57 protein-coding genes (1 of these 57 running past the window's edge) are annotated in these 57,671 nt (G+C 35.9%); 13 read left to right on the plus strand and 44 right to left on the minus strand.

What is annotated here, in order from left to right; genetic code table 11:
* Window positions 1–109 precede the first annotated feature (109 nt).
* A complete protein-coding gene (locus FC88_RS10020) occupies window positions 110–1,456 on the minus strand; it encodes a M20/M25/M40 family metallo-hydrolase (protein WP_057815209.1) in 1,347 nt (448 codons plus the stop codon).
* Window positions 1,457–1,586: 130 nt separating this feature from the next.
* On the opposite strand from FC88_RS10020, the gene FC88_RS10025 reads away from it, so the two are divergent.
* Both FC88_RS10025 and FC88_RS10030 read left to right on the plus strand, forming a co-directional pair.
* Entirely contained in the window at window positions 1,587–2,006 is a 420-nt protein-coding gene (locus FC88_RS10025; RefSeq protein ID WP_057815212.1) for a MarR family winged helix-turn-helix transcriptional regulator, read from the plus strand.
* A 3-nt stretch (window positions 2,007–2,009) separates the two neighbouring features.
* Complete coding sequence (locus FC88_RS10030) at window positions 2,010–3,395, plus strand: MDR family MFS transporter (RefSeq protein ID WP_057815214.1); 1,386 nt, start codon at window positions 2,010–2,012, stop codon at window positions 3,393–3,395.
* On the opposite strand, the gene FC88_RS10035 is transcribed toward FC88_RS10030, so the two are convergent.
* From FC88_RS10035 to FC88_RS10050, 3 genes are all read right to left on the minus strand, one after another.
* Complete coding sequence (locus FC88_RS10035) at window positions 3,367–4,119, minus strand: alpha/beta fold hydrolase (RefSeq protein WP_057815216.1); 753 nt, start codon at window positions 4,117–4,119, stop codon at window positions 3,367–3,369. The genes FC88_RS10030 and FC88_RS10035 overlap by 29 nt on opposite strands.
* Before the next feature lie 78 nt (window positions 4,120–4,197).
* A complete protein-coding gene (locus FC88_RS10040) occupies window positions 4,198–4,473 on the minus strand; it encodes a hypothetical protein (protein WP_010021030.1) in 276 nt (91 codons plus the stop codon).
* 852 nt (window positions 4,474–5,325) lie between these two features.
* Window positions 5,326–5,607 carry a hypothetical protein gene (locus FC88_RS10050; protein WP_057815220.1) on the minus strand — a complete coding sequence of 94 codons (282 nt, stop codon included), beginning with the start codon at window positions 5,605–5,607 and terminating at the stop codon, window positions 5,326–5,328.
* Between the two features lie 96 nt (window positions 5,608–5,703).
* Between FC88_RS10050 and proB the strand changes: the two genes are divergently transcribed.
* The 3 genes from proB (at window position 5,704) to FC88_RS10065 (ending at window position 8,372) form a co-directional block, all read left to right on the plus strand.
* The gene (gene proB, locus FC88_RS10055) at window positions 5,704–6,516 is read left to right on the plus strand and encodes a glutamate 5-kinase (RefSeq protein WP_057815222.1); all 813 of its coding nucleotides are present in this window, start codon (window positions 5,704–5,706) and stop codon (window positions 6,514–6,516) included.
* 12 nt (window positions 6,517–6,528) lie between these two features.
* Window positions 6,529–6,948 (plus strand): MarR family winged helix-turn-helix transcriptional regulator, encoded by a 420-nt coding sequence (locus FC88_RS10060; RefSeq protein ID WP_057815224.1) that lies wholly within the window; start codon window positions 6,529–6,531, stop codon window positions 6,946–6,948.
* A gap of 176 nt (window positions 6,949–7,124) precedes the next feature.
* On the plus strand, window positions 7,125–8,372 hold the full coding sequence (locus FC88_RS10065) for a glutamate-5-semialdehyde dehydrogenase (protein WP_057815226.1): 1,248 nt from the start codon (window positions 7,125–7,127) through the stop codon (window positions 8,370–8,372).
* A gap of 149 nt (window positions 8,373–8,521) precedes the next feature.
* On the opposite strand, the gene FC88_RS10070 is transcribed toward FC88_RS10065, so the two are convergent.
* Both FC88_RS10070 and FC88_RS10075 read right to left on the minus strand, forming a co-directional pair.
* Window positions 8,522–8,950, minus strand: a complete 429-nt coding sequence (locus FC88_RS10070; RefSeq protein WP_149029785.1) for a hypothetical protein — start codon at window positions 8,948–8,950, stop codon at window positions 8,522–8,524.
* A 68-nt stretch (window positions 8,951–9,018) separates the two neighbouring features.
* A complete protein-coding gene (locus FC88_RS10075) occupies window positions 9,019–9,966 on the minus strand; it encodes a D-2-hydroxyacid dehydrogenase (RefSeq protein WP_235526930.1) in 948 nt (315 codons plus the stop codon).
* A 327-nt stretch (window positions 9,967–10,293) separates the two neighbouring features.
* Between FC88_RS10075 and FC88_RS10080 the strand changes: the two genes are divergently transcribed.
* Window positions 10,294–11,013 (plus strand): MIP/aquaporin family protein, encoded by a 720-nt coding sequence (locus tag FC88_RS10080; protein ID WP_057815233.1) that lies wholly within the window; start codon window positions 10,294–10,296, stop codon window positions 11,011–11,013.
* A gap of 51 nt (window positions 11,014–11,064) precedes the next feature.
* Here FC88_RS10080 and FC88_RS10085 read toward each other — a convergent pair whose 3' ends face one another.
* Together FC88_RS10085 and FC88_RS10090 are read right to left on the minus strand one after the other, a co-directional pair.
* Window positions 11,065–12,288 carry an ABC transporter permease gene (locus tag FC88_RS10085; protein ID WP_057815235.1) on the minus strand — a complete coding sequence of 408 codons (1,224 nt, stop codon included), beginning with the start codon at window positions 12,286–12,288 and terminating at the stop codon, window positions 11,065–11,067.
* A complete protein-coding gene (locus FC88_RS10090; protein WP_057815237.1) occupies window positions 12,281–13,177 on the minus strand; it encodes an ABC transporter ATP-binding protein in 897 nt (298 codons plus the stop codon). Before FC88_RS10090 ends, FC88_RS10085 begins: the two co-directional genes overlap by 8 nt.
* Before the next feature lie 120 nt (window positions 13,178–13,297).
* On the opposite strand from FC88_RS10090, the gene FC88_RS10095 reads away from it, so the two are divergent.
* A complete protein-coding gene (locus FC88_RS10095; RefSeq protein ID WP_083484633.1) occupies window positions 13,298–14,209 on the plus strand; it encodes a DMT family transporter in 912 nt (303 codons plus the stop codon).
* A 52-nt stretch (window positions 14,210–14,261) separates the two neighbouring features.
* On the opposite strand, the gene FC88_RS10100 is transcribed toward FC88_RS10095, so the two are convergent.
* From FC88_RS10100 to FC88_RS10215, 24 genes are all read right to left on the minus strand, one after another.
* On the minus strand, window positions 14,262–15,614 hold the full coding sequence (locus tag FC88_RS10100; protein WP_057815241.1) for an ABC transporter substrate-binding protein: 1,353 nt from the start codon (window positions 15,612–15,614) through the stop codon (window positions 14,262–14,264).
* Window positions 15,614–16,444, minus strand: coding sequence for a carbohydrate ABC transporter permease (locus FC88_RS10105; protein ID WP_057815243.1), 831 nt, complete (start codon window positions 16,442–16,444; stop codon window positions 15,614–15,616). Before FC88_RS10105 ends, FC88_RS10100 begins: the two co-directional genes overlap by 1 nt.
* A complete protein-coding gene (locus FC88_RS10110) occupies window positions 16,444–17,385 on the minus strand; it encodes a carbohydrate ABC transporter permease (protein ID WP_057815245.1) in 942 nt (313 codons plus the stop codon). The genes FC88_RS10105 and FC88_RS10110 overlap by 1 nt, the downstream gene beginning before the upstream one ends.
* Window positions 17,378–18,463 (minus strand): ABC transporter ATP-binding protein, encoded by a 1,086-nt coding sequence (locus FC88_RS10115; RefSeq protein WP_057815246.1) that lies wholly within the window; start codon window positions 18,461–18,463, stop codon window positions 17,378–17,380. Before FC88_RS10115 ends, FC88_RS10110 begins: the two co-directional genes overlap by 8 nt.
* Window positions 18,464–18,580: 117 nt before the next feature.
* The gene (locus tag FC88_RS10120; protein WP_057815248.1) at window positions 18,581–19,231 is read right to left on the minus strand and encodes a carboxymuconolactone decarboxylase family protein; all 651 of its coding nucleotides are present in this window, start codon (window positions 19,229–19,231) and stop codon (window positions 18,581–18,583) included.
* 72 nt (window positions 19,232–19,303) lie between these two features.
* Window positions 19,304–19,714 carry a cupin domain-containing protein gene (locus tag FC88_RS10125; RefSeq protein ID WP_057815250.1) on the minus strand — a complete coding sequence of 137 codons (411 nt, stop codon included), beginning with the start codon at window positions 19,712–19,714 and terminating at the stop codon, window positions 19,304–19,306.
* A gap of 2 nt (window positions 19,715–19,716) precedes the next feature.
* Window positions 19,717–20,040: a carboxymuconolactone decarboxylase family protein gene (locus FC88_RS10130; protein ID WP_057815251.1), complete on the minus strand. Its 324-nt coding sequence runs from the start codon at window positions 20,038–20,040 to the stop codon at window positions 19,717–19,719.
* A gap of 205 nt (window positions 20,041–20,245) precedes the next feature.
* Window positions 20,246–20,692: a MerR family transcriptional regulator gene (locus tag FC88_RS10135; RefSeq protein WP_057815253.1), complete on the minus strand. Its 447-nt coding sequence runs from the start codon at window positions 20,690–20,692 to the stop codon at window positions 20,246–20,248.
* A 45-nt stretch (window positions 20,693–20,737) separates the two neighbouring features.
* Window positions 20,738–21,442: an SDR family oxidoreductase gene (locus FC88_RS10140; RefSeq protein ID WP_057815255.1), complete on the minus strand. Its 705-nt coding sequence runs from the start codon at window positions 21,440–21,442 to the stop codon at window positions 20,738–20,740.
* Window positions 21,443–21,456: 14 nt separating this feature from the next.
* Window positions 21,457–23,982: an ABC transporter permease gene (locus FC88_RS10145; RefSeq protein WP_057815258.1), complete on the minus strand. Its 2,526-nt coding sequence runs from the start codon at window positions 23,980–23,982 to the stop codon at window positions 21,457–21,459.
* An 11-nt stretch (window positions 23,983–23,993) separates the two neighbouring features.
* Window positions 23,994–24,695 carry an ABC transporter ATP-binding protein gene (locus FC88_RS10150; protein ID WP_057815260.1) on the minus strand — a complete coding sequence of 234 codons (702 nt, stop codon included), beginning with the start codon at window positions 24,693–24,695 and terminating at the stop codon, window positions 23,994–23,996.
* Window positions 24,696–24,821: 126 nt separating this feature from the next.
* Window positions 24,822–26,759 carry a M13 family metallopeptidase gene (locus FC88_RS10155; RefSeq protein WP_149029784.1) on the minus strand — a complete coding sequence of 646 codons (1,938 nt, stop codon included), beginning with the start codon at window positions 26,757–26,759 and terminating at the stop codon, window positions 24,822–24,824.
* Between the two features lie 598 nt (window positions 26,760–27,357).
* Entirely contained in the window at window positions 27,358–27,822 is a 465-nt protein-coding gene (locus FC88_RS10160; RefSeq protein ID WP_057815262.1) for a universal stress protein, read from the minus strand.
* Window positions 27,823–27,837: 15 nt separating this feature from the next.
* Window positions 27,838–29,058, minus strand: coding sequence for a carboxylate--amine ligase (locus FC88_RS10165; RefSeq protein WP_057815388.1), 1,221 nt, complete (start codon window positions 29,056–29,058; stop codon window positions 27,838–27,840).
* Window positions 29,059–29,477: 419 nt separating this feature from the next.
* Window positions 29,478–30,608 carry a BspA family leucine-rich repeat surface protein gene (locus FC88_RS10170; protein ID WP_057815265.1) on the minus strand — a complete coding sequence of 377 codons (1,131 nt, stop codon included), beginning with the start codon at window positions 30,606–30,608 and terminating at the stop codon, window positions 29,478–29,480.
* 495 nt (window positions 30,609–31,103) lie between these two features.
* Window positions 31,104–33,023 (minus strand): asparagine synthase (glutamine-hydrolyzing), encoded by a 1,920-nt coding sequence (gene asnB, locus FC88_RS10175; RefSeq protein WP_057815267.1) that lies wholly within the window; start codon window positions 33,021–33,023, stop codon window positions 31,104–31,106.
* Window positions 33,024–33,037: 14 nt separating this feature from the next.
* The gene (locus tag FC88_RS10180; RefSeq protein WP_057815269.1) at window positions 33,038–34,207 is read right to left on the minus strand and encodes a metallophosphoesterase family protein; all 1,170 of its coding nucleotides are present in this window, start codon (window positions 34,205–34,207) and stop codon (window positions 33,038–33,040) included.
* A 116-nt stretch (window positions 34,208–34,323) separates the two neighbouring features.
* Window positions 34,324–34,848 carry a GNAT family N-acetyltransferase gene (locus FC88_RS10185; RefSeq protein ID WP_057815270.1) on the minus strand — a complete coding sequence of 175 codons (525 nt, stop codon included), beginning with the start codon at window positions 34,846–34,848 and terminating at the stop codon, window positions 34,324–34,326.
* Window positions 34,849–34,908: 60 nt separating this feature from the next.
* Window positions 34,909–35,586: a hypothetical protein gene (locus FC88_RS10190; protein WP_057815272.1), complete on the minus strand. Its 678-nt coding sequence runs from the start codon at window positions 35,584–35,586 to the stop codon at window positions 34,909–34,911.
* The gene (locus tag FC88_RS10195; RefSeq protein WP_057815274.1) at window positions 35,576–36,400 is read right to left on the minus strand and encodes an ATP-binding cassette domain-containing protein; all 825 of its coding nucleotides are present in this window, start codon (window positions 36,398–36,400) and stop codon (window positions 35,576–35,578) included. Before FC88_RS10195 ends, FC88_RS10190 begins: the two co-directional genes overlap by 11 nt.
* Entirely contained in the window at window positions 36,400–36,888 is a 489-nt protein-coding gene (locus FC88_RS10200) for a hypothetical protein (protein WP_057815276.1), read from the minus strand. Before FC88_RS10200 ends, FC88_RS10195 begins: the two co-directional genes overlap by 1 nt.
* A 37-nt stretch (window positions 36,889–36,925) precedes the next feature.
* Window positions 36,926–37,471 (minus strand): DNA-3-methyladenine glycosylase I, encoded by a 546-nt coding sequence (locus FC88_RS10205; RefSeq protein ID WP_057815277.1) that lies wholly within the window; start codon window positions 37,469–37,471, stop codon window positions 36,926–36,928.
* Between the two features lie 52 nt (window positions 37,472–37,523).
* Window positions 37,524–37,994, minus strand: coding sequence for a universal stress protein (locus FC88_RS10210; RefSeq protein ID WP_010021075.1), 471 nt, complete (start codon window positions 37,992–37,994; stop codon window positions 37,524–37,526).
* Between the two features lie 79 nt (window positions 37,995–38,073).
* The gene (locus FC88_RS10215) at window positions 38,074–39,186 is read right to left on the minus strand and encodes a glycerate kinase (RefSeq protein ID WP_057815279.1); all 1,113 of its coding nucleotides are present in this window, start codon (window positions 39,184–39,186) and stop codon (window positions 38,074–38,076) included.
* 64 nt (window positions 39,187–39,250) lie between these two features.
* On the opposite strand from FC88_RS10215, the gene FC88_RS10220 reads away from it, so the two are divergent.
* Window positions 39,251–40,054 (plus strand): tyrosine-protein phosphatase, encoded by an 804-nt coding sequence (locus tag FC88_RS10220; protein WP_057815281.1) that lies wholly within the window; start codon window positions 39,251–39,253, stop codon window positions 40,052–40,054.
* Between the two features lie 243 nt (window positions 40,055–40,297).
* Here the strand turns inward: FC88_RS10220 and FC88_RS10225 are convergent, their stop codons facing one another.
* From FC88_RS10225 to FC88_RS10235, 3 genes are read right to left on the minus strand one after another with little or no spacing between them, the layout of a single operon-like run.
* Complete coding sequence (locus tag FC88_RS10225) at window positions 40,298–41,056, minus strand: ABC transporter ATP-binding protein (RefSeq protein WP_057815283.1); 759 nt, start codon at window positions 41,054–41,056, stop codon at window positions 40,298–40,300.
* Window positions 41,001–41,948, minus strand: coding sequence for an ABC transporter permease (locus FC88_RS10230; RefSeq protein ID WP_057815285.1), 948 nt, complete (start codon window positions 41,946–41,948; stop codon window positions 41,001–41,003). The genes FC88_RS10225 and FC88_RS10230 overlap by 56 nt, the downstream gene beginning before the upstream one ends.
* A gap of 11 nt (window positions 41,949–41,959) precedes the next feature.
* Window positions 41,960–42,925, minus strand: coding sequence for an ABC transporter substrate-binding protein (locus tag FC88_RS10235; RefSeq protein ID WP_057815287.1), 966 nt, complete (start codon window positions 42,923–42,925; stop codon window positions 41,960–41,962).
* A gap of 708 nt (window positions 42,926–43,633) precedes the next feature.
* Here FC88_RS10235 and FC88_RS10240 point away from each other — a divergent pair.
* A complete protein-coding gene (locus FC88_RS10240) occupies window positions 43,634–44,839 on the plus strand; it encodes an MFS transporter (protein ID WP_057815289.1) in 1,206 nt (401 codons plus the stop codon).
* A 50-nt stretch (window positions 44,840–44,889) separates the two neighbouring features.
* Complete coding sequence (locus tag FC88_RS10245) at window positions 44,890–45,279, plus strand: winged helix-turn-helix transcriptional regulator (protein ID WP_057815293.1); 390 nt, start codon at window positions 44,890–44,892, stop codon at window positions 45,277–45,279.
* A 92-nt stretch (window positions 45,280–45,371) separates the two neighbouring features.
* Here FC88_RS10245 and FC88_RS10250 read toward each other — a convergent pair whose 3' ends face one another.
* The 4 genes from FC88_RS10250 to FC88_RS10260 all read right to left on the minus strand — a co-directional run bounded on the left by FC88_RS10250 (window position 45,372) and on the right by FC88_RS10260 (window position 49,661).
* Window positions 45,372–45,557 (minus strand): hypothetical protein, encoded by a 186-nt coding sequence (locus tag FC88_RS10250; RefSeq protein WP_057815295.1) that lies wholly within the window; start codon window positions 45,555–45,557, stop codon window positions 45,372–45,374.
* Window positions 45,558–45,621: 64 nt separating this feature from the next.
* On the minus strand, window positions 45,622–45,801 hold the full coding sequence (locus FC88_RS12930; RefSeq protein ID WP_149029783.1) for a hypothetical protein: 180 nt from the start codon (window positions 45,799–45,801) through the stop codon (window positions 45,622–45,624).
* 674 nt (window positions 45,802–46,475) lie between these two features.
* Entirely contained in the window at window positions 46,476–48,830 is a 2,355-nt protein-coding gene (locus tag FC88_RS10255) for a phosphoketolase family protein (protein ID WP_057815297.1), read from the minus strand.
* Between the two features lie 102 nt (window positions 48,831–48,932).
* Complete coding sequence (locus FC88_RS10260; protein WP_057815300.1) at window positions 48,933–49,661, minus strand: GntR family transcriptional regulator; 729 nt, start codon at window positions 49,659–49,661, stop codon at window positions 48,933–48,935.
* A 292-nt stretch (window positions 49,662–49,953) separates the two neighbouring features.
* Between FC88_RS10260 and FC88_RS10265 the strand changes: the two genes are divergently transcribed.
* Window positions 49,954–50,544, plus strand: a complete 591-nt coding sequence (locus tag FC88_RS10265; protein WP_057815301.1) for an NADPH-dependent FMN reductase — start codon at window positions 49,954–49,956, stop codon at window positions 50,542–50,544.
* Window positions 50,545–50,597: 53 nt separating this feature from the next.
* Here the strand turns inward: FC88_RS10265 and FC88_RS10270 are convergent, their stop codons facing one another.
* Window positions 50,598–51,587, minus strand: a complete 990-nt coding sequence (locus FC88_RS10270) for a choloylglycine hydrolase family protein (RefSeq protein WP_057815303.1) — start codon at window positions 51,585–51,587, stop codon at window positions 50,598–50,600.
* A gap of 166 nt (window positions 51,588–51,753) precedes the next feature.
* On the opposite strand from FC88_RS10270, the gene FC88_RS10275 reads away from it, so the two are divergent.
* Window positions 51,754–52,692 (plus strand): Dyp-type peroxidase, encoded by a 939-nt coding sequence (locus FC88_RS10275; protein ID WP_057815305.1) that lies wholly within the window; start codon window positions 51,754–51,756, stop codon window positions 52,690–52,692.
* Between the two features lie 315 nt (window positions 52,693–53,007).
* Here the strand turns inward: FC88_RS10275 and FC88_RS12935 are convergent, their stop codons facing one another.
* Window positions 53,008–53,160 carry a DUF6095 family protein gene (locus tag FC88_RS12935; RefSeq protein WP_157060464.1) on the minus strand — a complete coding sequence of 51 codons (153 nt, stop codon included), beginning with the start codon at window positions 53,158–53,160 and terminating at the stop codon, window positions 53,008–53,010.
* A 188-nt stretch (window positions 53,161–53,348) separates the two neighbouring features.
* Between FC88_RS12935 and FC88_RS10285 the strand changes: the two genes are divergently transcribed.
* Window positions 53,349–54,467 (plus strand): SLC13 family permease, encoded by a 1,119-nt coding sequence (locus FC88_RS10285; RefSeq protein WP_057815309.1) that lies wholly within the window; start codon window positions 53,349–53,351, stop codon window positions 54,465–54,467.
* Window positions 54,468–54,509: 42 nt separating this feature from the next.
* On the opposite strand, the gene FC88_RS10290 is transcribed toward FC88_RS10285, so the two are convergent.
* The 3 genes from FC88_RS10290 to sdaAA all read right to left on the minus strand — a co-directional run.
* On the minus strand, window positions 54,510–55,043 hold the full coding sequence (locus FC88_RS10290; protein WP_057815391.1) for a ClbS/DfsB family four-helix bundle protein: 534 nt from the start codon (window positions 55,041–55,043) through the stop codon (window positions 54,510–54,512).
* A gap of 559 nt (window positions 55,044–55,602) precedes the next feature.
* Window positions 55,603–57,021, minus strand: coding sequence for a C69 family dipeptidase (locus tag FC88_RS10295; RefSeq protein WP_057815314.1), 1,419 nt, complete (start codon window positions 57,019–57,021; stop codon window positions 55,603–55,605).
* Between the two features lie 18 nt (window positions 57,022–57,039).
* Window positions 57,040–57,671, minus strand: partial view of an L-serine ammonia-lyase, iron-sulfur-dependent, subunit alpha gene (gene sdaAA / locus FC88_RS10300; RefSeq protein WP_057815316.1) — the 3' portion only. 235 nt of this gene lie beyond the right edge of the window; the window shows 632 of its 867 coding nt (coding positions 236–867); its start codon lies off the right edge, out of view; its stop codon occupies window positions 57,040–57,042.

Genomic DNA, 57,671 nt, shown 5'->3' on the forward strand with positions numbered 1-57,671 from the left:
ATGGAAAATATTAAGTTTTAAAAAGTGTTCGGTTATTTCTTGCAATCTGCCAAATAGAAATTGAAATCTAGCCAGCCACAGAATTTTTGCGGACGACGGCATCCTTAACTTATCCCAATCCTAATAATTCATAACTAATCTTGATCCCATCATAGAAAGCTTTTTCAGTTAAATTCTCATTGAAATCATGATTGTGCTCATCATAATTGGCGTATGGAATCGTGAAGACTGGGACGTGCAAGTTATCTTTCCAAACGTAATTAGGTACACCTCCGGGCATCACTGGTTCGATATAAGCTTTGCCGGTCGCTTTAACGATAGCTTGTTGGATTTTTTCAACTTCTTCCAAATCAACTTCTGTATGTTCTGGTGGAATGTTCCCCAAATAATTTAGTTGCAGATCCCCTGAAGCTATTTCTTTGTCAAAAGTTGCTTCCAAGTCTTGTTTGATAGCTGAAATCGACTGCTTGCCGACTAAACGACAATCAACTTTTAAACTGGCTTGATGGGGAATGATAGTTTTGACACCTTTTTCCATGTAACCTGATTTGACGCTGAAGAAATTGAAGGTAGGCTCAAACATTAACTTCTCATAGTAAGTTTCTTTGTCAAAATCTAGGTGCTTAATGCCAGATTGCTGCAAAATCGACTCTTTATCATATGGCAATTGTTGAATCCAAGTTTTTTCTTGTTCTGTTGGTTTTTCCACCCCATCGTAAAAATGCGGTAATTTAACAGTTCCAGTTTTGATATCGTAAATCTTACCCAAATATTTCAACAGCTGTACGAATGGATTATCCATAATATTGCCTAAATTTCCTGAATGATTGTCGTGACTACCGGTTGTGGTTAATAATTCAAAGGCGAAGACGCCTCGATTGCCTAATCTCAAGACGTGAGTTCCATCGGCGTTGAATGCCCCATCCATTACAAAGACTTGATCGATTTGTTGTAATTTAGTCGTAGCAATTTTTTTGACTGTTGGTTCAAGGTTGATACTGCCCTGTTCTTCTTCCCCTTCGATAAACAAAGTAACGTTGAAAGGAAATTCGTGATGCGTTTGCAAATAAGTGTACATCCCTAGGATCTGAGCCAACAACTGTCCTTTATTGTCACCAACTCCTCGAGCATAAAAACGACCATCACATTTAGTTAATTCAAAGGGATCCGAATCCCAATAAATCGTATCTCCTGGTGTCATGACGTCATAATGACCGTAAAACAAGACGTTCTTACTTGCTTTGCCAGCAATATTAGCCAAAATAACTGGATTACCGGCTGTGGGAATGATTTCAACCTTTGCACCTAATAGTTTTGTTAACAAATTACACAAAAATTGTACTGTTTCGTCAATTCCTTCCCCAGTGGCACTGATACTTTTCAAGGTAATCAATTTCTTCAATATCTCTTCAAACTCATTCTTGTGTTCAGTAATAAATTGATCTCTTACATCCATTGAATCACTCCTTTTCATAATTGTAATAATATGACAACAACTATTTTTTGTTAAATTAAATTGCACATTTTTTAAAATTATACTAGCATATAATCGTTAGTCATCTAACGAATTATAGAAAGGAAATTATATGTCAAAAAAATACACCAATATGTTGCTGAAGATTGCGACCAATCATATCACTAAAAATTTTGATAATTTTGCCAAAAACTACGATATGACTTGGATGCAAATGTCGGTCATTGATTATTTGAGCCGCAACAGTGACAAAGAACTTTTCCAACGAGACATCGAAAATGAATTTTTTATTCAACGTTCGACGACAACCGTTCTATTGCAACGGATGGAAAAGAAGGATTTGATTTACCGTCAACCTTCAAAAAAAGATGCTCGCCAAAGATCAGTCTTTCTAACTGACAAAGCACATGCACTCGAAAAAGACATCAACAACTATATGAAAAAGCAACAAGAAACTCTTGAGGCAAATTTCTCTGCAGCAGAAATAAAGCAATTCGAGAAAATTTTACACTATTATGCCCAGGAGGTTTAATTTATGAAAGATCAAAAAATACCTATTAACGTACTTCTGGCAGTCATTGCCACTGGTTTAATGTCATTTTGTGGAGTAATCGTTGAAACTTCAATGAATATTTCCTTCCCCACTTTGATGAAAGAATTCAACGTGACGACTTCAACTGTTCAATGGATGACTACTATTTATTTATTAGTCGTCGCTATTATCGTTCCTTTATCATCATTTTTGAAGAAAAATTTTAAAACCAAATCATTATTTTTATGTGCTAACTTACTGTTTATTCTTGGTTTAGTAATCGACGCTCTTGCACCAGTATTTCCAATTCTTTTGTTGGGACGCATCATTCAAGGATTAGGAACTGGGATTGCCTTACCTTTAATGTTCAATATTATCCTAGAAAATGTGCCAACCTCAAAAATTGGTCTGATGATGGGAATCGGTACCTTGATTACTGCTGTGGCTCCTGCTATTGGGCCAACTTTTGGTGGTCTAGTCGTTAACAGTTTAGGTTGGCGTTATATTTTTGTAATTCTAGTACCAATTTTAGTGATTTCACTTTTATTAGGGGTCAAAAATATCGAACAAAAAAGTCAAATACAAGAAACTGCATTCGACTTACTAAGTTTAATTTATTTGATTTTTACTTTTATCGGTTTAATTTACGGCTTCAGTAATATGAGTAATTTCAATCTCTTGATTGCTTTATCATTTATCATTGGAATTTTTGGATTGCTTGGCTTCGTCGTTCGGTCTAACAAAATCAATCACCCGTTGATCAATGTTTCTATTTTGAAAAATCTTAAATTTTCCGGCCATGTTTTGAGTTTCTTTTTATTTCAAATTTTGTCACTAGGATTTGCCTTTATTTTGCCTAACTACATTCAATTAGTGAACAATCAAAATGCTACGATTGCCGGAATGGCAGTTTTGCCTGCTGGTGTGGTCGGTGCTATCTTTGCTCCATTAGGTGGTAAGATTCTAGACAAATTCGGAGCACGTCTGCCTATTTTGTTTGGTGTAATACTCGCCGATATCTCACTACTAGTCTTTACACTTTTGAGTCGCAATTTAAACACGACCGTTATCGTTTGGGTCTACATCCTTTACATGTGTGGTATGGGAATGTGCTCAGGAAATATCATGACCGACGGTTTAAGTCTCCTACCTGACAAAAATCAAGCTGACGGAAATGCAATTCTCAATACCCTCCAACAATTTGCCGGTGCTACTGGGACATCAATCGTCTCAGCCATCATTGCCTTAAGCCAAAATAATCACAGCTTATCGACCGAAGTTTCCACTGCTATCGGAACTCAACACGCTTTTATTATTTTATTAGTTATCGGTATTATCAATTTCTTTATTTTATACAAAGCTATTCCAAGTAATACTCAAAGAAATTAGCGATTTTATCCATCAAACGTGGTTCAACGAGATGACCAGCTTTATATCCAGTAATGAAGGCCGTCTGTTGACCATAATTTTCTGGATGAATTTTTTCAAAGAACTTTCGTGACTGTTGATAAGGAATTCGTTTATCATCAGTCCCATGCCAAAATAACATTGGACGATTGTTGATTTTTTCCGGTTGGAGATTCAAATCATAGTATTTGATCCAGCTCGTTAACAAATCAAAATCCTTTGGTATGTAAATATTTCTTTGCTTGGCATCTTCACGAACTAGTTTGGCATAAGCAGATAAATTCGGTGTCCCCATGATGATTGAAGCTGCATTGATCTCTGGATGTGCTGTCATTAAAGCTCCGGTCGTCATGCCACCCATTGAATATCCACCGACACCGATTTTTTGATTTTTGATCAGCTTCTTATCGTTATAAAAATCACGAATCAACGAGAATTCAGCAATATTGCCTTGAATACTGTTCCAAAAGGTCATTGAAGGAATTGAAGAAATATCCGTATGTCTTTGCCCATGATTAAGAGCATCTGGCAAGACGACACGGATATTTTTTTGTGCTAATTTACGAGCTTGGGTCAAAACTAATTCCTTACTAGAGCGCCATCCATGATAAAAAATAACTAGCGGCAACGGCTTGTGAAGGTTCTCTTTTAGTTCGACTTCTAAAACAGGAACATCTTGTATTAAAAATTGATTTATTTTTACCACGCTATCACCTCACTTATAATATTATCATCATGATTATAAAAAAAAATGCAGGAATAAATTAAATTCCTACATTATATATTAGATATATGGTAAATTTCTATTTTTAATTTTAAATAATAATTCTTCAACGTCACGATTGTTGCGGTGACCTGTATTGATGTCATATTCGATTAACTCTCGGCGGAAGTTGATCAATTCGGTTTCCAAGTTATCGTTATATTCTAGCAACTTCAAATGCTTAAACACCAAATTGATTAGCGACCTCTCAGAGCCCAAATTGAAGGATCCAACTGATTCTTCAACGGAACGAATAAAGTTATCGCGTTCAACGTTGGAAACTTTGACTTGTTTCAATATGTTACCACCCTTCTATTGGAATATCTTAATATGCAATTGTTCTTTTTATTCTCATTCATCGTCATTCATTATGCACTCTTACATTGACGATTTGTTTTCAACTTTATATAAAATACTTATAGCAATTTGAATTTTCTATATACCATCAGTATTTTTTCTCTAATTGTTGATAATTAAATTATGACATGATGACTAAACAGTGTCACGCGATTTCACAAATGCAACAATATATTATATGGAAATGGACTATACTTTTAAAATATTGCTATTTTGTTCAAAATATTTTTTCTTAGATGTAGAAAAGTTTTTATATTCGACTTATAATTAAATTGGTTATATAGGCGAGATGTATTAACCTAACAATATTTTCATTGTTATCCTTTTTGAAAAGTAGTACTCCTTCTCAACTGCTTAGAAATCAGGGTTTGTGGTAGGCTCTGATTTAAAAAATTCTCGCAAAAGTAAAGGCTAGTGGTAGGCCTTTATTTTTTTTGCTGTGAGAAAAAAAGGGACAAAACAACTAAAGGGGGGTTAATTGTTTTGTCCATCTCTATCTATCCTACCGACATTCATGATATATGCTTTTAGAGGTAATTTGTTTTCAAATACATTAAATTTAATTTACCAATTTTGGGTTAGCGTTTTCACTTGTTTAAACATTATTGGTGTATTACTTAATATGCCGTCGTCCGCAAAAATCCTGTGGCTGGCTGGAACATAGCCGACGCGATTTTGAGCTTTTGCATGGCCCCAAAGACGCAAAATCGTGCCCACAACGTTCCAGCAATTTTCCAGGGCCGAACGGACGACGGCATCTTAACACCAATTAAACTATAAATTTCTCCATCTTTAATCCTTTTTATTATATTCAGGATCATCCAAATCTCTAGCAATATCAACACTGTACAACTTATTGACTTCAGCATCTTTATCAGCTGGATGTACTACTACAATGGCAATAGCACCTTTACTGCTGACGTAACCGACGAAGGTGGTAACTTCTTCAACATAGTATGGTAAACCGTCAGAATGGATGATATATTGGCCAGCAACGGGCATACTTTCGATGTAAACCTTGTTCATTCGTATATAATCGTCACCGTCGTGGAGCATAATTAAAATCTTGTACATGAAATACACCCTTTTCTTATTCTCGCTCTTGTTTTATCTTAATAGTATTGGAAATTAATTATTTGGTCAAAATCTTTTTTTATGAGGGAATTATAAATGCAAAATAAGCGTCATATCGTTGCTGATCGAATCGTTGTTAAAATTGGTACTAGTACTTTGATTCGCCAAAACAGCAAAATCAATTTAAAAGTCATTAAAGAACTAGCTCATGTTTTAAGTACTTTGAAAAAAGATGGCAAAGATGTCGTCTTAGTTTCTTCCGGTGCCATTGGTGTGGGAATGGGTGTTTTAGGAATCGACAAGCGTCCAATCAAAATTTCTAAGCAACAAGCTGTAGCTGCTGTCGGTCAAGCTGAATTGATGCAAATTTACAACGAAGCATTTCACGAATACGGTATGTCTGTCGCTCAAATGTTGATCACTCGTGATATTATCGACTACCCAGAAAGTCACACCAACGTGATGAACAGTTTCCAAGAATTGTTGTCGATGGACAATACTATCCCTATCGTCAATGAAAATGATACAGTAACAGTCTCAGAACTTGATCATCACACTAAATTTGGTGACAACGACCAACTTTCAGCTATCGTAGCTAATTTAGTCGATGCTGATTTATTGATCATGTTATCTGATATTGATGGATTCTACTCAGCTAATCCACTCAAAGTTCCTGATGCTCAACTAGTTTCTAGTATCCAAAAAATCAGTCCGACAATTATTGCCGCAGCTGGTGGTCATGGAACAAAATTTGGAACTGGTGGCATGACAACGAAGCTCAAAGCTGCTGAACTAATTTTGAAACACAACCAAGAAATGGTCCTCACAAATGGTAAAGATCCTAACGTCATCTTCAACATCTTATCAGGAGATCCTGTCGGTACTTTGTTTTCAAAAGTTAGTGGCTAGAAGGAGAAATATATGGAAAAAAATTTTCCGATTGAAAAAGCCATTATCAGCTTGATCAACTGCTACAAAAATTTAGTCACTAAAAAAATGCGCCCGCTCGGTCTTTATCCGGGGCAAGACATGATTTTATTGGAATTATTAAAAGAAGACCGCATTGCCCAAAATCAACTGGTAGTCGCTCTTTGCGTAGATCACTCAACTATTGCCAAATCTATCAGCCGAATGCTAAAAAGTGGCTTAGTCCGAACTGAAAAATCCACTAAAGATAAACGTATCACCTTAGTCAGTTTGACTCCTAAAGGAACTGCTTTGGCTAAACAAGTTGAAGAAATTTGGCAAGAAGCTGAACAAAACGCTACCGCTGATATGAGCGATGAAGAACAACGTTTATTTATTGAAATGATTGATCACATCATCAAAAATTTTAATTAAAACTAATTTATGTTGACAGCCACACATTTTTGGAGTAATTTTATTACTACGTTGACGGCAACATAATCAACAATTAAATTAATACTTAGACGTAAATAGTGGATGCAGCCGTCCACTATTTTTTTGTACATGCTATACTTAAAGATAAATCAAAAAAGCGTTTTAGGAGTGATTTCATGACGAACCTTGAACAAATGGGTCAAAATGCTCAGAGTGCTGCTTTTGAATTAGGACAATTAGGTACTAAGAAAAAGAATACTGCCCTTTTGAATATGGCCAACGCTCTAGTAGTTAATACGGAAAAAATTATCGAAGCTAATAAAGAAGACGTTGAAAATGCCAAGAAAAATGGTATTAAAAAGGCCATGATCGACCGTCTTTTGTTAACTCCTGATCGAATCAACGACATGTCTGACGGTTTGCGCCAAGTAATGGACCTTGAAGATCCAATCGGCAAAATCGATCGTGGCTGGCAAACTGCTACTGGTTTGGACATTACTCAGGAACGGGTTCCTTTAGGTGTTATCGGAATGATCTATGAAGCTCGTCCTAACGTAACTGTCGACGCGGCTGGACTATGTTTTAAAGCTGGTAACGCAGTAATTTTACGTGGTGGTAAAGAAGCTATCAATTCTAATATTATCTTGTCAGAAGTTTTACGCCAAGCCTTGAAGGATTCTGATATTAATCCTAATGCTGTGCAATTGATCGACGACGTTAGCCACGAAACAGCTCAAAAAATGATGGAATTAACTGACTACATCGATGTTTTAATTCCTCGTGGTAGTGGTAAATTTATCAAGATGGTCGTCAACAAGGCCAAAGTTCCTATCATTGAAACTGGTGCCGGCAATTGTCACATTTACGTTGATAAAGACGCTGACTTAGAAAAAGCACTCAAAATTATCATCAATGCCAAAGTTCAACGCCCTTCTGTCTGCAACGCAGCTGAAAAAGTTGTTTTACACAAAGACATCGCTAATGAATTTTTACCTGATCTTTACGATGCCTTACGCGCTAACAATGTTGAAGTCCGTGGTGACGTTCTAGCTAAAGCCATTGAACCAGATATCGTCCCCGCTACCCAAGAAGATTGGGGTACTGAATACGATGACTACATCATTGCTATCAAAGTAGTCGATTCAATTGACGATGCTATCAAGCACATCAACAAATACAACACTAAACACAGTGAATCAATCATTACTGAAAATTACACTGCTAGTCGTAAATTCATGAAGCAAATCGATGCCGCAGTCGTTTATACCAATGCTTCAACTAGATTTACCGATGGCCAACAATTCGGCTTCGGAGCTGAAATTGGTATCAGTACTCAAAAACTTCACGCTAGAGGTCCTATGGGCGCTAACGAATTAACAACTACTAAGTATTTGGTCCAAGGTGATGGACAAATTAGACATTAATATTTTTAGAGATATTACTGAAAAAGAGAGTTAGACAATTATCTAGCTTTCTTTTTTATATTTTATTATCTGACGAAGTCCTTACGTTTAATTACCTCATCTCGAAATAGAAAAAACAAAAAACAGCCAAATCCATATGAATCTAACTGTTAATTTGAATTTTTTCTTGATAAATCAACCGTACGTTTGACGAATTTATAAATATGGAAATCCTTTACAACTAAAATTGCATCTCCAATAATCATTGAAATTACAATTACTGATAAGTAAATCAACTGCTGTAATGAACCTTGGTCTATTTGAAATCCTTGAAACCTCAAGTCAGTCAAAATCGAATAGACGATATATCCGACTATTAAGAATTCCAAAATTTCAAAAGGTCCCTGAAACTTGATGCCAAAACGTTGATTGAGTTTTTTATCTAAAGTATTCAATTTTTCATCAGAAAAGAAAGATAATTCTATTATCGTGTTTCTCATGTTTAAAATTATTTCCAAAAGTAGTAATAAGAGCCAAAACAAGAAAACCAACATGAAGCCTATAAAATAGTCACTAGATAACATCATTTTTCCTTTCATATATCTAGTAACATTTTAATACATCTACTGATTTTCTCAAACCACTTTTCTATTGTAAACGAATACAACTAATATCCCGTTGAATAGTTAACGACATTTTCAACTACTTCGCCATTTTCAACATACGATTTTAGATTGCGTTTAAAAATCTTAAAAGCACGTTCGCCATAGTGAACACTATCTCCAGCATCGTGAGGCGTGATAATGACATTTTCCATATCCCACAATGGACTAGTACTTGGAAGTGGTTCAGGCGTTGTGACATCAAGTCCAGCTCCAGCAATTTCACCATTTTGAAGGGCAGTCACCAAGTCATCCATATTAGTAGTCTTACCACGACCAACATTGATGTAATAAGCTTTCTTTGACATTAATTGGAAAACTTCTTGATTGAACAAGCCCACAGTATCATCCGTTCCAGGTAAGGCATTGACTACAAAATGAACTTCATTGATACGTTTTTTCATATCTTCCATTGGAATCATTTCGTCAATATTTTCAACCGGTTTGTCACTTCTTCTAACGCCGATTGTCTTCATTCCTAGTGCCTTAGCGTATTGAGCAACCATCTTACCAATGTGACCAACACCGACGATCATGACGGTCTTATTATAAACTTCGTCATAGCCTTCTTCGTGTTTCCATTCTCTAGCGTCTTGGCGTCGTGCAGTATAATTCATACGACGAACGAACATCAACATATAAGCTAAAGTTTGCTCGGCAATATTGATAGCATTAGCACCAGAACCGTTAGTTAAAATAACACCCTTTTCATTCAATTCGCGCAAAGGCAATGCGTCGACGCCAGCACGGACAACTTGAATCCAGTTCAAGGTATTGCTCTTTAAAACAGCGTCTTTCAAAGCATTGGACCAATCATAAAGTACTTCTACTCCATCAAGATCTTGGGCAGTAACTTTTTTCGGAGAAATAACTTTCAAATCTACACCAGAAATTGATTGGATTTTTTCTGTTTGTTTCTTTGTTAAATTAACTAAACTGAGAACTTTCATCATTCCACCTCGTTTTTAGAATTATTTCTATTATAGAGCAAAAACTATTCGATTTTTCTGAAAATAACTAAAAATATTCGGAATGTATGATACAATGTTAAACGTTGCTTACCATTTGATTTATTTTGAAATTTATGTTAGTAATTATTGCCCCGTGTTGTTGGAGCAATTTTTTTATGTGAAATTTGAACCAGATTCACTCATAAAAGACAAATTATTGCGAATTTATATGATTTAACCCATTTTTGAGTGGATTTTAATATTCGTGTTTTACTAAATTTCAAAAATCTTGATAGGCCAAATCAATTAAATTTAGGGGTAGTATTAATTATGCATTATACGTTGTTAGTACGTTGTATCGCTGAATTTATCGGAACAGCTATCATGGTTGCCCTCGGTAATGGTTCAGTTGCCAACGTTGAATTAAAAGGAACAAAAGGATTCCACGGTGGGTGGATTTTGATTGGATTCGGTTATGGTATCGGTGTTATGGTACCGGCTATGATGTTCGGTCCCATCTCAGGTGGCCAAATCAATCCAGCCATGACTTTAGGTTTAGCTTTCAATGGTGAATTCCCATGGGCTGAAGTTGGTCCATATATCATCGCTCAATTCTTAGGTGCAATCTTTGGTCAAATGTTGATCGTCGCAGCCTACAAACCTTACTATAACAAAACAGAAAACGTTGAAAGTATCTTGGGAACTTTCTCAACTATCGATGCTGAAAACAGTCGTTTGAACGGTTTTATCAACGAATTTATTGGAACATTCATCTTGGTCTTCGGTGCTGTAGCGTTGACTTCAGACCACATTGATCCTCGTGCCGACTTTATCGGTCTTGGATTCTTGGTTATGTGTTTGGTTGTTTCATTCGGTGGCCCAACTGGTCCTGCTTTGAACCCAGCTCGTGACTTAGGTCCTCGTATCTTGCATGCTCTATTACCTTTAAATCCTAAAGGTTCTTCCCAATGGAAGTACAGTTGGGTACCGGTTGTAGCTCCAATCCTTGGTGCTATCGTAGCGGTTAAAACTTACGCATTATTCTTCTAGATAATAAATAAAGGCAATCTACTAATTTAGTTTAGTAGGTTGCCTTTTTGGTTATTTACTGTAAGAAAGTCCGCGAGTGAATCTCTTCCAAAAACTTGAATCATCAGTTTGTAGCATCAAACCTTGATAAATTTTACCAATATACCAAGCTAACAAGACACAACTTGCCATCAAGACTACTAGTGAAATGACGATTTCCATACTGCCGGCATCGTTGTTGATGATCCTTAACGGCATAAAGTATGAAGAGAAGAATGGGACGTAGGATAGAATTTTTACGACAATTGAATCGAGATTATTTTGGAATGGGAACGTTACGAAGAAGGCTAACAAGTTCAACATGATTACTGGTTGGGCAGCCTTAGCCGCATCTTCGACTTTGGCAACTAAAGCACCTGAGAAAGCTGCTAAAATTGTAAAGATAACCACTCCTAAGAGTAAGTATACTAAGTTGATGCTTAAGAGATTCTTCAATACAGAAGTAATCAATGACTGATTTTGAGCGACGATATCTTTAGTCAAATCTGAATTTTGGGCAAAGATATAAGCACCCCAGCCTCCGAAAAGATAAATCAGAATTTGAAGCAGAATAACTAATAAAACACCGAAAACTTTACCTAAGAAATATTTTACAGCTGTTGTACTGGAAAAAATGATTTCCATAATTTTTGTACCTTTTTCGGAAGCAATTTCTTGGGCAGTGATACTTGTATAAGTATTTAAAATCATGTAGACCATGATGATCGTGATCCAAAATGAGATGGTTTTCGCCGTATTGGCTGTTCCCGTCTTCTTTTGAACAGTTTCTTTAAAACTTGGTTGTTGAGCTAAAGATTGAATCTGTGCTGGTGAAAGTTGAGCATTAGCCAAATTTAATTGTTGCTGCGTTTTAGCTAAATAGCTGTTCACCTTAGTCTTCAAAGATGAATTCAATGAACTAGTTCCAACGTACTTGGCAGTAACTTTTTGATTATCGATGTTCAAAAGCAAGTATCCAGCCAAACTGTTATCATTCATTTTCTTTTTAGCAGTTTTGACATCGGTAACTTTTTTCATAACGTCGTCTTTGTTTTCTTTGATAAAATTTTGACGAAGCTGCGGTTGGTTACTGATAACAGCGATTTCCGAACTCGTACCGCCACTTTGATAGCCTAAGTATCCAGCTCCAATAGTAATGGCAAACATAATAAATGGTCCCAAAATCAAGGTCAAAAAGCTCCAAGACTTAACTTGTCTCCAAAAAGTTTCTAAAGTGACGATCCATAATTTATTCATTCTTAGCACCTGCTTTCAAACGGAATATTTCGTTCAAAGTTGGTGGTTGCTGATTGAATTCTTCGATATATTGACCGTGAGTTAATTCATCAAAAATCTCTTTGCCGGCTGTTTCATCATCTAATCTTAAAACGAAACGTTTTTCTTCTTGCGGTTCAACTTTGATCACATGTGGCAATTGTTCAAGTTGTTCTTTAGTCCAATCGGTTGTTACAAAAATCCTCGTACGACCGAATTCCTGACGAACCTTACGAACAGTACCTTTCAGAACAACTTGACCATTTCTCAGCATCACTAAACTATCACAAAGCTCTTCGACATTTTCCATATCGTGACTAGAAAAAATTATCGCCGCTCCTTGTTCCTTAGCTTCAAAAATAGCTTTTTTCAAGAGGTCAGAATTAACCGGATCAAGTCCACTGAATGGTTCATCCAAAATAATCAACTTGGGATGGTGGATCAAAGTACAGATTAGCTGTACTTTTTGTTGATTACCTTTAGATAAGTCTTTGATTTTATCTTTTTTAGTCCCTTTAACCGCAAATTTCTGTAGCCAAATATCGATTTGTGGGCGAATCTCTTTAGCAGTTTTCCCCTTCAAACGAGCCAAATAAATAAGTTGTTGTTCGATAGTTAATTTGGGCATTAAACTACGCTCTTCAGGTAAATAACCAATTTGATTGAAAACATCTTCAGTAATTGGTTGATTATTCCAAGTGATGGTCCCTTGATAATGCAAAAAGTTTAAAATACTGTGAAATGTAGTCGATTTACCAGCACCATTTTGTCCAATCAGACCCAAAATATGACCATCATCGACATCAAATGAAACATCATCTAAAGCCTTTAAATCGCCAAAATTCTTTCGAATATCTTTAATTTTTAGCATTCCAAATCCCCTTCCCTACTTTGATAATTAAAATTATACAGGAACTAATATTTTTTTACTGGACATCTTGGAATAATTTTTTAATGTGTTAGCATGAGACCTATGTCAAGGGGGATTATCATGACTGATAAGCAAAAAGGTTTCTTTTACGCGATTACCGGACCAGTTCTATGGGGATTTTCTGGCAGTATCGCACAATATTTATTCACTCAAGAAAACATCCCCACCCAGTGGATCGTCGGCATTCGTTTGCTTTTTGCTGGTTTAATGCTAGTCATTTGGTGCTACTTCATTGATTCTAAAGAACTATTTGCCATTCTAAAAAAGCCGCGTTATATTTTTCAATTATTAGCTTTTGGATTACTGGGAATGTTACCAGCTCAATATACTTACTTCATGGCTATCAAATATGGCAATGCGCCAACAGCTACCGTTTTACAATTCTTAGGGCCATTATTCATCATTATTTATATTTCTTTGCGAAAGCTGCAAATGCCACGAAGAGTCGACATGATTTCGATTGTTTTAGCAATTTTAGGAACATTCTTATTAGTAACACACGGACATCTCAATCAACTGATGTTATCCCCGGCTGCAGTTTTATGGGGTGTTGGAGCTGGAATCAGTCAGGCCTCCTATACCCTATTACCTCGTGAATTATTAAAACGTTTTGATGCACGAATCGTTACTGGTTGGTCGATGTTACTTGGTGGAATCGTCTTCGCACCCTTTGCTGATCTGACCCATGTTCCACAATTAAACTGGACAGCTATTATTTGTATTATCTTCATTGTCACTGGTGGTACAATGTTTTCTTATTTATTTTATTTACAAAGTCTCAACTATTTAACTCCAGCTACTACAGGCATGTTAAGTGCCTTTGAGCCATTGACGGCAACTGTCTTAGCAGTGACTGTGTTGAATACGAAAGTTAGTTTTGCAGAATTGATGGGAGCCTTGTTAATTTTAGGAATTACTTTCCTACAAGCCTTGCCACCCAATTTGTTTAATTTACGCAGATATTCTAAATAATATGCAAAAAGAACCTCATTAGAGTGTTTATACATTCCAATGAAGTTCTTTTTTAGTTGTATCCGTTAGCTCGATTTAATTGCGTTAAATTATCGTTGATATTCTTATCAGCGGTATCCAATGCCTTCTTGATGTTGCCACCATTATAGACTGTTTCCATAGCTATTTCTTCGAGTTGACGTGTTAGTTGCATTCCTTCCATCAAAATACCGGAGTTGGAATAATTAGCTTTGGCAGTGGCTAGTTGTTGACCTGGTACTTTGGATTCGGGATTTTTGGCATAAAGATCTTTTAGAATGGATGTCTTTTGTGAATCTTTATTCAAGGCTAAATATCCTGTAGATTTTTGCCATTGCGCTTGAACTTCTGGTTTCAAAGTATATTTGATGAATTCAAAAGCTCCACGTTGAACGTCTTTTGGTTTATCATTAGAAATCCAAAGTGCTGCCCCACCGATAGCTACACCATTGGCTTTTTTGTTGTCGGGATGTGGGAAGTATGTGATTCCTAATTCATTTTTGTTGTTCTTAGTTAATTGACCGATACTTGCAGACGATTGAATGAAGATTCCAACTTTGTCAGACAAGAAGCCGGCAGTCTGATTGGCACCCGCACTAGCACCTGAACCATAGTCGATGAAATCACCAGATTTAATATTTTCTCTGATCCATTCCAAAAATTCTACTGTATCGGGATTATTGATAGAAACTTTAGTTGGATTACCAGTATGTCCATCATTGTTGTTAGCTAGTTGAGCATTGGCATTGGCTAAAGCTTGTTCTAAGAACCAACCGTAAACTTGAACGGTCATACCTTTAACCTTGTGATGTGACTTTTCATACAATTCTTTGGCAACTCTAGTGATATCGCTGTATGAAGGCGAAACTGGTGGTGGTGTGATGTTGTACTTCTTCAATAAACTAGCATTGTAATACAAAACTGGTTGTGAAGTGTTAAATGGCATAGCTTGTTGCTTACCTTTATTGGCGTAAAAAGCACGAGCTACTGAAGAGATCTTACTTACATCGTAATTATCTTCATCAATGAAATTTTGTACTGGTGTCGTATAACCACTGTGAAGCATTTGAGCAGTTGAAATATCAAAAGCTTGGAAAACTGCTGGCGAAGTACTTGTATTGTGTGTTTGCAAAATCTTTTGAATAGCTTCATCGTAAGTACCTTGATACTTAGGAATAACCTTGTACTTTGTTTGTGACTTATTAAATCCGTCGACTACTTTTTCCAAGGCATCTTCTGAAGGTCCACCCATTTCATGCCAAAAAACAATCGGAATTCGATTATGATTATCAGCTGACTTAACAGAAAGGCTATGTCCAAAAACTGCAACTAACAAGATTCCTAAGACAGCAATCAATGGTATAACTAATTTTTTATACTTAGACATTATTTAACTGCCCCCTCATTCATCCCTGATTTGAAGTAATGTTGACCAATAAATAAGACGATGATAGTTGGAATAACAATAATCGCTGCACTGGCTTGAATCATTCCCCAATCGTTGAAAGTTTCTTCAGATTGCAATTGTTTCAAACCATTTTGAATCATTCGAGAATTGTTACTGAATGTTGTCAACATTGGCCAGAGATATTGATTCCATGAACCTAAGAAACTGTACGCTCCTAAAGTTATCATGCTAATTTTGTTATAAGGCAAAACAATGTTCCAATAAAATTGGAAATGGTTCAAGCCTTCAATATCCGAAGCTTCCTTTAATTCAATCGGTGTTTGCATGAATGATTGACGAAGCATGAACGTTCCAAAAGCAGAAGTTAAAAATGGCACGATCAAAACTGCATAATTGTCTAGCAAGCCCATTTGCTTAACTGTCGCAAAGTTAGGAATGATTTCAGCTTCAAATGGTAGCATCATCGTGATTAAAAATAATGTGAAGATAGTCTTACGATATTTGAATTTCAAAAAGACAAACGCATAAGCACTCATTGAACAGAAAATTAATTGAGCAATCATCGTAATCGTTGAAATTACTAACGTATTCAATAAGTAACGTAAGATTGGTGTCTTAGTAAAAGCTGCTACATAATTATCGAAGGAAATATTAGTACTGAAGAGATTTCCCTTAGCAATATCCATTGTTGGCAAAAAACTAGTCCAAATTCCAATAAAAAATGGTGCCAAAATTATTATTGCTAAAACAATCAACAACAAGTAGTTAAGGAATTTTTTCAAAGCTGCTCTTTCATCAATTTGTGTCATTAGTAGTTCACCTTTTTCTCTAAGAATTTGAATTGCAATAAGGTGAAGAAAGCAATAATAACTGTCAAAATAATTGCTTCCGCACTAGATTTAGCATAGTTTCCACTGTAAAAGGCGTCTTTGTAAATTCGATAGACTAACATATTAGTGGCATTAGTAGGACCACCTTTAGTAATCAAATCAATCAAGCCAAAACTCTTAAATGCATCAATGATCGTAATCGTTGAAACAAAGAATAAAGTTGGTGAAATCATAGGAATAGTAATGTGGAAAAATTGATATCTTGGGGATGCTCCTTCAACATCAGCTGCTTCATACAAAGTACTAGGAACCGATTCAATGGCACCTAATAAAATTAGGAAAGTAAATCCTAAATGCATCCAAACGGTTGTGATAATAACTGCCCACATAGCATTAGTAGGACTAGTCAACCAATTTACCACTGGCAAATTCAACCAATTGCTCAATAAAGCAAAGAATCCAGTTGAAGGATTAAAAATAAATAACCAGAATATCGCAGCTACGGCTACGGAGACACCCATTGTTACTGAGTAAAGCGTTCTAAAAATACTGATACCGGGTAATTTTTGACTAGACAAGTTAGCCAATAATAATCCCAAAGCTATCGTCAAAACTGTTACTGCTAACACATAGATGAAGGTGACCCACATACTTGAGATGAAATCTGGTGAGGTAATTAATTTAGCATAGTTTTGAAAACCAACGTAAACTGTTGTTTTACCTAAGGTATTAGTTAAAAACATACTGATATAAAGAGTTTTAAACATTGGATAAAAAACAAATAGTCCCAAAATCAAAATTGATGGACCCAAAAAGATTGAAGCAAAATATTTATCTTTAGCAGTTAAACGAAAACCGTGACGTTGTTTTGCTTGGACATTTTTTTCTGGAACAACGTCAGTCGTAGAAGTCTTAAGCATTGACTACGGCCTCCATTTGCGTAATATTGACGCCTTCATGATTAAATAGCAGTACCTTTTCTGTAGCTGAAACTAGAATAGTATCGTAAGCTTTGAATTCAGCGTCACTAGCAACTATCGCTGCAATTTCAAGATCGTTATGTGCCATTTTCGCATAAACAATTTTTTCATCACCTAGGAATTCAACACTCTTAACCGTTGCATTGGCTGTTAGTTCATCGACTTTTTCAAGCATCAATTCATTTGGTCTAATTCCAACTTGGAATTCGCTTTCAGGAACTTGTTGGTTGATAGACATTTCAAAATCATCGTTAACTTTGATAGTTTGATCATTAATCTTAGTAGCAGGCAACAGATTGATTGGTGGTACTCCAAAGAAACTAGCCACGAATTCATTAGCTGGATGTTTGTAAATCTCAGTTGGCGTGCCAATTTGTTGAACTTGTGAATCGTGCAACACCATGATGTGATCAGCCATTGTCATTGCTTCTACTTGATCATGGGTAACATAGATCAAAGTTAAACCAAGTTTTCTTTGAAGTGCATAAATTTCTTGGCGCATTTTAATTCTTAACTGAGCATCCAAGTTAGAAAGAGGTTCATCCATTAAACAAATTTTAGCGTCACTAGCAACTGCACGAGCTAAAGCAACACGTTGTCTTTGACCACCTGATAATTCGCGTGGCTTGCGGTCTTTCAACTCTTCCAGATTAACCATCTTTAAAGCTTCATTGACTCGTTCTTCAATTTCCGATTGAGAAGTACTTTTGCGAGCTTTTAATCCAAAAGCCACGTTATCCCAAACACTTAAGAATGGGAAAAGCGCATAACTTTGGAAAACCATTGTTAAATTACGATCTTTGGGTGGTAAATCATTAACCAGTTGACCGTCAATATGAATCTCTCCTTCACTGATAGAAGTCAAACCTGCAATCATTCGCAATAAAGTACTTTTTCCACAACCTGATGGACCAACGATCACGAAAAATTCTCCTGTTTGAATCTCTGCAGTTACATCATTCAAAACTGTTTTATCCGAATCATAAGACTTAGAAACATTTGTCAAAATTGTCGACATCGATATTTCCCTCCACATATGTCATTGACTATAGTATGCAGTGGGGATGTATATATATAATCTATTTAATGTAAAAAAAATGTAAAAAAATAGACTGTTTTTACAGCCTAATTTACATTATTCATTTGCTTGATGAATCTTTTGTACTGAATTAATTACTAGTGGAAAACCAATATAAGGCAACAAAGTTAAAGCCGTCCAGATTAACTCTGATTCGGAATTACCGGCCTTCAAGCTACCTAAAGCATGCGCCTTAATTTGAAAATCGACATTCATCGTAATCAGAGCCGCCAGCAAATATCTTTCACGATCTTTGACTGGTAAAGCACCTCTAGTATAGTAATCGCCGAAAAAGTTCTTTGTGAGCCATTCTGGCAATAATTTACCGGCATTAGCTGGCAAATCTGCCATTAAGTCTTTAATTTCATTTCCATAAAGTGGCTTTTGAAATTCTAATCCAGCTTTATAAGTATCCTCTGGAATCGCAAAATGTTGTCCATCTTTTTTTGTTACTGTATTTAAAATTTTCAGTGCATTTTTAACTTTGCTTGAACCGATTGCCGGACTTAATTGATAAACTACCTCACGAATCAAATCAACCGATACTGTATTCAAAGCGACTGAAAAATGTTCCTTTAAATCATCATTAGCTTGCAGAACAGTTAAGGCACTAATAATAGTCAATTCTTGTTCTACTTTTGAAAGTGGATTTTCACTCGTTACCTCATCTTTGAATCTTTTCAGGATTGTTTTATAATCTTGATCCATTCAAATCACCCCTACTTTAATGATATTACATTTATTCCGTAGGTTAAATGATAATTTGGTATCGATTACATTCTATAACTTGTCGTATTCTTCATCAGTAACTTTTTCAAGCCATTCAGAATTTCCTTTAGTAATAGCAACGTGACTGAACCAGCTATCTTTAGTAGCACCATGCCAGTGTTTAACGCCTTCTTTGATAACGACAACGTCACCTTGTTTCAATAATTGAGCATCTTTGCCCCATTCTTGATACCAGCCTTCGCCACCTGTAACCAAAAGGATTTGGAAACCATTGTGGTGAATGTGCCAGTCATTACGACAACCTGGTTCAAAAGTAACATTGCCGATTCCAAAATCAATATTATCTTCAGGTTTTACTAAGCTATCTAAATAACTTTGTCCAATAAAATATTTTGCGTAATCAACGTTCTTATCTCCGACGGGGAAAACTCCACCATTTTTTAATTCTTCATACTTAGCCATAATTAATCTTCCTTCCAAATTTCTTTTGCACGGTTGAATGCACTCCAAGCCTTAGGCCAACCGGCATAAAATGATAAATGTGTAATTTCTGCTACGATTTCATCTTTAGTGATACCGTTCTTTTTGCCAATCTTTAAATGGGCATCTAATTGTTCAATATTTCCTGCTGAAATGATGCTGGCAATAGTGATCATTGAACGATCATGAGCTGAAAGTTCATTTTCCTTGCTCCAAACTTCACCAAATAATACATCATCGTTTAAAGCCGCAAATTGAGGAGCAAATTCTCCCAAATTGTCACGTCCGGCTGTTTGTTTTTCTGCCATTTTTATTCCTCCGTTCATTAAGTCGATAATCTTATTAAACAACTTAAAGTTGACTTTAAGTCAAGGGATAGCTCTAAATTATTTTGTCTCAGCAAGACAAAAAGGATGTCACCAGAATTACAGCAACATACTGCAATTCTAGTGACATCCTCTATTAATTTTTTAAATAATTTATATAACTACAATCTAGCCGACATCATAAAAACTATCTATCTTCCAAATACCCATGATTCAAATTCTTCAAATACTCAGAAAAGCTTTCACTGTCTTCAATGTGTCCGCCTTGTTTACCCTTGTACCAATCCAACTTATCGTTAAGAATCGTCCAACCATCTTGCAGTCTCTGATACTCAACCTCAAAATTACGACGAACTTCTTCTAACAATTCGATTCGTTGGTTAATAGTTGAATCACCTTGAGCACGCAATTGAACGTAACGCTTTAATTGATCGATCGACATCCCAGTACTTTTGAGATGCAATAAGAATTTGACCCAACGGACGTCTTGTTCAGTGTAATAACGGATACCACTTTCATTACGATGTGGTCTAATCAATCCTTCTTTTTCGTAATAACGCAATGTGGGGCTGTTTAAGCCGACTATCTCAGAAAAATCACCGATACGGTATTTTTTATCAATTTTTACTGGCATTTCATCATCCTCCACTTAAAGTTGACTTTAAGTATAACACATTAACTACAAATCTACGCCACCGTCGACTTTAAGAACTTGACCGGTAATAAAATCATTTTCCATCAAGTAAATATAAGCAGATGCGACCTCATCGATTTTGGCAACTCTACCTAATGGGACGTTTTCTGCCACATTATCTTCTTGTTTAGCTAACTGCTTAGAATTCATATCACGCCATAAACCAGTTGGAGTCCAAGTTGGTGAGACAGCATTGATTCGATTATTTGGGGCTAATTCAACTGCTACACCTTCAACCATCGTATTGATGGCTTGGTTACCAATAATAGCACCAGAGGCGTCATACGGATGACCACCAGAGCCAGAAGTCAAAATAATCGAGCCATTCTTGCGTAAATTCTTACTGGCGATTTGGACTAATTGTAAGTTGGCAAAGAATTTATCTTCGATAGCTTTACGAATTTCTTCAACTGGACTGTCCAAAAAGCCCCCACCCATAGCTCCACCTAACATGGAAACTATGTGGTCAAATGAACCGTATTTTTCAAAAAAACGAGTAAGTTGTTTAGGATCTTGCGCATCTAATGAACTACCTTGGATATCATCGTCATATCTAACTTCATTAACTCGAGCTTGATCACGTCCAATAACATACACTTCAGCTTTTCTATGTTGAGCTTTGATGGCAACTTCTTTACCAAAACCTGAAGTACCACCGATAACTAAGACTTTATCATTTTCTAAACTCATTCTAATACCCTCAATCATTCATTAGATTTCAATGCACCAATCATATCAATGTGTTGCAATTTCTTATGCGTTACCAGCATGACAATTGCAGTAAAGACAATCATCAATAACGTTGCTACCAAATATCCAAACCAACTGATAGTCAATGGAAAGATAACTTGTTCCGTAGCTGCTTGGTTCAAAATGTAAGCTGTCAACAAGTTACCGACACCATAACCGACAACGATACCAACAATTGTCAAAATGATATTCTCACGCACGATGTACATTGTCACTTCATTATTATAAAAGCCTAAGACCTTGATTGTCGACAATTCTCTGATTCTTTCGGAAACATTTATGTTGGTCAAATTATACAAAACAACAAATGAAAGAATTCCTGATAAGAGAACAAAAATCAAGATAATTGGTTTCAAAGACGATGACATTTTTGAAACCGTACTTAAGGTATCATGCGTATAACTAGTACCCATGACTTCACCAGAATCTAACAATTTATTGGCCAGATTTTTACGTTGCTTTTCAGTTTGTGATTTCAAATGCAACAATAAAGTATTACCAGATGCTTGCTTACCAAAAGTCGTTTGATACATATCAGGACTGAGATAAATGAAATGTCCGATAAAGTTTTGCGTGATAGCTTTTACTTTGACCGTAACTTTTTTACCATTCGTTACATTAAGATGAACTGTATCGCCTTTTTTTACTTCTAATAATTGAGCTGTCTTCTTAGAGAGAACAACTTGATGCTTCTGTAAATTGGTTTCTAAATGAACATACTTATCAAAGCTTTTGATCGACTTAGGCGTATAAACGTTAACATCATTAACTTGTTGCTTATTGGCTTTCAACTTAGCAGTTGTGGAATTAATAACAGTACTGCTTTTATATTGATCATTTTTATTCAAAATCTTTCTAACTTTACTTAGATTTTTATTATCGTTTAACTTTACGACTGCTTGATAATCAAATATTTCTGAATATTGACGATTACCACTGGCTGAAATAGAATTTTGAATCCCAAAACCAGTCAAAATCAAGGCCGTTCCACCAGCGATTCCGATAATTGTCATAAACATTCTGGATTTGAATCTGAATAAATTACGATAACTAACCTTGCTATTAAAACTCAAATGATTCCAAAGTGGTTTGATCCGTTCCAACAAAATCTTCTTAGCAGACTTAGGACTCTTTGGGCGCATCAAAGCAGCAGGTCCTGCGACAAGTTCCTTTTTAATAACAATTATGGCAGCACCTAAAGTAGCTAATAATGAGAATATTGCTGCAATCAAAATGACCCACCACTGCAAGTCAACGACCCAATCTAAAGCAATATATTGCTTATACAAAGCGAGAACTATTCGTGGCAAAGTTTCATTACCAATAAGTGATCCCAATATTGCCCCAATCAAGCCGGCTGATATTGCATAGTAATAATAATTACGTGAAATTTCCCATTTAGTGTAGCCGAGGGCTTTAAAAGTACCAATTTCACTACGAGCTTCTTCGACCATTCTTGTAATTGTGGTAAAAGTAATCAATGCCGCTATTAGGAAGAAGAAGACTGGGAACACATTAGCGATAGCAGCGATTCGATCAGAACTTTCTCCGTAAGCTGAAAATCCTGATAAATCTTCACGCGTTTGCCAAGTGTAAGAGGTCTTAGACTGTTTCAAAATCTTAATCTTAGCAGTATTCAATTTAGCCAACTGTTCACTGTATGCTTGAGGATCAGCGGCCTTTAAAGGGTCCAATTGTTGCCTTTGACTATTGATCTGTTTCAAATAGGTGCCAGCAACTTCTCGGGTTCGTTGAGCACTGCGACCTTTAAACTCATGTTTCAACAATCTTAATTTTTTATTAACTGCTTTTTTGTAGTCTTTACTGAAAGTATTTTTATCCTTCAATGAATTAAAATGCAGATTCAGCAACGTTCCAACGGACATATCTAATTGATTCTCTGGTACATAAGCAAACAATTGCACCTGCCCGTCAGCGATATTCGTCGCCCCACGTGATTGGTTATCGATATACTGTGGAGAATCCGCAAAGCCAACAATTTTGTAAGAACGTTTCTTCAAAGCAGCATCTTTAGCAAATTTGAATGTTTGTCCCAATTTATAGTCGTATTTATTTTTAGCATTTTTATCTAAAACAATTTCATTACTATTTCTAGGTAAGCGACCACTTCGCATGATCAATTGATTTTGTTTAGCTTTTTCATCATAGCCATATAACGCTATGGCAACTTTACTTCTACCCCCGATAACGTATTTGAATTTAGTAGCTTCAACTTGTGCCCCAGGGACCTTTTTAGCTAAATCAACATCCGTTTGATTAAAACCAGTCGTCGATAAAACTTGGATATCCGATAAATTCTTATCCGCAACCGTCTTATTCAACGAATCATTCAAACTAGGACCGGCCGCTTTGACACCGACAAAAATCAAAACTCCTAGCATGATGATCAAGATAATAGCGATAAAACGACCTTTTGAATGTTTGATTTCTTGAATCATATTTTTAGATAATGGTTTCATCTAACTATCACCTACCATTCGATGTCTTTGACAGGCATAGGATTAGGATTATCTTCAATTGATTGGACTTTGGCATCGTGAATTCGAATGACCCGGTCAGCCATTTTTGCTAAAGCCGAATTGTGAGTAATGACGATAACAGTCTTATTGTCCAAATAACTAGCATTCTGCAATAAAGTCAAAACTTGCTTACCAGTTTGATAATCCAGTGCTCCTGTAGGTTCATCACAAAGTAATAATTTAGGATTTTTGGCCAAAGCTCTAGCAATAGCCACACGTTGCTGTTCTCCACCAGATAACTGAGATGGAAAGTTGTCGATTCGATCTCCCAAACCAACTGCTCGTAAAGTTTCGGATGCATCCAGAGCATCTTTAACAATGGCTGAAGCTAGTTCCACATTTTCTTTGGTCGTCAAATTAGGTATTAAATTATAAAATTGAAAAATAAAACCAACATCATTGCGGCGATAAGTTGTTAGTTCTCGTTCAGAGAATTGAGCAATATCGGTCCCATCAATGATTACTTGACCTTCACTAGGTGTATCCATGCCACCCAAAATATTTAAAACAGTCGATTTACCAGCACCACTAGGTCCTAGAATAACTGTCAGTTTTCCTTGTTCGACATCAAAGGAGAGCTTATCATTCGCATAAATAGTCGTCTCTCCCATTTGATATCGCTTTGATTCATTCCTGACTTCAATATATGCCATTATCCTCACCTTTCCTCGATAATAATATTATAAAGGAAAACGAATACATCATTAAGGTAAAAACATATAAATTAATTCATAAAAAAAGCAAACTTCCTTTCTCAGAAGTTTGCTTTTAAATTATTTCTACCAAATATTTACACGTTTATCAGGATCTAACCACATACCATCTTGATTTGTTACATCAAAGGCATCGTAGAATTCATCCATGTTTTGTGCCATTACGTTAGCGCGAAGTGGTGCTGGTGAGTGGACATCAATTGACAAGAACATTTCTGTTAATTGCTTAGTTGATTTGTTTCTCCAGACACGAGCCCAGTTGATGAAGAATTTCTTTACATCAAAGTCGTTTTCTTTTTTAGCAGCTTCAAGAGCACAACGAAGTCCACCAACATCGGCTACATTCTCACTGACAACTAATGTTCCGTTAACTTTACTACCAGCGTAAGGAATACCATCGAATTCTTCAATCATCTTCTTAGTCAATTCCTTGAACTTAGCGTAATCGTCTTTAGTCCACCAATTATTCATATTACCGTATTCGTCGAATTGAGCACCATTGTTATCAAAGGCATGAGAAATTTCATGAGCGATAACAGCACCAATTCCACCAAAGTTTTCACTACTTGTTTGGTCCAAACTGTAAAATGGTGCTTGTAAAATTGCAGCTGGGAAAGTGATGTCATTTCTTGATGGATCGTAACATGCGTTAACCATGTGTCCTGGCATCAACCATTTAGTACGGTCAACCGGCTTATGATATTGATCTAAAGCATCTTGAGCAACAATTTTTCTGATTCGAGAAACGTTATCGTACAAGGAATCATTTTCATTGATTTCAAATTTGCTGTAAAGATCGTCAATTTTGTCGGGGAAACCAACTTTGATAACAATCTTATCTAGTTTAACAATAGCTTTTTTCTTAGTATCTTCACTCAACCAAGTATTTTCTGAAAGGCGTTGTTCGTAAATTGAAATCATCTTTTCAACCATGCTACGAACGTCTTCTTTAGCCTTTTCACCGAAGTATTTCTTACCGTAATAAGTACCAACAACTTGTGAGAAAATACCAGCAGCAAAATTATAAGCGTACTTAGTTCTATTTTGAAGTTCTTTAGCACCGCTCAAAGCTAGATTGTATTCACCGATTGTTTGACGGAATTCTTCATCAAGGATTGAGGCGTTCTTAGTTAAGAATTTGACCATCATCCAAGACTTGATATTTTCAAAAGTATCATCGTTAACTAATTTATTCAAATTGTCCAAATATCTTGGTTCTTCAATGATAACTTTCTTTGGTGTGTCATTAATTTGGTCAACCACTAAACTCTTCAAGTCCAACTTGTTGGATTTCTTAACAAATTCATCAAAATCCATTGGATTGTAAACTTTAGTATAGTCAGCCCATTCTTCAGAACTCTTTACGATTGGAACTAATGACTTATCAAAAGCTATGGCCTTTTCAACGATTTCTTTAGCGTCTTCTAGTTTGTAGCCAATCATTGAAAGCAAACGTCCAGCAACTTCACCATACTTAGCTAACAAAGCTTTTCCAGATTCATTGCCTTCGTCATAATACGTTTTGTCAGGTAAAATCAATCCTGCACCAGCAACGTAAACGACATTTTTAGAAGTATCCTTCATATCAGCTTCAACACCGATATCGATTGGCAAGGGAAAACCATTTTTAGAAAGTGAAGCAATATCTTTACTAATATCAGCCAAGCTCTCTAAATCATTGATTCGTTGCATATCTTTTAGAATTGGTTGTTGATGAAACTTGCTCAAATGATCAACATTGTTGGCCAAACGATACAATTTCACCGCTTGTAACATCAATTCATCTGGAATTTTATTTTCATCGTTTGCAAATTCATGGAAGTCTTTCATTAATGACTTTTCAACACCCTCATCAAGGTCCATAAATCCACCTGTACGTGACTTATCAGCTGGGATCTTAGCTTTTTCTTGCCAAGCACCATTGACAGCCAAGTACAAATTATCTTTATAATCGGCTGGCTTAGCATCAATCATGTCCCCTGCGCCACCGATAACTTTACTCATTAACAATACAATTCACCGCCATTTATTTTTGATTCTTTTTTAAGATTGATTAGCGTAAAATTCCGTCCTCCATAGCAAATAAAATTTGGCTGGAACGTAGTGGGCACGACTTGGAGCCTTTGCTAAGCCCAAGTTCGGGCAAAGTCTTCAAGCTCGGCCTTATTCTAAGCAACAAGTTGCTTAGAATAATTTCACTACTGAGCCAATTTTCTTTGCTATTCCGGACTAGATAGAAATTCTATTTTTTAATTTCTTAATTATTTGAAATAAATAATAAATAACATTATCTAGTCGGTAGTAGCAGCTTTGTGGATGCTCAGTACTGAAATTTCACTTAGCGATTTATCACTTAGTGAAAGGCCAAGCTTTAAGACAGTTCCCGGTTTTGGAATTGGCTTAAAGTTGTGCCCAGTTCCAGCGTCCACAAAGCCGAACGGACGACGGTACTTTACTACTAACCACCGCTTAGAAAGAATTTTTAATTTTAGAAACTACTATATCACTCTTTAGATTCTATTAAAAAAATTATGTTTATCCAAAAATAGTGGACTATCTGATCGATATGTCCACTATTTGTTGTTCACTTTTATAAAACTCTCTATCTAATAACACTAACCGAACATTTAGCGTTACTGACAATCTTAGAAGCTTGAGAACCAATAGTATTACGACCACGGTTCTTTTCTTCAACACCAACAATTACTAAGCCTGGTTTGAAGCTTGGAATTACTTCATCAACGATAGTAGTTGCAGGATTTCCTTCAGTTACCATCAAATGAATATCTTTAACTCCATATTCTTTAGCTTTTTCGCCATATATGGCTAATAACTTTTTGATTTGTTCACGACGATCTTTTAATACATCTGGATCGAGAGATTGAAAAATGTTTAGGTCCCCTGTTTCCAAAACTGATACGATCCCTAGTTCTGAACTATGATGCCTTGCCATAGTACATGCATAGTTAAAAGCGTTCTTTGATGAAGTAAAATCATCTGAATCTACGCAAATCATGATTCTGGAATAGTCTACTCTTTCAACTTTGTAATCTCTTAATTCATCCATCTATAATTCCTCCAGTTATTTAAAGTCTCGTCCTTTATTTTCTTGGAAGTACTTGTCGAATCTCTTTACATAGTTGTGGAACATGTAAGTCAATAGTAACCAACGTTTAAATGATTTGTCTTTGTCATAGAAAACTGTTGTTCCGATACGATCTTGTTTGATCAATTCGTCAGCATACTTAGTGGCATCATTTTTAGCAGCATATTTGTTGAAGACTTTAACAGGAACACCCAACCATAACTTATGTTGAGCTTTGTTCTTGTTGGCATAAACTGTTGGTTCGTTCTCTAAAGTTCCTTCAACATAATCTTCAACAACATATTTGGCCAAATTGTAGCCATTCAATGTAACAAAGAAACTACTTCTACCTTGACGCAAGTTGATCTCAAAGAACTTGAAAGTCTTATCACGAGAGTCATACTTCATATCAAAGTTAGCATATCCTGTGAATTCGATATCTTCAAGGAATTTTTGTACACGATCATAAACGTCCTGATTAAATTCTGGAATAATAGCCACATAATTACCAATCGATTGTGGTGTAGGATCTTCCAAAATTGGATGTCCTAAGCACATCATCTTCACGTGACGATCTTGATCAACGTAAGCATTCAAAACACGCATGTTGGAATCATCACCGGGGATAAAATCTTGAAGGATTAAGTCAGATTTATAACCATTATCATAAATCTTACCTACGATACTCATATACTCATCTTGAGAGTGAATTGTGAAAGCCTTTTTACGACCTTCAAAATGAATATCCAACCATTCAACACTATTAGCTGGCTTCAAAGCCACTGGAAAATCAAAAGGAACATCTAAGTCCTTTTTGTTTTCATACATATCTTTAGTGATGATTTTTGTTAGTGGATGTGGCAAACCATACTTATCCGCAACACGATAGAAGCTCTCTTTATTATTCAATGATTTTAATAAATCGTAATCGACATATGGACAGACAAAAGTCTTAGATAATTCTTCTTTATGCTTACTAATGAGTTCCGCATAACCGTCCCCACAACCAATCAAAATAACTGGTTCTTCATGGTTTTGGTACTCTTTAGCAATCTCACGCATTTTTTCAATAAAAACAGGGTCTTCAGAAAATCCTGGGTGAAGAGTTAAGCTTAAGATTTTTGTATATCTTGTAGGTGCCAATTGGATATCGGCATAGGCCTTAACAGTGCCCCCATAAAGTTCATGGAAAGCACGAGCCATTCCGTAAACATTCATATCACTACCTAATAAGATAGGCGTGAATTTTTTTCCTGATTCAGTTTCGATAGGGATCAACCTCTTACTATATTAATTCTATTTTTAATTTTTCACACATTTCAAACAAAATTATACCATAATCAATTTATCACAACGAGACAAGCTTATACATTTAATTATTCAGGCTTATTCTTTTCTTAAATTATTGAGAATAAATAGCTCAACCACAGTCTTAAATTGATTTTGTGATATTTTAAACTAATATCAATATTTAACAATTTTTTCGATTCATAGTAACGTCATAACGCCAATATTAACTTATTTTGTATCCGTCACACATGCGTTATCTTAACATGATTTACTGAAAAAAAGTGGTCAAAAGGACATTATTAAGACCGCAATCGTTTTCGCAATTCTAACAATGTCCCTTTTACTTATTAATTAACAACGTCAACTTTTTCAGCATCGACAAATTCATTCTCATTAATTTGATAATACTTATGATGATTCAAATAAGCAAGATTTTGTGCTTTCCAAGTACTCAATGCGCCTAAGCCCCGATTGGTTAATGTGTCCATTCGACAATCAACTAAATTAGTAATAACAACATCTTTAGTTTTCAAAATTGCATCGATTTTTTTGCATTCAAAAACTTCTGTAGCCTTGATCCACTTATGATCATCAGCTTGATAATACTTTTGACCATCAATTACCCAAAGTTTTTTACTTAACCAAGTCTTACCTCCGACAAAATTCTTATCATCTGTCAATTCTTCGTTATCATCAAAGACTTGAGCAAATTCAAGATCTGGATAAACAGTTATTTCTTCGTTGAAATCTTCGACCATCCCTTGAGTTTGAACCTTAGTTTTTACCGGTGTATAGGTAACGATATCTTTACTAGAAAGCTTATTTTTTAAAGCCATTACTTGAATCGTCTTCTTAGCAGTTTTGTAGCCTGTCTTTTGCGGGATTTGCAATTCAAAAGTACTGCCAACAAATTCTGGCTGAATAGCTTCTGGTACTTCAACAACTAAGTCATCACTGAGATTATTATTGATTTTGACCGTCATCGGACCATGATATTCCTCATCCGGCTTAACGATCCATCTGCCTTTATCAGCTTTACTCAAAAGTTCACTGGAATTAATGCCATCGACCGTGGGTTTAGGATTATCTCTAGTTCCTGTCCCGATATCGATCCAAGTCTTTTCTGGCATCTTCAAATCTCGAGGTTGATTAGGAACCACAAATTTGTCACCAAACTTGATTGACTTCAACTCATCTGAAGATTTGAACATATTTGTCATATCTTTGACATTAGTCGTATCAAAATTAGATAGATCTAATTCCTCCAAAGTTTCACAACCACTGAACATACCTTGCATATCAGTGACTTGACTAGTATCAAAGCTGGAAATATTTAATTCTTTCAAGTCACGACAGCCACTAAACATTTGGGACATATCTTGAACTTGTTTGGTTTTAAAACTGGATAAATCTAATTTTTTTAGAGAATGGCAATTCAAAAACATTTGACTCATATTTTTAACTTGACTAGTATCCATATTTCCTCCCCATATTTAATAATTTGGAATCCCCTGAAACCACTTCCAAATTAAAATTATCGATTACACTATAACAAATTGTTAAAACTTTATATTATTTTTAGAAATATTTTTATTCTTTCTTAATATTGGGGGGATTGGGGGAAGGATGCCGTCGTCCGCAAAAGCCCTATTTCCCTACACAAAAAAGAAGATATTACTAAACTTGCAGCAATATACTGAAAGTTCAATAATATCTTCTATTAATTTTCTGAAGTTATTTATATAAAGATAGAAATCACTATCTAGTCGGGAGTGAGGTCCTGGAAAATGCTCAGCCATGAAATTCCACTTAGCGATTTATCGCTTAGTGGAAGGTCGAGCTTGAAGACTTTGCCCGGTTTTGGGTTTAGCAAAGGCTCCAAGTCGTGCCCACGGCGTTCCAGCAATTTTCCAGGGCCGAACGGACGACGGCAGCTTAATATCAATATTAGTTAATACTATTCTCTATTAAGTTTAAGCGTTTTGTTCGACTTTTTCTCCAGGCACAACAACTCGTGGATCAACATCTGGCTTCTTACCATTGTCGATAAAGTAAACCTTGTACCAAATCAAGAATGTATAAATTGTCCAAACCTTACGACGATCATCGTTTTCACCACGATAACAACCATCAAGCATCTTCAAAATAGCATCTTGATCGAAGAATTCGCCGGCAAAGTCAGCACTGAACAACTTACGGAAGTCCTCATAAACTTCTTTAGTCTTGATCCAGTCACGAATTGGAACTGGGAAGCCTAATTTTTCACGTTTAGCCCATTCGTCTGGCAAAGCACGTTCAGCAGCAACACGCAAAGCATACTTACTATCTTTACTGTTCAAAAGATACTTAGTAGGAATACCTGAAGCCACTTTGGCCATTTCTTTGTCTAGGAATGGTACACGTAGTTCCATTGAATTAGCCATACTCATACGGTCGGCTTTCAACAAAATATCATTTGACATGAATTGGTGAAGATCAAGATATTGCATCTTCTTAACTTCATCATCATAGCCACTAACCTTGTTGTAACTTCTCATAACGATGTCTTTAACAGAACGTGATTTTTCAAATTCTGGTTTAACTAAATCAGCAGCTTCTTTTTCAGTAAAGATCTTAGCTTGACCAATAAAGAATTCTTCAGCTTTAGCTGTTGATTCATACAAGTGCAAGCGACCTGGGAAGTTTGGCATCTTCTTTAGTCCGTGAGCTAACTTGTATTTCACACCCTTAGGTAATTTCTTCAAGTCTTCAGCAACGACTCTGATAGCTTTAGAATGTGAGTGGAATCCATAATTGGCATAGCCGGCAAATAATTCGTCAGCACCTTCACCGGATAGAATTACCGTAACGTCTCGACTAGCTAACTTAGTTAGGAAGTAAAGCGGTACGCATGAAGGGTTGGCATCTGGTTCATCCATATAATATTGAATCAAAGGAATAGACTTGATAGCTTCTTCCTTAGTTACGATACCACGAGTATTTTCTAGGCCTAATTTGTCAGCTAATAATTTAGCAGCACTACCTTCTTCATAAGTACTTGTATCAAAATCAATTGAATAAGTATGTTGTGGCTTCAAAATAGCTGTAACATAACTTGAATCTACACCACTTGAAAGTAATGAACCTACTGGCACATCACTGATTGAGTGTTCTTCAACTGATTCATGCATTGCACGATCAATTCTCTTAACTGTTTCTTCAAATGACAAATGATTCTCTTTGAATTCCATATCCCAATACTTCTTGATACTCAACTTACCATTCTTATAAGTAAAGTAGTGACCTTCAGGAATTCTGAAGACGTTCTTAAAGAATGTTTCATGCAAAGCTGAATATTGGAAAGTCAAATATGGCTTCAAAGCAGCTTTATTTAATTCTTTTTTGAAATTAGGTTCTTTCAAGAAGGACTTGATTTCTGAACCAAAAATAAACGTGCCTTCACGATTGTAATAATAAAGTGGCTTGATACCAAAGAAGTCTCTAGCACCAGTAATATCACCAGTCTTCAAGTCATAAATGGCAAAAGCAAACATACCACGAATTCGCTTCAAGAGGCCCTCAATGCCCCATTCTTCAAAACCGTGTAGCAAAACTTCAGTATCAGTTTCAGTACTGAAAATATGTCCAGCTTTCTTTAAATCTTTTCTTACATCTTTGTAATTGTAAATTTCACCATTAAAAATAATAGCTTTTGATCTATCTTCGTTATAGATAGGTTGCATACCACTGTTGATATCGATGATACTCAAACGGCGAAAACCAAACGCTGTATCACCTTCAACCAATTCACCCGAACTATTTGGACCACGATGCTTGATCGTTTCCATCATAGCTTCGATGACAGGCTTCTTGTCTGCAATATTCTTATCAACGAATCCGACAATTCCACACATAAAATAATTCTCCCTTATATTTCAAAGCTTACATACCTTGTTGCGGCTCCGTAACCAAAAATCTGTAAGCGTAGTTTGTTCGGGTCGATATTAATGAAATACCCTGATAATTCAGAAATTTCATTATATCGTCTATCCCATTTCTTGTTATAGTCAGTTGTTAGTCCGTGTTTCTTTCCCATAAGGGCCGAACAATTTAATATTATATGATTAATTTCAGAAACTTTGTAGTTTTTTTCATAATGCATATGACCACAAATATATGTTGTTACCTTAGAAATGCCGGTAGCAGAGAAATCATAGCGAATATTTACTCCAAAATCTCCTGTTAATTCATTTTTTAATTGTCCAGTTTCCTTGTTATTGAAAGCGACTAATAACTTTTGAACTAGGTCACCGTTAAAATTCAAAGCACTGCGTCCAGAAGGACTAATGATATTAGCATGTCCCATTACAACTACGTGTTTATCGACAGTTCTTTGCAAAACAGTGGTCAAATCCTCTAATTGTTGCTCTCTGACCCCTCGAACTTTCTTAAAGTCATATTTCTTAGAACCATTACTAAGAATATAAGGAATATCACTGGTGTCGATGAAGACGATTCGTACATCGCCCTTATCGAACCAACCCACTCTAGAAACGGGATTCAAACGTAGAATCTCAGATTGTTCAAAATCGTACTTTGTTACTAGTGAATCATAATCATCTCGGTGAAATGATGCTGACTTGAAAAAGCGATGTTCATCATACTTGTCATTTTCATCATGGTTACCCTCAACGATAAAAAATGGTGGCTTGCTAGCTTGATAATTTTCAACCGCAAACTTCAACAGTCCACGACTGATCTCTGGCTTATCACTACCATCCATCAAATCGCCCAAATGAACATTGAGATCAATATCAACGTCATTGCTGACTTGATTCGTCTCAATTATATGCCTCATGCCATTGATTCCATAATAAGAAGCACTGACTACGGCTTTGGCATGAGTATCAGTTAGAACAGAAATTGTTACTGTTTTATCGTTGATATTTGGCAAGACATTATTTTTATAAACACCTTCAATATAATCAACGACAAATGGTCTTGGCTTTAATCTTCTCAAAAAGTTCTCTGTTTGAGTTGAAATAAATTCTGAAGGTCTAGGTGAAAGCACCCCTCTAGCAACATTATTAAATTTCAATTTCTCATTCTCCTAATATCCAATACCTTGGAAAAATATATTAAAAAAACCATCTTAACGATGGTTAATTATGGTTCAATTATATATCAAATATATGAAAAATAATCCTTCGACGCTTATTTCAAAAGAATTTGATATGCCAATCTGACACCTTTATCTTCGTCCATCGTAATCGTACCTTTTTCTTCAAAACCATTACTAGTAATGATATGTTGCATTACTAAATTGTCAGGATGAGTATCGATTCTCACATCACGATATCCTAAATAATAAGACATCGTCATCAATTGTTGAATCAACGCGGCACTGAGATGTTCTCCTTGGTGATCCGCTTCAATAGCGATTCGATGAATGATTGAATAAGTCACATCGGAGTCTTCATCCCATGCACCAGAATTCATATCTTGGTAATTTTTGTCATACCCTTGTTGTAAGGCTGCCACACCCACGACACGGCCATTTAGTAATAGAACAAAACTGATTCCTTCTTGAATGTCTTGTTCAAGGATTTCTTTATTTGGATAACCTTGTTGCCATTGATCAACGCCTCGATCTTTTAAGGTCTTCTTAGCACTGTCAATGATATCAATGATTCTTGGTAAATCATCAAGTTTAGCTTGGCGCAAAAAAACGTTACTCATAAAAAGCCTCCTTGTTCATCCGAGTATTAAAACAGAATTTACTATAACATTGCAATACTTTTATGCGTTTTTTCTGTTTTTTTTATAAACTAATCCGCTTATAAAAAATAGAATCATTGCATACAATAACGTTTGCCCAACTATCGGCAAAAGTTTTGTTATTGAAGAAGTAACTTGCAAAGTCATTATTATTTTTGATAAAGGAGGTAATAGCCACTCCACTGCAGTCAAAATATTCACGACACTGCCGGAAAATGCTAAATAAATAAAGAGCAATACGCCAATTTGGCCAACTGTGGAATGATCGTACCACTGAGTTTGAAACAAGGTTGCGATTCCGCTGCCCAAAAATCCTACACTAAAAAGGCCCAAGATTCCAACAAAGTCTACTAAAACATTATCTCTTAAAAGTAAGCTAAAAATAAAAATCAAAATACTCGAAAACAAATTTGTTATGACTGCAACTAACAATTGACTCGACCAATCAGCCCAATGACTATTGATCTTTTGCTTCAAGTATTTGTTCTGTCGACTGTCATTGTAGTAAAGATTCATAGTCGAAAAAAGTGACAGGATAAACATTGCTATTAACAATAAACTAAATTTTTTCAAATTACCAATTTCTAGTAGATGATTTGCTAATAATTCAAAAGCAATGATTGAAAATAGCATCGTTAAATATAAAAAGTTTTGAAAATATAGCTGTAAATAACTTTTCAATAAAATTCTAATTTTCAATTTTTCTCATCCCTTCGAATTGATAATTTAATTGCACCATCTTATTTAAAATTATCTGTCTCTTTTTTAGTGGGACCTCTAATTCAATTTGATTATCCTGATTAGAAACCAAAAAGTCCTCAACGTCAGGAGTGATTGCCATTGAATTAGGACTGACATGGAAAACTAACAAACTAACCGGCTCATTTTTCTGCTCGGCTGCGATATTTTTTAAATCGCCATCTAATAAATAAAGTTGGTCAAAATTTGTAGCAATTCTTTTATCAAACTGTGTTGCCGACAAAATAATGCCAGAATTGTTATTCTTTAAGTCTATTATCAAATCTAACATTCTTTGAATAGTCTTTTCACTTTGAAATGCGAAGGGTTCATCTAAAACTAAGACATTAGGATGACCAGCCACAGCAGACAAAAAGTCCACTTGCCTTTTTAATCCGAGTGACAGTTGATTGACTGGTGTATCCAAATATGGACTCAACCCCATGTAAGTGATCATTGCTTGAAGTTGATCTTTACGGACAGCCAATTTTTTGGACAAACGTCTCATCTCTTCCAGATATTTACCCGTACTCTGTTCGATCACTTGAGGATTTTCCTGAGGTAAATAACCAATTCTAACGCCTGGAGTATAATCGATCGTCCCACTATCTGGTGTTTTATTGCTCACAATTGCCTCTAAAAGCTGCGTTTTACCACTACCATTATCGCCGTTAATACCAATTATTTCGTTTTGAGATAAAGAAAAAGCTACATGCTTAAATGCAAAGTAGCCCTCAATTTGCAATGACAAGTCATTGACTGATATTAATTTCATTATTGCCATTCCTCAACAGCGTGAGCTGCTAATCCAATTGATAGGATTGCATCTTTAGAAATAGAATTTCTTACATCGGCGACGATAGTATTGTCGTAAACAGCACCAATAACGGTAAAAGAATAATTAATCAAGTCGATGTCAGTCTTAACTTGATATTCTTTTTCCGCATATGGATCCTCATGATTGTATGTAAAATTGATATCGTGTCCTTCAAGCGAACCATCAACGTGATTTACTTGTACACGATCGTGCAATTCACTTAATTTTTGATCAGGATCTTGTAATGTTAAACGATGGTCAGATTCATTTTGATAGTAGTCATCTTCAGTCATATCAAAATATTCTTTGATAGGCTTTCTCAAAACTTCTAATGAGTCCAAAATATCGTAAACTCTTTGAGCATCAAATTTTTCTGATTTGTCTTCAATCTTTTTTCTGTTTGTATAAAGCCAGTCGGCCAAATTGCTAATAGTTTCAGAATTCATAAATTATCCTCCGTCTTCAATACCATTATACTAATTTTTATTTAAAATCACAGGAATCTAAATGGTCATTAATAACTCCCACTGCTTGCAAAAAAGAGTAAATAATTGTAGGTCCAACGAATCGAAAACCACGTTTTTTCAAATCTTTGCTAATCCTTTGTGATAAATCAGTCTGTGCCGGCATTTCATCCATATCACTATAATGATTAATTATCGGTTCATTATCAACAAAATTCCAAATATAATCCGAAAATTTTTCTCCATTTTGATGCATTTTTTCGATAATTTGAGCATTGTTGATGGAAGAATCGACTTTGAGACGATTGCGAATAATCCCTTTATCTTGCAGTAGAGACGCTTTTTTAGTGTTTGTGTAGTGAGCTACTTTATCGATATCAAAGTCATCATAGGCTAGACGATACGTCGCTCTTCGTTTAATAATCGTCGACCAAGATAATCCTGCTTGTGCAGATTCTAATGTTAACATCTCAAAAAAGTAAGTTTCATCGTGATTAGGTTTGCCCCACTCAGTGTCGTGATATTGTTGCATTTCCTTCGAACTATTGGCCCAATTACATCGCATAGTTTTTCTCCATGAAAAAAGCCGGCTATTTGCCAGCTCATTTGTTTATTAGTTAAATTTTATCGTTATTAGTATCAGTTCTAACAATGATAACGTCTGTTCTAGCATTTCTTGTAACGTATTCAGAAACTGAACCGACCAATAATCTAGTTACAGCATTCATACCAGTTGAACCGATCATGATCAAATCATTTTCGTATTCTTCGATAAATTCTTGAGAAATAACTGTCTTTGGCTCTCCGAAACGAACGTGAATAGCAATATCATCTTCATTAAAGCCATTCTTAACAGCACCATCTTTTAGTTCGTTAAGATACTTTTGGGCATCTTCGGATAGTTGGTAAATCACATCTCCGTTAAGCATTCCACCATGTAATCCGATGAATTGTTTAGTGTCCAGAACAGTCAACACATCTAGATGTCCACCGTTCATTTGTGCAACTTTTACGGCCTTCTTAAAAGCCATTTCAGCTTCTTTTGATCCATCTACCGGAACCAAAATCTTCTTATAATCTTGTTCCATAATTCAATCCTCCAATGCGCTTAATAGATTCCTTTGTTTTAAGATTAATGCATTCAATTATATTATTCAATAAATTGTGTCATTTTAATGCCAAAAGAGTTCTTGTTAATTGATTTGCGACCGATTCATAATTCTCAAAGATAGTAATCTCATCATCGTACTCCGTCATCTGTGTGGAAAAGATGCCTGTAAACATTTGCTCGTAATTTTGAAAATTATCAACAAAATTATTACACAAAACAAAAGTCGGAATTTTCTCATCGCCAGCCGTACGACTCAAATGGTACAAGATATCATCATGCATCGATTCACCCGATATTTTATCCGTCGCAGTAATTAAAATATCAGCCGTTCGAATGATTGAATCCATCCCTGTAACTTTACTGACCCACTCAAATGATGATCGCAAAATTCGTGCATTAATCATTGCAAACGCCCCTGCCAATGTCTTGATTGAATCCGAATGTGGCATTGGGTGTACATCTAAATTATACTTCTGATTCATTTTTTCGCTAATATAAACTAAATTATCTTCCAAAAATCCTTCTTGAGCTTCATTGAGATACTCCACTTCATCACACAATTTGTAAGAACTAGAATAATTCAATAAAACGGTAATTTTAGTCCGACTGCCCAATAATTCAAAGACATCCTCTAAATCGATTCTATCAGCACTTATCAGTGGGTTTTCACCTTCTGGAACTAATTGACCATCATCATCGTAAATCTTTGCTCCTAAGGCTTGTAAAGCTCCTAAACCACCATCAGCCACTGCCGTCTTACCTAGACAAATCACAATATTTCTCAATCCACTCGTGACTGCATCGACCACTAATTCACCCATACCATAACTCGTAGCGTGGAACAACTGATTTCGACTTTTATTCTTTGCTAAATCTACGCCTACGACTTGTTCGGAATCAATAATTGCGGTATTTTGACTATCAATGCTAGTAACCAAATATTGGCCCGTCTTCTCTTCCCAAAAAGCATCAAAAAGAGACAGCTTGACCCACTTGCCACCAATAGTATGTTCAACTAAAGCTGGCATGCCATATTTACTGTCAGTTACTGGCATGGTCACAATTTCAGCACTTGGCAAAGCGCGAGAAATACCACTATAAATGGCTTGACCAATTTTTTTCGAGCTAATATGATTGCCGTATTTTCCAGGCGCAATAATGAACTTCATAATGAGGATAACTCTTCCTTTTTGTTATATATAGTACGTAGAAAAATATTGAGAGGTAATTAAGATGGCTAACGATAATGAACGTGTTTTAAACCTTGAAAAAGGCGTTAATTTCCGTGAACTTGGCGGCTACAAAACTAGTGATGGTAAAACTGTAAAATATCACAAAATATTAAGATCTGCCGGTTTGGCCGATTTGACTGACAATGATTTGAAATTTCTCAAGGATTACGGCTTAAAGATCGATGTCGACTTCCGTTCTAAGCAAGAAGTTGATAAAAAGCCTGACAAGCGTCCTAGTGGCGTTCGTTACGTTTGGGCTCCAGTATTCCAAGAGGATGAAACAAAATCATCTGAGGTCCAAAGTGAAGGCTACATCCCTGAAATCGACGGTGATCCAACTGATGGCTATGCCCACATGATTGCTGTTTACCGTGATATTATCACAGGAGATTCCGCAAAAGCAGCTTATCGTAAATTCTTTAACCAATTATTACTAAATACTGGTAAAGATGAATCATTGATCTTCCATTGCAGTGCCGGTAAAGATAGAACTGGTATGGGAGCCGTTTTCTTCTTGCAAGCTTTGGGAGTACCATTTGAAACTATTAAAGAAGATTATTTATTAACTAACAAGGCCAACAAAGAATACGTTACAAACTTACTTTCTATGTTAAAGGAAAAAGGTTACACCGATCCTGACGTACTCAGTTCAGTTCACGACTTAATGACCGTTCATACTAATTATTTAGCCACAGCTATGAGAACTATCGACAAGGAATACGGTAACATAGATAAGTATATCAAAAACGAAATAGGGGTAACTGAGTCAGAAATCAATAGTTTGAAGAAGATTTATCTCGAATAAATTTATTCTTCCAATTTTTGAAACATTGGCATCATACTTTCTTCACATTTACTCGTTATGATGTACTTGTAAGTTAAAGGAAATCAAAAAGCTTTAACTTATCCCCCCTATAAATAATCTTCATATATATAAATTAATGATTCTCACTAAAACATAACAGAACAATCCATCCTTCCCCCCTGATAAATGGATTAGAATTAAAAAGCTAGTTACTGATCTCTACTTCAGTGACTAGCTTTTTTGTTATGCAAAGGCTGCTAATAGTTGCTCTTTTTCTAAAGATTGCTTAGCTTCACCTTTAACATCTAATTTGATTTGACCATCTTGAACCATGATTAAACGGTTGCCATATTTTAAAGCATCAGACATCTTGTGTGTAATCATCATCGTCGTTAAATGTTTTCTCTGTACCATTTCATCAGTAATTTTCATGACTTCCTGACTAGTTTTAGGATCAAGTGCAGCAGTATGTTCGTCTAACAACAACAATTTTGGTTGACTTAAAGTTGCCATCAACAATGATAAAGCCTGTCTTTGACCACCAGAAAGATATTTTACTTGGGTATTCAAGAAGTTTTCTAAGCCCATATTTAAAGTTTTTAAGAGTTCTTGATATTTTTTAACATCATCCTTCTTTTGGTACCAATGTAAATTAGCTGTATTCGTATGACTTTGGGCCAAGACTAAATTTTGCAAAACGGTTAAATCTCCAGCAGTTCCCATTTTAGGATCTTGGAAGACTCGTGACATCCAACGAGACCTATAGGCAACTGATTTTTTGGAAACATTGTGATCAGCCAAGTCAATCTCTCCACTGTCAGCTGACAAAGTCCCGGCAATCGTATTTAACAATGTTGATTTACCTGCTCCATTATTGCCAATTACGGCAATGAAGTCGCCTTCGTTTACTTGTAAATTAATATTTTTTAGTACGTGACGCTCATTTTCAGTCCCGGGAAAGAATACCTTTTGTAGGTGCTGTACTTGTAGAACTTTCATCATCTTTTGCCTCCATTTGTTGTAAATATTTTTTCAATTGACGCTTGGTTTGAATCCTATTTTGGATAATTGGTACACAGATAACGACTACTAAAATAACGGCTGATAAAATCTTCAAATCATCGGCTGGGAAACCTAAGCTCATCGCTACTGTTAGCAATAACCGATAAACAATTGCCCCAACGACCATCGCTACCAATCTAGTTAAAATATTGTGACCTCGTAAAAAGATTTCTCCAACTAAAACTGAAGCTAAACCGATAACGATCGTACCAATTCCCATTCCGATATCAGCGTATCCATTACTTTGAGCAATCAAGGCTCCAGATAGGGCAATCAAACCGTTAGAGATCATGTAGCCAAAAATTATCATCCCATCAGTATTTATTCCATTAGCACTCGACATTTCTTTGTTGTTACCAGTTGCCATCAATGACAATCCTAGTCTAGTTTTGAACATCAAATACAATAAACCTACGACTAGACCAGTAACAATCAAGCCTAAAATTATCGTTTGAATATCCAAATTCCAACTTGGCAAATATTCCGTCAAAACTTTCTCATTTAGCAAAGGAACATTTGACTTTCCCATAATGTGCATGTTGATTGAATACAAACCCGTCATTGTCAAAATTCCTGCTAATAGTGAAGGAATACGCAATTTAGTGTCTAGTAATCCTGTAATCAATCCTGCTATACAACCAGCCAGAAATCCTACTAACGATGCTGTGATAGCCGTTTGGCCTTTTATCATTAAACTGACCGCTACCGCAGCCCCGAAGGGAAAACTGCCTTCAGTCGTCAAATCAGGAATATCTAAAATTCTAAATGTAATGAAAACACCTATTGCTAAGGGTGCCCACAATAATCCTTGTCCAAGACTTGAAATAATCATAAGTTTACCTCCTAAGGTTGTTTAATTTGATCAGGATTTAAGCCAATTTCTTTAGCATAAGTTTTGTTAACGTAAAGTCTTAAAGTATGTGAAGTTTCAACAGGCATATTTTGAGGCTTCTTTTTGTCGATCAAAATCTTGTAAGCCATCTTAGCTGTCTGTTTGCCTAAATCTTCATAATTGATTCCATAAGTTGCAGTTCCACCATCTTCGGCCATTTCAATTGATCCGGTAACTACAGGCAACTTAGCTTCACGAGCTTTTTTACCGATAGTCTTCATCGAGCTTGCCATCAAATTATCAGTTGGTAGATAGATTCCGGAAACTTTGTCAGCCATTCCTGATACGGCACTGGCAACATCGTTGGTACTAGTTACACTGACAACATTTAATTTCAAATTGTGATTCTTAGCATATTTTTTGACCATCTTGACTTGAAGCACGGAATTTTCTTCTGATGAGTTGTACAAGACTCCAATTGGTTTATTTCCTTTAGTCAGAGTTGTCAATAGTTTCACTTGTTTATCAACTGGTCCAAGGTCCTTAGTTCCTGTGACATTAGTACCAGGTTTCTTATCTGATTTAACCAATCCGGCACTCTGCAAATTAGTGACCGCTGTTACTACGATTGGTGTTGATTTAGTCTTCTTGGCAAGTGCTTGAGCTGATGGTGTAGCAATTCCCAAAATCAAGTCATTTTTCTTTTGTGTCAATTGTTGTGCCATCGAGTTCAAATTGGATTGATCTCCTTGAGCATTTTGATAGTTGTAATTTACTTTAATTGATTTATCGTGTTTTTTTATTTCTTGATTAAGTTCTTGTTTGAAACCTTTTCTAGCGGCATCGAGTGAACCGTGTGGCACAATCTGCAAAATACCGACATTTAATTCCTTACTTGATGTTGAATTATTAGAACATCCCACTAAAACTAAAGCCACCATGGCAATTGTTAACAAACTGATAATTGATTTTTTCATTATTTAATCCTCCCGAAGTATAAAAAAACCAGCTAGATTCAGATTAGAATCTAACTGGTTTAAATACACGGGCCCGAAATATTTTCTCCAGATAGATTCAACCCTGTATCTATCTGGCTTATTAAACATGCTTAAAAGCTTTAGCCATTCGATAGATACGAACACGTACGCGTCCGTATCCAACGAAAGGATACAAACGCTATCTAAAGAAAAAGCTAAAGGCAAATTGATTATTTAAATGTGAGTATTGATTATTAGTTTTCATAATAAAATTCCTCTTTTCAATTTACAATGAATAGTAAAGCATTTAAAAATTAGGATGTCAATAAGTTTATTAAATAATTTTAATCAAGGATATTATTGGAACTGCAGTATATTGCAAAAATTGTGTCTAACTCCATCTAGGTAGAAAAAGGACTCTAGTCGGGAGCAAAAATTCTGTGGCGGCTCAATAGCCAAATTTTCCTTAGCGATTTATCGCTTAGGTAAAGACCGAGTTTTAAGATTTTGCGCACTTGGTTTATGCAAAAGCTCAAAATCGCGTCGGCTATGTTCCAGCCAGCCACAGGATTTTTGCGGACGACGGCATATTTAGTCCATTAGGTACTTTTTAGTACCTACAGCACTTTATAGTGCGTAATTGTTTATTTATCTCAACCCCCTATACTGTTACACATACTCAAATTTTAACTATAGGGGTCAGAAATTATGAACAAGAAAATATCATCTACTTGGATTCTTTTGTCATTAGCTATCAGTGCTTTTGCCATTGGATCGACGGAATTTATTAGTGTTGGAATTATGCCTTTACTTACGAAAACTTTTGGCATTTCTCTTGTACAAGGAGGTCTAACTGTTTCCATTTACGCTACAGGAATTATGTTTGGCGCTCCAATTTTAGCTTTATTAACTAATCGTTGGGATCGCAAGAAATTACTGATTGGTATCATGATTAGTTTTATCATTGGAAATACTTTAGCAGCACTAGCTCCTAGCTTTGCGATTCTTTTGGCCGGACGTGTCATTGCTGCTTTGTCCCACGGAATTTTTATGACGATTGCATCTTTGATTGCAGCTGATGTCGTAGCTCCTAACAAACGTGCTTCAGCAATTGCCGTTATGTTTACTGGATTAACAGTTGCAACCATTACCGGTGTTCCGATTGGGACTTTTATTGGAAATACCTTCGGTTGGAGATTATCATTTTTCTTCTTAGTAGCTTTGGGATTAGTTGGTTTGATTACTAACATCATCCTCGTACCAAACGAATTACCTTTGCCTAAACCCACTAGTGTCAAAGGTATTTGGAGAATTTTAAAACAACCACAATTGCTTTTGATTCTTCTAATTACTGCTTTAGGCTACGGAGCAACTTTTCCAGTTTACACTTACCTTACAACTATCTTGAATAAGAATATGAATTGGTCGCAAAACGCCATCGTTATCATTTTGATTTTTTATGGAGTAGCCGTCGCAGTTGGTAATACTTTGGGTGGTAAATGGGCTAACAAACGTCCTTTAACTGCTCTACTCAAAATGTTTGTCGGCTTAGGTGTCGCTTTGGTTGTAATGAGATTCTTTATTAATCTTCACTTCTTAGGACTTTTAGCAGTAATGTTGTTAGGGCTATTTGCTTTCATGAATGTGCCTGGATTGCAACTTTATATCGTCCAATTAGCTGAAAAATACACACCCAATGAAGTTCCTTTGGCTTCAGCTTTGAACATCTCAGCTTTTAATGTTGGAATCACTTTAGGATCAACGATTGGCGGACAAGCCGTTGCTCACAATCAATTAGTCAACACTCCTTGGTTAGGCGTTGCCATGCTTGTCGTCGGTATTTTATTGATTGGAGTATTGATCAAAATGGAAAATAACGTCAAGGTTGAAGATTTAGATTTAGAAAATTGCTAAGAAACATTGACGGTGGTAAGATAACACTTACTTAATGGAGGAAAACTTTCATGAAACAAGCTGTTTATAATATCGGGGTTGAAAATACTATGAGAATTATCGGTGGCAAGTGGAAGCCTATCATCCTCTGTCACTTAAAGCATGGTAAGATGCGGACTGGTCAATTACGTCGTGCCATCCCTAATATCACGCAAAAAATGTTAACGCAACAACTACGAGAACTTGAAAACGATGGCATCGTTGCTCGTAAAGTTTTCAGTCAAGTTCCACCTAAGGTAGAGTATTCACTGACAGAATATGGTCACTCACTCAACAAAATCCTCGAAGAACTTTGTGTCTGGGGTGAACAAGATATTGACCGTCGTAAAGCTAATGGTGAAAACATCGTCCTCTTAAATCGCGAAGATGTTGAATATGACAAATTACCTTATGCAGACTAAAGAAACCTGAATTCATTATGAGTTCAGGCTTTTTTTGACAAAAAAAACAGACCTCAATGAGATCTGCTATCAGTTAGTCTTTATTTGATTGATTAATCAATAAATTTGAATGTATGTTTCTTTGAAATTCTATCTTCTGAGTAGACAGCTAATGCGATTGCTGCAATAGCAAATGCTGGAATGGTGTATCGACTTTGCAAAACAAATAGCATCATCAATAAAATTGCGACCACCGCCATTAGTGCTACTTTCATGAATTTTACGTTTCTTGTTGTCATAACATCCACCCCTTAGTGTCTTTTTCTTTTTTCCATAGATGACAATACCATGCTAAAAAAGGTTTTACAACCCTTTTACACCGGCGTTTAGACGACTATTTACAACTGTCATTTCTTTTCTAATAAACCAAGTGGTACTCTTAAAATGAATTAAAGATTTCTTACTACTGGCAGTATGTTTTTGAAAATCATTCAAATTATTTTGAAATCTTTTCTTAGAATTCTTAAAACTAAACTTAGACAATTATTTTTAAACTTATTTATGCCACAAGCACTGATATGGTGGTCTTTGTGGACAGTTGTTTATTTATTGTGAACAGTATTTTTTAATTTATATTTCTAATTTTTCTAATATATTTTGAATAAGGATGCCGTCGTCCGCGAAAATCCTGTGGCTGGCTGGAACATAGCCGACGCGATTTTGAGCTTTTGCATAAACCAAGTGCGCAAAATCTCAAAACTCGGTCTTTCACTAGGCAATAAATTGCCAAGAGAAAATTTGGCTATTGAGCCGCCACAGGATTTTCGCTACCGACTAGAGTCCATCTTCTATTTAGATAGAATCAAACATATACTTTCTGAATAACTACTTTATTCCTTTGTGACACCATAAAAAAATAGAAGATATTACTAGAAATACAGCAATATACTGTAATTTCAATAATATCTTCTATTAATTTTCTGAAGTAACTTATATAAAGATAGAAATCACTATCTAGTCGGGAGCGAGGTACTGGAAAATGCTCAGTCGTGAAATTCCACTTAGCGATTTATCGCTTAGTGAAAGCCCAAACTTGAAGCCTTTGCCCGGTTTTGGTCTTAGCAAAGGCTCCAAGTTGTGGCCACCGCATTCTGCGTTTTCCAGTGCTGAACGGACGACGGCAGCTTAACACTTCACACTATAATCGATTATCTATCCTAAACATCCCAAGTCCAATCATTAACTTCTGGCAAGTCATCACCATACTCACGGATGTACTTGTTGTGTTTGTCAACTTTAGCTTCCATTTCGTCAGCAAAGTCACTAGCAGCGTCACCTTGAACAGCAACGGCAGCAACTTCTGCCAAGTGGAAACGATCCATTTGATTTACCACACGCATGTCAAATGGAGTTGTAATATCACCATTTTCACGATAGCCATGAACGTATAAGTTGTGATTGTCACGGTCAAAGAAGATTTCCTTAATGATGTCTTCAAAGCCATGGAATGCGAATAGAACTGGTTTATCAACAGTAAAGATTTCATTGAATTGTTCATCAGTCAATCCACGAGGGTCAACCCTTGGTGATCTCAACTTCAACAAGTCAACAACGTTAACGAATCTAATCTTGAGCTCTGGTTTAGCTTTTCTCAAAATACTGATAGCAGCTAATGATTCAAGGTTTGGTTCTGTTCCAGCAGCAGCGATAACGATGTCTGGGTCACCGTTATCATTTGATGCCCAATCAATTACCTTAAGACCTTTATCAGCTAACTCTTGACCTTCTTCAATTGAGTAGAATTGGAGTCTAGGTTGTTTTGAAGTTACCAATAAGTTGATTTTTTCTTGATCATCCAAAATCTTAGGCATAACAGCAAGCAATGAGTTCGTGTCAGCAGGGAAATATTCGCGAATGTATTCAGGTTTCTTTTCAGCTAAGTGAGTAATGATACCTGGATCTTGGTGAGTATAACCGTTGTGATCTTGTTGGAAAGCTGTTGATGTAGCAATAACGTTTAGTGATGGATACTTGTTTCTCCAACTCAATTCGTTAGCTTTTCTCAACCACTTGAAGTGTTGCGTCAACATTGAATCGACAACTCTCAAGAAAGCTTCATAACTTGGGAAAATACCGTGACGTCCTGTCAAAGTATAACCTTCGTTAAATCCTTCAGCTTGGTGTTCTGAAAGTTGAGAATCGATGATACGGCCAACTGGAGCTTCAAATTGATCATTTGGTTCCTTAACTGGTTCCATCCATTGACGAGGTGAAGCATCAAATGCGCCGTAAAGACGGTTTGACATCGTTTCATCAGGTCCAAAGATTCTAAAGTTCTTTTCATTATTCTTAATGACATCGCCGAGATACTTACCTAGTTCAATCATATCTTGAGCAATTTTAGTACCTGGTTTGTCAAATTTCAAAGCGTAATTCTTGTAGTCTGGAAGTTTCAATGGTTTAGGATCAACTCCACCATTTACGATAGGATTCATAGCCATCCTTGCTTGTCCCTTAGGAATAATAGCAGCGATGTCACTATCCAATTTACCATTTTCATCAAATAGTTCTTCTGGTTTGTAAGATTCTAGCCATTCAACTAATTTATCAGCGTGTTGCATATCATTTTGATCAACAGGAATTGGAATTTGGTGAGCTCTAAATGAGCCTTCAATTGGTTCACCATCCCAAGTCTTAGGACCAGTCCAGCCCTTAGGAGCACGGAAAATGATTACCGGCCACTTAGGCATCTTAGCTTCTGATGCAGGGTGTTTTCTAGCTTCCGTTTGAATAGCTTCAATTTTTTCAATAGCTTTATCCATAACTTTAGCCATTTCAGGATGCATCTTTTGTGGGTCATCGCCTTCAACAAACATTGGATCCCAACCCATACCTTCAAAGTACTTAGTCAAATCTTCATCGCTCTTACGTGACAAGATTGTAGGGTTAGAAATCTTAAAACCGTTTAGATTTAGAATTGGCAAAACAGCACCGTCATTAACCGGATTAATGAAAGTATTTGAGAACCATGAAGCAGCCAAAGGACCCGTTTCTGATTCACCATCACCAATGACTACTGCGGCAATCTGATCAGGATTATCAAGTATAGCCCCGACACCGTGTGATAGAGAATAACCTAATTCTCCACCTTCATGCATTGAGCCTGGTGTTTCTGGAGCAGCATGAGAAGCAACCCCACCAGGGAATGAAAATTGTTTAAAGAGTTTTTGCATACCCTTAGTATCTTGGGTAATTTCTGGATAGATTTCTGTATAACTACCATCGAGGTAAGAATTAGAAACCATTACTTGACCACCATGACCAGGGCCTTCAATATAGAACATCTTCAAACCGTATTTATTAATAACACGATTCAAATGAGCGTAAATAAAGTTTTGTCCAGCAATAGTTCCCCAGTGTCCGATTGGGTGAACTTTGACATCACTAGCTTTTAATTCACGTCTTAATAATGGATTATCTTTTAAATATAATTGACCAACAGAAACGTAGTTTGCTGCTCGCCAGTATTTATCGATTAAATTTAAGTATTCTTTTGATGAGTAATCTGTCATTCCAGCACACACTCCTTATGTATTTACAATTGTAATGATAGCGAGAACTATAGCAAAAGTCAACCATTTTGAAAATTGGTGCGTTCCAATGTTTGTAAACTCTTACTTATTGGCTAAATCAACGAAAGAATCATATTTGAAGTATTTATAATGTAGTTTCATTGTCGAAAATTCAAAAGGAGTTCCATCGTCTAAAAAGAAAATTCCTTCCATCAAGCCAACGGGCTCATTATCAGCTAAATTCAACAATTCTTTCCCTTCTGCATCCGAAGGTTCAGCCGAAATATTCAAATACGTCTTGTTAACTTCTTTGCCTAGTTCAGATTCTACATAATTAAAGATAGATTCAGAAGCAATTTGCTCTGACAATTCTGGTGCTAATTTGATAGGAATGTAACCAGTTTCAATCATGAATGGTACATCATCCAAAGACCGTAAACGTTTGAAAGCATAAACGAATTCACTAGGCTTTAAAAACAAATTATCTTGCAAATCTTTATCTGGATGAACCACGTCAAATTGCAAAACCTTTACGCCCGGTTTTTGACCATTAGCGTTGAAACTATCTGTAATACCAAGATTTTTACCACTGTAGTTAAATGATGAACCTTGTTTTAAATACAATGGATTAACAAAAGTCCCAGATCCACGCTTCTTAAAGATAATCCCTTGATCAGCCATCAATCCTAAAGCACGCTTGATTGAACTTCGACTAACTTTATAGCTTTCGGCTAGAGATCTTTCATCAGGTAAACGCATATCCGAGAACTCTCCACTATCAATTGCTTTTTTTAATGATGTAATAATTTTTTGATAAACTAAATCAGCCATAACTTTTCCTCATTTCATAAATTGGGTCGCACCAATTATAAACATGGTGATTATTTTTCTTTCTAAGTATATCCTATACCGTATTGAACTTACATACCAAAAAAATATTGGTCCTTAATTTAGATCAATGTAATACGCCGTCCTCCATAGCAAAGAAAATTTGGCTGGAACGTAGTGGGCACGACTGAGCCAATTTTCTTTGCTATTCCGGACTAGATAGTAGTTTTTATTTTTTATCATTTGCATTATCTTTACATCTAGATATAACATTTATATATGAGAGGTATACATTATGGGAATAAAAATTGGAATCATTTTAGGAACAACGCGCCACAATTCACTTGGTAGTAAGATTTTTAAATACTTACAAAAAACAATTCAAAGTAATGCTGACGTGGAATACAATTGGATAAAACTTAGTGACTACCCTTTGCCACTTTACGATCATGAAGAGACTCCTTTGGAAGACCACATTCACGACTTGACCAGCGTCGAAAGTGATTGGCTAAAAAAATTGAACCAGCAAGATGGATATTTAATTTTGACACCGGAATATGATCACGCCATTACTGGAGCTTTGAAAAATGCCCTTGATTTAGTGGGTCCAGAAGTCAATCGCAAACCTGTTTTGACAATTGCCTATTCACATTTCAGCGATGGTGGTATATTGGCAGCTCAGTCAATCGTACCAATACTTCAAATGCTGAAAATGATTGTTCTGCCAACGCCGGTCTTATTGTGGAATGCTGATGATAATTTCACTGAAGATGGAACTTTATTGGACGTTAAAAACAGCGACCATTTTGCCAAACGTTTGAATGAAGCCGTTAATGAAATTAATTTCTACACTTCAGTTTTGAAGAATAATCCTTTTGCCAAATAAAAAGCATCTATAAGTGCAATCCTTAACGGATTTTACTTATAGATGCCTATTTTTTAGTTCAAAGCTTCAAATTCTTGATCTAAACTAATTGGAAATTCTTTTGGTTCTTTTTGATTCTTAATCAAATCGTCAGTCATTTTAGTAGCATAAACTTTGCGATTGCCATAAGGAACGAAATACATAATCTTGTTAGTCAAATCCAAAACTGTTTGGTATTGAGTATAGCTGGATTCCCCATTGTCCTTAATATTAACACCGCGTGGAATCGTCACACTATCAAGCATGTGCAAAATTGTATTAACGGCTTGCTTATTATCCTTAGGTGCTTCAGAAGCATTGCGAATAAAGGCGGTTCTGACAAAACGGTCAACGGCAGTGTACCCACCAGGTAATCTGAAAGTACCATTTTGACCTAATGGAATGACTTCTTCATCACCAAATTTTTTAGCACCAAAATTAGTCGTTTGAGCACCTAAATAGTTAGCCAAATTAGTCTTGTGCCAATTGTAATCAGGAGTATTAGTCAATACGCCAACTTTGTCTTCTTGAAGTACTAAGCCATTTCCCTCTGGTTCCAAGATGTAAATTGCACCAGTGGCATCACTAAAAATAAAGTGCAATGGTTGATTTTGTCCCATTACTCCGGCATTTGATTCAATTAGGTGAACTTGTTTAATATTTTCTTTCAAATCTTCAATTGATTTGTTGTTACCTAAAGCCCAAAGAATAAATTCTTCAGCGACTAAATTGATTTCACCTTCAGTTGGTTTTGTTTCATATTTAGCAGCGTGAGAAAAATACAATTCTGCTGCTGATAATCCATATTCGTTGAAACCGTCAGCCACCATATAGTTACTACCATATTTAGCGCCCGTCCCCATAACAGCGTAATCACTTGTATAAGTTTTCTTATCATAAGAAGAAATCCATTTATATTCTTGAGGCAAAAATGTTGGTCTGCCATTTAATTCAAAAGCAAAATCCATTGTTCTAGCTAAAAATTTTGAGCCATCTAAAGCCCCTAAGCTAAGACTCGTACACATATATCTGTACTTCCTTTCGGGAATTATCAAAATTCATTATTAAATTAATTATTCTCTTAATTAAGAACATTATCAAGAATTTTATTTTGTAGATTTTAAATATAACTCTTTTGATACGGATATGATAAAGTATGAGTGTATAAACAAATATTCCGGAGGTAATTTCATGACAGTCGATATAAAAAAAGCTCAAGATGTGTATAAAGATGCCGGCGAAAGTGTTATTTTTACAACCTTGATGCTTAATCACAAAGATTTGAAAACCGAAAAGGATGCCATTGCAGAATTTTCTGATATGTCCAATTCAATTATTAATAGTATGAGAATTCGTGACCCAGAAGCTCAAGCTCACATTGCTTGGGGATTTGGATCAGATGCTTGGGACTATCTTTTCCCAAATGCTCCAAAACCAAAAGAATTAGAGAACTTTAAGGAAATCAAAGGTCCTAAATACACCGCTGTTTCAACACCCGGTGATATTTTTATTCATGTCCGTTCTAAGAAAATGGCCGTTTGCTATGAATTAATGGATCAATTTATGGGTATTTTACGTCCAATCACTTCAGTTGAAGATGAAACTCATGGTTTTAGATACATCGAAGGACGAGCAATTATTGGTTTTATCGATGGAACAGAAAATCCAGCTGGTATTGAATCAATGGATTATACCTTGATTGATGACGATCCTGAATTTAACAATGGCTCATATGCTTTTGCTCAAAAATATATTCACAACATGGAAGCTTGGAAGAGCCTCAAAACTGAAGATCAAGAAAAGGCTATTGGACGTCACAAGTTCTCTGATCGTGAATTGGATGACGATGAGAAGTTGCCTAATGCGCATAACGTTGCTTCCAAAGATGAAGAAGGTGGCGTCGAACATAAAATCGTCAGAATGAATGTACCTTTCTCTGACCCTGCCAAAGACATCACCGGAACTTATTTCATCGGTTACTCCAAAGATTTTGCCGTAACTAATCGAATGTTAACGAATATGTTTACTAAGAGTGATCGTTTACTTGATTTCAGTACTCCAATCACTGGTAACTTATTCTTCATTCCTTCAAAGACGACTCTTGAAAAAATTGCTGATGGAGATTATTAAAATAAAATAATTAGATAAAAAATGGGAGAAGTTGGTCGTTTAGACTAACCTCTCCCATTTTTGCGGTTTTATTTTTCATTTTTTAGAACTAAATCGCCACAAGTTCCTTACAAATAGTAATGCTAAAAAAAGCATCAATAATCCTGAAAATGCTAAGGAGATTCTTCCAAAGAAAAATCCAGGATCAACGGTCATCTCAATCACACTGACGAGCATTGAGACAAGGACCAAAAGAGATGTGCGTCTCAAAATCATGGAAATCCCTCCCCTATTTGATAGGTCGATTATAACAATTTCTATTTTATTTGGCATTAATTATTTTGGAAAGATAACGAAAATTGCAGCAAAAAAAATTGCCACGCCAATCGACAAGGTTAGGTAATATACCGATTCCTTTTTTGCTTTAAATGATATTGTCATTATAGCAATTCCAATGACAAACATTAAAATCGATAAAATTATTTGCATTTATTCCTCTCCCTCATGTTAATATTTAATATAGTTAGGTTATAATACATAATGCTTTTTATATAAAAATATTTTCAAAAATCTAACAATCTGAAACTAATTTGGTATTTTTTATATAATTATCTTTTTTAACGGTACTTTTATCTTTATACTAGATAAGGTACTTCTTTTTTGTAGGGGAAACGTAAATGGCCGTATTAAAACGTGTATTTTCAGATAGAGTGTTGTGGATAGCTGGAGCAGCAGCAATTTTAACATCTATCTTCATCAGTCCACCACAGATGATGGACATCAATTGGAAGACACTTGCATCACTACTATCTATGATGATTATAATCCAAATCTATGATTATTTGGACTTTCTAAAATATTACGCGGCGTATATGACACACAAAGCCAAAACGACGCGACAGATGATATTTATGTTAGCTTCTCTAGCATTTTTTGGAGCTATGTTCTTAACAAACGATGTTACAATTCTAACTTTGGTTCCTTTATTTTACCAGTTATCTAAGCATATAAAAGTTAATCCAATTTTTCCAGTCATAATTATTGCTATGGCGGCTAATCTTGGAAGTATGTTTACACCATTTGGTAATACTCACAACCTATTCTTGTTGACACATTTCAACCTAGGTATCAAGCAATTCTTTATTATGTCAACTCCAATAACGATTATTACTTTTACAGCAATTTTTCTAACAACTCGCTTTTTTCCAAAAGATCCAATTGAGCTGACTGAATTGCCTGCTGTTGAATTAAATATTCCAAGTTTATCTTTAACAGTGGCAGTAACAATAGTAATATTTTTGGGGATTTTTTCTGTTATCCCAATGTGGGGATCATTGATCGCGGCTTTACTATTAGTAATTTTCATCAATCCGCGTATTTTAGCATCTGTTGATTATTCAATTGTATTGATTTTCATGTGTTTCTTTATTGCCGTTGGTAATATTAACCGTGAACCAGCAATTGTTAATAATCTACACCAGTTTTTACAAACAAGAACTAGTACATACTTAACATCGATTATAACTAGTCAATTTATTAGTAATGTTCCAACTACGATTTTAGTTTCTAAATTCTCCAAATACGTTCATGCTATTTTCTTAGGTACGAATATTGGTGGATTGGGAACTGTCGTCGGTTCACTAGCTAATCTTTTGGCTTTCAAACAATATAGATTTTTCTTCAAGAAGAATCCTGGCAAATACCTCATGTACTTTACGATCATCAATTTTACTATGTTGATAATCATTGGAACAATTGGTTATTTCTTAATTGATTTTGGTCTGCCAGCTAAATAAAATAACCTTTTGTTTTTTTACGACAATCAAAAGGTTATTTTTTTATGAGTTAACAGGATTCTTCTTTCTTAAATTGAAATTCTTCCATTTTCTCACTTGTCTACTGTAATTGTTGAATGGTGAAACGGCGTTGATTCTAATCCACTTTGCAACTGGCCACATTGCTTTAGTAGTAGCCCATTTGCGCTCTCCTGGTTTGAAAAGTTCGTCATGAGACATGTTTTCGATCCATGAAACTAATTCATCGACCACGCTACTCAATTCCTCTTCCTCATTTTCCAAACCGTTTGAACCGTATTTGATATTAAAATCATGATATAACTGACGCATTTGATCCCACTTATATCCAGGAGTTGGCGTCGTGATATTTTCACCACTAGCTTCTGCTTTCTCCCAAGATAAAATCATGTTGATCCAACCGAGTTGATAAGAGAGCATTTCACGTGGAGTTTTATCCACTTGCTCAATTCTTTCATCGGCTACATCGTCACTTATACCCTCGTATTCATCAATGAACTTGTGATAACTCTCTCTAATTTGGTCTATCAATTCTTGTGAATTTTTATATACCTGCATGCCTTCGCTACCTTTCATTGATTTTTGATTCCCAATCCGGGAAGTCTCCAATCTCTATTATAGACTGAATTTTGTCACTTTGGGTAAAAAAAGCTCATGATATAGCAAGTTTTTAGTGAGAAAGCGTTTTATTTGTGTTATATTAAAAAGTTATACAATTTTTTCAAGGAAAATTTGCCGTCGTCCGCAAAAATCCTGTGGCTGGCTGGATAGAATCAGACACATACTTTTTGAATAATTAATATATTTCTTTATAGCATTACATAAAAAAAGAAGATACTACTAGAACCACAGCAATATACTGTAATTTCAATAATATCTTCTATTAATTTTCTGAAGTAATTTATATAAAGATAGAAACCACTATCTAGTCGGGAGTGAGGTCCTGGAAAATGCTCAGCCGTGAAATTTTTGTTAGCAATTTATTGCTTACAAAAAGCCCAATCTTGAAGACTTTGCCCGGGTCTGGTCTTAGCAAAGGTTCCAAGTTGTGGCCACAGCGTTCCAGCAATTTTCCAGGGCCGAACGGACGACGGCAGCTTAATCCTCAATTAAAATATTAAAGATTTGGATCCATCTTAAAGGTCAACTTACTCAATTCAGTTCCCTTAGTAATCAAATCAGCAATATGTTCTTTAGTAGCTTTATTAAAGTGCTCAGCTATCACATGATTTTGTTCCGTTAAGAAACTTGTCAACTCTTCACCTGACTTAGAAGTGGCCGCAATTTCAACGCCAAAGACCTTTCTTCTAGCCCACTGTGCTAATTTCTTTCGATAGTCCAAATTAGGCTCTACAAACTCCGTGTAATGACTTTCAACTATCATGGCCAATGTTTCATACATCCAGTAAGCACTCTTCATATCTAATTTCTCAGGCACGTAGCTATATGTTTCGTCAATATCATTAGCATTAGTAAAGAATGGTACATAAGGACTGAAACTCGGAATTCCTAAGGCTTTCCACTCGATGCCGCCGATATTAGTTTTTGATGCTTTTGGCAATTGTAGAATATGAGAATTGGCTGTTCTGGATAAAGAAATGGCACGATACTTTTTACTATTTTTGCCTGTACTCATTGGATCGAATTCAGTTTCATCATAATGCGATGCTAAAACCGCTTGAATATCTTCGACCGAAATCTTCTTTTCTGGTTTTCTCAAAAATGGTAAATTTGAAGATTCTGGATCTTGTTCAATCGCTGGATTGAGCATTTTTTGACCATACCAAACTCGTGGTGTGTTGTAATGACGATCTTGTTTTGTATCAGTTCCAAAGATATGTCTAAAATTAAAGCCTTCAAAATCAGGATTCAAATTATTATCAACTACGAACTCTTGAATTCCTTTAGACCACATGAAATTATCAGGATCATTAAAGTCAATTTCTTCAATTCCAATTTGATTGGCAGCTACGGCATAACTGTCATCAGGAATCCTAATTGCTACCCAGTGATGACCAGTTGCTAATTCAACGTACCAAATTTCATCTTGATCAAAAAATTGCACACCGTTACCTTCAGCTGAGCCGTATTTTTCAATTAAATTTCCTAAATATTCAACTCCTTGGCGTGCAGAATCAATATATGGCAAAACCAATGTTGTCATAGAGTCCTCCGCTACTCCTTCAGGAACTAAGGGATCATAGGCTAAAACCAATTCATTAGCAAAGACACTCTCGGTGGCACTCATCCCAACATTCTTTTCGTTGATACCATCTTCTTCATACCAACCTTCATCTTGATTGGCATCAGGTGAACTAGTATAGCGATAAGCTTTTTCAGGTAATTCAACGGTTAATTTATTGTATGGAGAAACGTAATTCTCATGGCGATTTTCAACTGCTGGTTGGACGAAAAATCTCTTAGGCCAATTAGCAACGTAATTATCTTCATTTCTAGCTATAAAGTTAGATCCATCCTGAGCTGCTTTTTTTCCGACCATAATTGAGGTACAGGCCGCATGTTTATGTTGTTTCATTTTTAATCCACCCTTCAATTAATCACCAAATATTTCTTTTTTCAATTTCAAAGCAGTTGGTGTAGTAGCTAAACCACCTTCAGCTGTTTCTTTGAAAATAGATGGCATTTGTTGGCCGACTTTGTGCATCGCTTCAACGACTTCGTCAACTGGAATAACACTCTTGATGCCAGCTAACGCCATATCTGCGGAGATCATTGCTTGTGAAGATCCAAGGGCATTTCTTTTAACGCAAGGAACCTCAACTAACCCTGCTACTGGGTCACAAACTAGTCCCATCATGTTTTGTAAAGTAATCGAAATTGCTTCGGCGGCTTGTTGGGCACTGCCACCTTTAGCACAAACTAAGGCAGCCGATGCCATTGCCGCAGCTGATCCAACTTCTGCCTGACAACCACCCTCAGCTCCGGCAATCGATGAATTATTAGCAATCACCAAACCAAAAGCTCCAGCGGTGAATAAGAAGTCCACTTGCTGGTCTCTAGTCATCTTCAATCTATCTCTAACGGCAACTAAAACTCCAGCTAAAACTCCAGCACTTCCGGCTGTTGGCGTGGCACAAATCAGACCCATTTTGGCGTTGACTTCATTGACAGCGACCGCATTTCTGACAGCTTCCAAAATCGGTTCACCACTTAAAAAGTCACCTT

The organism is Companilactobacillus futsaii JCM 17355 (genome assembly GCF_001435505.1).
Lineage (GTDB): Bacteria > Bacillota > Bacilli > Lactobacillales > Lactobacillaceae > Companilactobacillus > Companilactobacillus futsaii.

Bases quoted from the DNA above. Each gene is read 5' to 3' on its own strand.
- FC88_RS10020 (WP_057815209.1), bottom strand. From the start codon at position 1,456: ATGGATGTAAGAGATCAATTTATTACTGAACACAAGAATGAGTTTGAA.
- FC88_RS10025 (WP_057815212.1), top strand. From the start codon at position 1,587: ATGTCAAAAAAATACACCAATATGTTGCTGAAGATTGCGACCAATCAT.
- FC88_RS10030 (WP_057815214.1), top strand. From the start codon at position 2,010: ATGAAAGATCAAAAAATACCTATTAACGTACTTCTGGCAGTCATTGCC.
- FC88_RS10050 (WP_057815220.1), bottom strand. From the start codon at position 5,607: ATGTACAAGATTTTAATTATGCTCCACGACGGTGACGATTATATACGA.
- proB (WP_057815222.1), top strand. From the start codon at position 5,704: ATGCAAAATAAGCGTCATATCGTTGCTGATCGAATCGTTGTTAAAATT.
- FC88_RS10060 (WP_057815224.1), top strand. From the start codon at position 6,529: ATGGAAAAAAATTTTCCGATTGAAAAAGCCATTATCAGCTTGATCAAC.
- FC88_RS10065 (WP_057815226.1), top strand. From the start codon at position 7,125: ATGACGAACCTTGAACAAATGGGTCAAAATGCTCAGAGTGCTGCTTTT.
- FC88_RS10070 (WP_149029785.1), bottom strand. From the start codon at position 8,950: ATGAAAGGAAAAATGATGTTATCTAGTGACTATTTTATAGGCTTCATG.
- FC88_RS10075 (WP_235526930.1), bottom strand. From the start codon at position 9,966: ATGATGAAAGTTCTCAGTTTAGTTAATTTAACAAAGAAACAAACAGAA.
- FC88_RS10080 (WP_057815233.1), top strand. From the start codon at position 10,294: ATGCATTATACGTTGTTAGTACGTTGTATCGCTGAATTTATCGGAACA.
- FC88_RS10085 (WP_057815235.1), bottom strand. From the start codon at position 12,288: ATGAATAAATTATGGATCGTCACTTTAGAAACTTTTTGGAGACAAGTT.
- FC88_RS10090 (WP_057815237.1), bottom strand. From the start codon at position 13,177: ATGCTAAAAATTAAAGATATTCGAAAGAATTTTGGCGATTTAAAGGCT.
- FC88_RS10095 (WP_083484633.1), top strand. From the start codon at position 13,298: ATGACTGATAAGCAAAAAGGTTTCTTTTACGCGATTACCGGACCAGTT.
- FC88_RS10100 (WP_057815241.1), bottom strand. From the start codon at position 15,614: ATGTCTAAGTATAAAAAATTAGTTATACCATTGATTGCTGTCTTAGGA.
- FC88_RS10105 (WP_057815243.1), bottom strand. From the start codon at position 16,444: ATGACACAAATTGATGAAAGAGCAGCTTTGAAAAAATTCCTTAACTAC.
- FC88_RS10110 (WP_057815245.1), bottom strand. From the start codon at position 17,385: ATGCTTAAGACTTCTACGACTGACGTTGTTCCAGAAAAAAATGTCCAA.
- FC88_RS10115 (WP_057815246.1), bottom strand. From the start codon at position 18,463: ATGTCGACAATTTTGACAAATGTTTCTAAGTCTTATGATTCGGATAAA.
- FC88_RS10120 (WP_057815248.1), bottom strand. From the start codon at position 19,231: ATGGATCAAGATTATAAAACAATCCTGAAAAGATTCAAAGATGAGGTA.
- FC88_RS10125 (WP_057815250.1), bottom strand. From the start codon at position 19,714: ATGGCTAAGTATGAAGAATTAAAAAATGGTGGAGTTTTCCCCGTCGGA.
- FC88_RS10130 (WP_057815251.1), bottom strand. From the start codon at position 20,040: ATGGCAGAAAAACAAACAGCCGGACGTGACAATTTGGGAGAATTTGCT.
- FC88_RS10135 (WP_057815253.1), bottom strand. From the start codon at position 20,692: ATGCCAGTAAAAATTGATAAAAAATACCGTATCGGTGATTTTTCTGAG.
- FC88_RS10140 (WP_057815255.1), bottom strand. From the start codon at position 21,442: ATGAGTTTAGAAAATGATAAAGTCTTAGTTATCGGTGGTACTTCAGGT.
- FC88_RS10145 (WP_057815258.1), bottom strand. From the start codon at position 23,982: ATGAAACCATTATCTAAAAATATGATTCAAGAAATCAAACATTCAAAA.
- FC88_RS10150 (WP_057815260.1), bottom strand. From the start codon at position 24,695: ATGGCATATATTGAAGTCAGGAATGAATCAAAGCGATATCAAATGGGA.
- FC88_RS10155 (WP_149029784.1), bottom strand. From the start codon at position 26,759: ATGAGTAAAGTTATCGGTGGCGCAGGGGACATGATTGATGCTAAGCCA.
- FC88_RS10160 (WP_057815262.1), bottom strand. From the start codon at position 27,822: ATGGATGAATTAAGAGATTACAAAGTTGAAAGAGTAGACTATTCCAGA.
- FC88_RS10165 (WP_057815388.1), bottom strand. From the start codon at position 29,058: ATGAATGTTTACGGAATGGCTCGTGCTTTCCATGAACTTTATGGGGGC.
- FC88_RS10170 (WP_057815265.1), bottom strand. From the start codon at position 30,608: ATGGATACTAGTCAAGTTAAAAATATGAGTCAAATGTTTTTGAATTGC.
- asnB (WP_057815267.1), bottom strand. From the start codon at position 33,023: ATGTGTGGAATTGTCGGATTCGTTGATAAGAATATTGCAGACAAGAAG.
- FC88_RS10185 (WP_057815270.1), bottom strand. From the start codon at position 34,848: ATGAGTAACGTTTTTTTGCGCCAAGCTAAACTTGATGATTTACCAAGA.
- FC88_RS10195 (WP_057815274.1), bottom strand. From the start codon at position 36,400: ATGAAATTAATATCAGTCAATGACTTGTCATTGCAAATTGAGGGCTAC.
- FC88_RS10200 (WP_057815276.1), bottom strand. From the start codon at position 36,888: ATGAATTCTGAAACTATTAGCAATTTGGCCGACTGGCTTTATACAAAC.
- FC88_RS10205 (WP_057815277.1), bottom strand. From the start codon at position 37,471: ATGCGATGTAATTGGGCCAATAGTTCGAAGGAAATGCAACAATATCAC.
- FC88_RS10210 (WP_010021075.1), bottom strand. From the start codon at position 37,994: ATGGAACAAGATTATAAGAAGATTTTGGTTCCGGTAGATGGATCAAAA.
- FC88_RS10215 (WP_057815279.1), bottom strand. From the start codon at position 39,186: ATGAAGTTCATTATTGCGCCTGGAAAATACGGCAATCATATTAGCTCG.
- FC88_RS10220 (WP_057815281.1), top strand. From the start codon at position 39,251: ATGGCTAACGATAATGAACGTGTTTTAAACCTTGAAAAAGGCGTTAAT.
- FC88_RS10225 (WP_057815283.1), bottom strand. From the start codon at position 41,056: ATGATGAAAGTTCTACAAGTACAGCACCTACAAAAGGTATTCTTTCCC.
- FC88_RS10230 (WP_057815285.1), bottom strand. From the start codon at position 41,948: ATGATTATTTCAAGTCTTGGACAAGGATTATTGTGGGCACCCTTAGCA.
- FC88_RS10235 (WP_057815287.1), bottom strand. From the start codon at position 42,925: ATGAAAAAATCAATTATCAGTTTGTTAACAATTGCCATGGTGGCTTTA.
- FC88_RS10240 (WP_057815289.1), top strand. From the start codon at position 43,634: ATGAACAAGAAAATATCATCTACTTGGATTCTTTTGTCATTAGCTATC.
- FC88_RS10245 (WP_057815293.1), top strand. From the start codon at position 44,890: ATGAAACAAGCTGTTTATAATATCGGGGTTGAAAATACTATGAGAATT.
- FC88_RS10250 (WP_057815295.1), bottom strand. From the start codon at position 45,557: ATGACAACAAGAAACGTAAAATTCATGAAAGTAGCACTAATGGCGGTG.
- FC88_RS10255 (WP_057815297.1), bottom strand. From the start codon at position 48,830: ATGACAGATTACTCATCAAAAGAATACTTAAATTTAATCGATAAATAC.
- FC88_RS10260 (WP_057815300.1), bottom strand. From the start codon at position 49,661: ATGGCTGATTTAGTTTATCAAAAAATTATTACATCATTAAAAAAAGCA.
- FC88_RS10265 (WP_057815301.1), top strand. From the start codon at position 49,954: ATGGGAATAAAAATTGGAATCATTTTAGGAACAACGCGCCACAATTCA.
- FC88_RS10270 (WP_057815303.1), bottom strand. From the start codon at position 51,587: ATGTGTACGAGTCTTAGCTTAGGGGCTTTAGATGGCTCAAAATTTTTA.
- FC88_RS10275 (WP_057815305.1), top strand. From the start codon at position 51,754: ATGACAGTCGATATAAAAAAAGCTCAAGATGTGTATAAAGATGCCGGC.
- FC88_RS12935 (WP_157060464.1), bottom strand. From the start codon at position 53,160: ATGCAAATAATTTTATCGATTTTAATGTTTGTCATTGGAATTGCTATA.
- FC88_RS10285 (WP_057815309.1), top strand. From the start codon at position 53,349: ATGGCCGTATTAAAACGTGTATTTTCAGATAGAGTGTTGTGGATAGCT.
- FC88_RS10290 (WP_057815391.1), bottom strand. From the start codon at position 55,043: ATGCAGGTATATAAAAATTCACAAGAATTGATAGACCAAATTAGAGAG.
- FC88_RS10295 (WP_057815314.1), bottom strand. From the start codon at position 57,021: ATGAAACAACATAAACATGCGGCCTGTACCTCAATTATGGTCGGAAAA.